General features: G+C 66.2%; 53 protein-coding genes and 1 tRNA gene (1 of these 54 only partly in view). 32 read left to right on the forward strand and 22 right to left on the reverse strand.

The window, feature by feature from the left end:
• Positions 1 to 340: hypothetical protein (locus AC1DXX_RS12585; RefSeq protein ID WP_478134540.1), on the forward strand; the 340-nt coding region annotated here is incomplete at its 5' end.
• 18 nt (positions 341 to 358) lie between these two features.
• On the opposite strand, the gene AC1DXX_RS12590 is transcribed toward AC1DXX_RS12585, so the two are convergent.
• From AC1DXX_RS12590 to serA, 3 genes are all read right to left on the reverse strand, one after another.
• Positions 359 to 793: an HIT family protein gene (locus tag AC1DXX_RS12590; RefSeq protein ID WP_478134541.1), complete on the reverse strand. Its 435-nt coding sequence runs from the start codon at positions 791 to 793 to the stop codon at positions 359 to 361.
• The gene (locus AC1DXX_RS12595; RefSeq protein WP_478134542.1) at positions 790 to 4668 is read right to left on the reverse strand and encodes a DUF3683 domain-containing protein; all 3879 of its coding nucleotides are present in this window, start codon (positions 4666 to 4668) and stop codon (positions 790 to 792) included. Before AC1DXX_RS12595 ends, AC1DXX_RS12590 begins: the two co-directional genes overlap by 4 nt.
• Before the next feature lie 140 nt (positions 4669 to 4808).
• Complete coding sequence (gene serA / locus AC1DXX_RS12600; protein ID WP_478134543.1) at positions 4809 to 6041, reverse strand: phosphoglycerate dehydrogenase; 1233 nt, start codon at positions 6039 to 6041, stop codon at positions 4809 to 4811.
• A gap of 228 nt (positions 6042 to 6269) precedes the next feature.
• Between serA and ugpB the strand changes: the two genes are divergently transcribed.
• The 6 genes from ugpB (at position 6270) to AC1DXX_RS12630 (ending at position 13819) form a co-directional block, all read left to right on the forward strand.
• The gene (gene ugpB, locus AC1DXX_RS12605) at positions 6270 to 7580 is read left to right on the forward strand and encodes a sn-glycerol-3-phosphate ABC transporter substrate-binding protein UgpB (protein ID WP_478134544.1); all 1311 of its coding nucleotides are present in this window, start codon (positions 6270 to 6272) and stop codon (positions 7578 to 7580) included.
• A gap of 98 nt (positions 7581 to 7678) precedes the next feature.
• Entirely contained in the window at positions 7679 to 8560 is an 882-nt protein-coding gene (ugpA, locus tag AC1DXX_RS12610; RefSeq protein ID WP_478134545.1) for a sn-glycerol-3-phosphate ABC transporter permease UgpA, read from the forward strand.
• 39 nt (positions 8561 to 8599) lie between these two features.
• The gene (gene ugpE / locus AC1DXX_RS12615) at positions 8600 to 9451 is read left to right on the forward strand and encodes a sn-glycerol-3-phosphate ABC transporter permease UgpE (RefSeq protein WP_478134546.1); all 852 of its coding nucleotides are present in this window, start codon (positions 8600 to 8602) and stop codon (positions 9449 to 9451) included.
• Between the two features lie 140 nt (positions 9452 to 9591).
• Complete coding sequence (gene ugpC, locus AC1DXX_RS12620; RefSeq protein ID WP_478134547.1) at positions 9592 to 10599, forward strand: sn-glycerol-3-phosphate ABC transporter ATP-binding protein UgpC; 1008 nt, start codon at positions 9592 to 9594, stop codon at positions 10597 to 10599.
• A gap of 3 nt (positions 10600 to 10602) precedes the next feature.
• Positions 10603 to 11349, forward strand: a complete 747-nt coding sequence (ugpQ, locus tag AC1DXX_RS12625) for a glycerophosphodiester phosphodiesterase (protein WP_478134548.1) — start codon at positions 10603 to 10605, stop codon at positions 11347 to 11349.
• A 52-nt stretch (positions 11350 to 11401) separates the two neighbouring features.
• The gene (locus AC1DXX_RS12630; RefSeq protein WP_478134549.1) at positions 11402 to 13819 is read left to right on the forward strand and encodes a DUF3772 domain-containing protein; all 2418 of its coding nucleotides are present in this window, start codon (positions 11402 to 11404) and stop codon (positions 13817 to 13819) included.
• A gap of 6 nt (positions 13820 to 13825) precedes the next feature.
• On the opposite strand, the gene AC1DXX_RS12635 is transcribed toward AC1DXX_RS12630, so the two are convergent.
• The gene (locus AC1DXX_RS12635; RefSeq protein ID WP_478134612.1) at positions 13826 to 14296 is read right to left on the reverse strand and encodes an Lrp/AsnC family transcriptional regulator; all 471 of its coding nucleotides are present in this window, start codon (positions 14294 to 14296) and stop codon (positions 13826 to 13828) included.
• A gap of 211 nt (positions 14297 to 14507) precedes the next feature.
• Between AC1DXX_RS12635 and AC1DXX_RS12640 the strand changes: the two genes are divergently transcribed.
• Genes AC1DXX_RS12640 through AC1DXX_RS12650 form a run of 3 tightly spaced genes read left to right on the forward strand, consistent with a single transcriptional unit; the run spans position 14508 to position 17192 of the window.
• Positions 14508 to 15488: an ABC transporter substrate-binding protein gene (locus tag AC1DXX_RS12640; protein ID WP_478134550.1), complete on the forward strand. Its 981-nt coding sequence runs from the start codon at positions 14508 to 14510 to the stop codon at positions 15486 to 15488.
• Between the two features lie 13 nt (positions 15489 to 15501).
• On the forward strand, positions 15502 to 16398 hold the full coding sequence (locus AC1DXX_RS12645) for an ABC transporter permease (protein ID WP_478134551.1): 897 nt from the start codon (positions 15502 to 15504) through the stop codon (positions 16396 to 16398).
• Positions 16398 to 17192: an ABC transporter ATP-binding protein gene (locus tag AC1DXX_RS12650; protein ID WP_478134552.1), complete on the forward strand. Its 795-nt coding sequence runs from the start codon at positions 16398 to 16400 to the stop codon at positions 17190 to 17192. The genes AC1DXX_RS12645 and AC1DXX_RS12650 overlap by 1 nt, the downstream gene beginning before the upstream one ends.
• 40 nt (positions 17193 to 17232) lie before the next feature.
• On the opposite strand, the gene AC1DXX_RS12655 is transcribed toward AC1DXX_RS12650, so the two are convergent.
• Positions 17233 to 17511, reverse strand: a complete 279-nt coding sequence (locus tag AC1DXX_RS12655; RefSeq protein WP_478134613.1) for a hypothetical protein — start codon at positions 17509 to 17511, stop codon at positions 17233 to 17235.
• A gap of 101 nt (positions 17512 to 17612) precedes the next feature.
• Between AC1DXX_RS12655 and hemA the strand changes: the two genes are divergently transcribed.
• From hemA to paeA, 6 genes are all read left to right on the forward strand, one after another.
• Positions 17613 to 18884: a glutamyl-tRNA reductase gene (hemA, locus tag AC1DXX_RS12660; protein WP_478134553.1), complete on the forward strand. Its 1272-nt coding sequence runs from the start codon at positions 17613 to 17615 to the stop codon at positions 18882 to 18884.
• A 101-nt stretch (positions 18885 to 18985) separates the two neighbouring features.
• Positions 18986 to 20074: a peptide chain release factor 1 gene (gene prfA / locus AC1DXX_RS12665; protein ID WP_478134554.1), complete on the forward strand. Its 1089-nt coding sequence runs from the start codon at positions 18986 to 18988 to the stop codon at positions 20072 to 20074.
• A gap of 2 nt (positions 20075 to 20076) precedes the next feature.
• Complete coding sequence (gene prmC / locus AC1DXX_RS12670) at positions 20077 to 20925, forward strand: peptide chain release factor N(5)-glutamine methyltransferase (RefSeq protein ID WP_478134614.1); 849 nt, start codon at positions 20077 to 20079, stop codon at positions 20923 to 20925.
• A gap of 29 nt (positions 20926 to 20954) precedes the next feature.
• Positions 20955 to 21281: a Grx4 family monothiol glutaredoxin gene (grxD, locus tag AC1DXX_RS12675; RefSeq protein ID WP_478134555.1), complete on the forward strand. Its 327-nt coding sequence runs from the start codon at positions 20955 to 20957 to the stop codon at positions 21279 to 21281.
• Positions 21282 to 21297: 16 nt separating this feature from the next.
• Positions 21298 to 21810 (forward strand): cupin domain-containing protein, encoded by a 513-nt coding sequence (locus tag AC1DXX_RS12680; protein ID WP_478134556.1) that lies wholly within the window; start codon positions 21298 to 21300, stop codon positions 21808 to 21810.
• Between the two features lie 144 nt (positions 21811 to 21954).
• On the forward strand, positions 21955 to 23256 hold the full coding sequence (gene paeA / locus AC1DXX_RS12685; RefSeq protein WP_478134557.1) for a polyamine export protein PaeA: 1302 nt from the start codon (positions 21955 to 21957) through the stop codon (positions 23254 to 23256).
• 8 nt (positions 23257 to 23264) lie between these two features.
• Here paeA and AC1DXX_RS12690 read toward each other — a convergent pair whose 3' ends face one another.
• Positions 23265 to 23990, reverse strand: a complete 726-nt coding sequence (locus tag AC1DXX_RS12690; RefSeq protein WP_478134558.1) for a lytic transglycosylase domain-containing protein — start codon at positions 23988 to 23990, stop codon at positions 23265 to 23267.
• On the reverse strand, positions 23987 to 25732 hold the full coding sequence (locus AC1DXX_RS12695; protein WP_478134559.1) for a proline--tRNA ligase: 1746 nt from the start codon (positions 25730 to 25732) through the stop codon (positions 23987 to 23989). The genes AC1DXX_RS12690 and AC1DXX_RS12695 overlap by 4 nt, the downstream gene beginning before the upstream one ends.
• Before the next feature lie 136 nt (positions 25733 to 25868).
• Between AC1DXX_RS12695 and AC1DXX_RS12700 the strand changes: the two genes are divergently transcribed.
• Both AC1DXX_RS12700 and AC1DXX_RS12705 read left to right on the forward strand, forming a co-directional pair.
• A complete protein-coding gene (locus AC1DXX_RS12700; RefSeq protein ID WP_478134615.1) occupies positions 25869 to 26537 on the forward strand; it encodes an RNA pyrophosphohydrolase in 669 nt (222 codons plus the stop codon).
• A 91-nt stretch (positions 26538 to 26628) separates the two neighbouring features.
• Positions 26629 to 27078 carry a CNP1-like family protein gene (locus AC1DXX_RS12705; protein ID WP_478134560.1) on the forward strand — a complete coding sequence of 150 codons (450 nt, stop codon included), beginning with the start codon at positions 26629 to 26631 and terminating at the stop codon, positions 27076 to 27078.
• Between the two features lie 32 nt (positions 27079 to 27110).
• Here AC1DXX_RS12705 and proB read toward each other — a convergent pair whose 3' ends face one another.
• From proB to rplU, 4 genes are all read right to left on the reverse strand, one after another.
• Positions 27111 to 28250 carry a glutamate 5-kinase gene (proB, locus tag AC1DXX_RS12710; RefSeq protein WP_478134561.1) on the reverse strand — a complete coding sequence of 380 codons (1140 nt, stop codon included), beginning with the start codon at positions 28248 to 28250 and terminating at the stop codon, positions 27111 to 27113.
• A 78-nt stretch (positions 28251 to 28328) separates the two neighbouring features.
• A complete protein-coding gene (gene cgtA / locus AC1DXX_RS12715; protein ID WP_478134562.1) occupies positions 28329 to 29405 on the reverse strand; it encodes an Obg family GTPase CgtA in 1077 nt (358 codons plus the stop codon).
• 71 nt (positions 29406 to 29476) lie between these two features.
• Entirely contained in the window at positions 29477 to 29737 is a 261-nt protein-coding gene (rpmA, locus tag AC1DXX_RS12720) for a 50S ribosomal protein L27 (protein ID WP_478134563.1), read from the reverse strand.
• A gap of 12 nt (positions 29738 to 29749) precedes the next feature.
• Positions 29750 to 30061, reverse strand: a complete 312-nt coding sequence (rplU, locus tag AC1DXX_RS12725) for a 50S ribosomal protein L21 (protein ID WP_042578903.1) — start codon at positions 30059 to 30061, stop codon at positions 29750 to 29752.
• Between the two features lie 183 nt (positions 30062 to 30244).
• Here rplU and AC1DXX_RS12730 point away from each other — a divergent pair, with 183 nt between their 5' ends.
• From AC1DXX_RS12730 to AC1DXX_RS12775, 10 genes are all read left to right on the forward strand, one after another.
• Positions 30245 to 31237, forward strand: a complete 993-nt coding sequence (locus tag AC1DXX_RS12730) for a polyprenyl synthetase family protein (RefSeq protein ID WP_478134564.1) — start codon at positions 30245 to 30247, stop codon at positions 31235 to 31237.
• A gap of 52 nt (positions 31238 to 31289) precedes the next feature.
• Positions 31290 to 31366 (forward strand) — tRNA-Pro (locus AC1DXX_RS12735).
• 112 nt (positions 31367 to 31478) lie between these two features.
• Positions 31479 to 33212, forward strand: coding sequence for a type IV-A pilus assembly ATPase PilB (gene pilB, locus AC1DXX_RS12740; RefSeq protein ID WP_478134565.1), 1734 nt, complete (start codon positions 31479 to 31481; stop codon positions 33210 to 33212).
• A 24-nt stretch (positions 33213 to 33236) separates the two neighbouring features.
• The gene (locus tag AC1DXX_RS12745) at positions 33237 to 34469 is read left to right on the forward strand and encodes a type II secretion system F family protein (protein WP_478134566.1); all 1233 of its coding nucleotides are present in this window, start codon (positions 33237 to 33239) and stop codon (positions 34467 to 34469) included.
• Positions 34469 to 35434, forward strand: coding sequence for a prepilin peptidase (locus tag AC1DXX_RS12750; protein ID WP_478134567.1), 966 nt, complete (start codon positions 34469 to 34471; stop codon positions 35432 to 35434). Before AC1DXX_RS12745 ends, AC1DXX_RS12750 begins: the two co-directional genes overlap by 1 nt.
• Before the next feature lie 7 nt (positions 35435 to 35441).
• On the forward strand, positions 35442 to 36050 hold the full coding sequence (gene coaE / locus AC1DXX_RS12755) for a dephospho-CoA kinase (RefSeq protein WP_478134568.1): 609 nt from the start codon (positions 35442 to 35444) through the stop codon (positions 36048 to 36050).
• A gap of 73 nt (positions 36051 to 36123) precedes the next feature.
• Positions 36124 to 37617, forward strand: a complete 1494-nt coding sequence (locus tag AC1DXX_RS12760) for an MBOAT family O-acyltransferase (protein WP_478134569.1) — start codon at positions 36124 to 36126, stop codon at positions 37615 to 37617.
• A gap of 12 nt (positions 37618 to 37629) precedes the next feature.
• Positions 37630 to 38643: a hypothetical protein gene (locus AC1DXX_RS12765; protein ID WP_478134570.1), complete on the forward strand. Its 1014-nt coding sequence runs from the start codon at positions 37630 to 37632 to the stop codon at positions 38641 to 38643.
• A gap of 36 nt (positions 38644 to 38679) precedes the next feature.
• The gene (gene zapD / locus AC1DXX_RS12770; protein ID WP_478134571.1) at positions 38680 to 39435 is read left to right on the forward strand and encodes a cell division protein ZapD; all 756 of its coding nucleotides are present in this window, start codon (positions 38680 to 38682) and stop codon (positions 39433 to 39435) included.
• A gap of 58 nt (positions 39436 to 39493) precedes the next feature.
• Positions 39494 to 39703, forward strand: a complete 210-nt coding sequence (locus AC1DXX_RS12775) for a DNA gyrase inhibitor YacG (protein WP_478134572.1) — start codon at positions 39494 to 39496, stop codon at positions 39701 to 39703.
• A 19-nt stretch (positions 39704 to 39722) separates the two neighbouring features.
• Here the strand turns inward: AC1DXX_RS12775 and AC1DXX_RS12780 are convergent, their stop codons facing one another.
• The 5 genes from AC1DXX_RS12780 to secA are packed head-to-tail and all read right to left on the reverse strand — an operon-like array spanning position 39723 to position 47088.
• Positions 39723 to 41672 (reverse strand): acyltransferase family protein, encoded by a 1950-nt coding sequence (locus AC1DXX_RS12780; RefSeq protein WP_478134573.1) that lies wholly within the window; start codon positions 41670 to 41672, stop codon positions 39723 to 39725.
• A gap of 51 nt (positions 41673 to 41723) precedes the next feature.
• Positions 41724 to 42176 (reverse strand): NUDIX domain-containing protein, encoded by a 453-nt coding sequence (locus AC1DXX_RS12785; RefSeq protein ID WP_478134574.1) that lies wholly within the window; start codon positions 42174 to 42176, stop codon positions 41724 to 41726.
• Positions 42173 to 43048 carry an ATP-binding protein gene (locus tag AC1DXX_RS12790; RefSeq protein ID WP_478134575.1) on the reverse strand — a complete coding sequence of 292 codons (876 nt, stop codon included), beginning with the start codon at positions 43046 to 43048 and terminating at the stop codon, positions 42173 to 42175. The genes AC1DXX_RS12785 and AC1DXX_RS12790 overlap by 4 nt, the downstream gene beginning before the upstream one ends.
• Positions 43045 to 44274, reverse strand: coding sequence for a bifunctional glutamate N-acetyltransferase/amino-acid acetyltransferase ArgJ (gene argJ, locus AC1DXX_RS12795; protein ID WP_478134576.1), 1230 nt, complete (start codon positions 44272 to 44274; stop codon positions 43045 to 43047). Before argJ ends, AC1DXX_RS12790 begins: the two co-directional genes overlap by 4 nt.
• 27 nt (positions 44275 to 44301) lie before the next feature.
• Positions 44302 to 47088, reverse strand: a complete 2787-nt coding sequence (gene secA, locus AC1DXX_RS12800) for a preprotein translocase subunit SecA (RefSeq protein WP_478134577.1) — start codon at positions 47086 to 47088, stop codon at positions 44302 to 44304.
• A gap of 181 nt (positions 47089 to 47269) precedes the next feature.
• On the opposite strand from secA, the gene AC1DXX_RS12805 reads away from it, so the two are divergent.
• Both AC1DXX_RS12805 and AC1DXX_RS12810 read left to right on the forward strand, forming a co-directional pair.
• Positions 47270 to 47578, forward strand: coding sequence for a hypothetical protein (locus AC1DXX_RS12805; protein ID WP_478134578.1), 309 nt, complete (start codon positions 47270 to 47272; stop codon positions 47576 to 47578).
• Between the two features lie 60 nt (positions 47579 to 47638).
• Positions 47639 to 48625: an ornithine cyclodeaminase family protein gene (locus tag AC1DXX_RS12810; RefSeq protein WP_478134579.1), complete on the forward strand. Its 987-nt coding sequence runs from the start codon at positions 47639 to 47641 to the stop codon at positions 48623 to 48625.
• A 7-nt stretch (positions 48626 to 48632) separates the two neighbouring features.
• Here AC1DXX_RS12810 and AC1DXX_RS12815 read toward each other — a convergent pair whose 3' ends face one another.
• Positions 48633 to 49781, reverse strand: a complete 1149-nt coding sequence (locus tag AC1DXX_RS12815; protein ID WP_478134580.1) for a threonine synthase — start codon at positions 49779 to 49781, stop codon at positions 48633 to 48635.
• Between the two features lie 100 nt (positions 49782 to 49881).
• Between AC1DXX_RS12815 and AC1DXX_RS12820 the strand changes: the two genes are divergently transcribed.
• Positions 49882 to 50508 (forward strand): helix-turn-helix transcriptional regulator, encoded by a 627-nt coding sequence (locus AC1DXX_RS12820; protein ID WP_478134581.1) that lies wholly within the window; start codon positions 49882 to 49884, stop codon positions 50506 to 50508.
• Between the two features lie 19 nt (positions 50509 to 50527).
• Here AC1DXX_RS12820 and AC1DXX_RS12825 read toward each other — a convergent pair whose 3' ends face one another.
• Positions 50528 to 51508 carry a Bug family tripartite tricarboxylate transporter substrate binding protein gene (locus AC1DXX_RS12825; RefSeq protein WP_478134582.1) on the reverse strand — a complete coding sequence of 327 codons (981 nt, stop codon included), beginning with the start codon at positions 51506 to 51508 and terminating at the stop codon, positions 50528 to 50530.
• 16 nt (positions 51509 to 51524) lie between these two features.
• Positions 51525 to 52754 carry a threonine synthase gene (locus tag AC1DXX_RS12830; protein ID WP_478134583.1) on the reverse strand — a complete coding sequence of 410 codons (1230 nt, stop codon included), beginning with the start codon at positions 52752 to 52754 and terminating at the stop codon, positions 51525 to 51527.
• A 104-nt stretch (positions 52755 to 52858) separates the two neighbouring features.
• Between AC1DXX_RS12830 and AC1DXX_RS12835 the strand changes: the two genes are divergently transcribed.
• Entirely contained in the window at positions 52859 to 53779 is a 921-nt protein-coding gene (locus AC1DXX_RS12835) for a LysR substrate-binding domain-containing protein (RefSeq protein ID WP_478134584.1), read from the forward strand.
• Positions 53780 to 53791: 12 nt separating this feature from the next.
• On the opposite strand, the gene AC1DXX_RS12840 is transcribed toward AC1DXX_RS12835, so the two are convergent.
• The 3 genes from AC1DXX_RS12840 to AC1DXX_RS12850 all read right to left on the reverse strand — a co-directional run.
• Complete coding sequence (locus tag AC1DXX_RS12840; RefSeq protein ID WP_478134585.1) at positions 53792 to 54439, reverse strand: hypothetical protein; 648 nt, start codon at positions 54437 to 54439, stop codon at positions 53792 to 53794.
• Between the two features lie 156 nt (positions 54440 to 54595).
• Positions 54596 to 55600 (reverse strand): response regulator, encoded by a 1005-nt coding sequence (locus AC1DXX_RS12845; RefSeq protein WP_478134586.1) that lies wholly within the window; start codon positions 55598 to 55600, stop codon positions 54596 to 54598.
• A gap of 17 nt (positions 55601 to 55617) precedes the next feature.
• Positions 55618 to 56331 carry the final stretch of a hybrid sensor histidine kinase/response regulator gene (locus AC1DXX_RS12850; RefSeq protein ID WP_478134587.1) on the reverse strand. The gene runs 2880 nt beyond the window's last position, so only the last 714 of its 3594 coding nucleotides appear in the window; the start codon falls outside the window, past its right edge — the gene reads right to left on this strand; its stop codon occupies positions 55618 to 55620.

A 56331-nucleotide genomic window follows, 5' to 3' on the forward strand; every position in this document is an offset into this window, starting at 1 on the left:
CTTCACCGCGGTCGAGCGCCTGCCCACATCGGCGGGCACGGGCCGCACGCTGCCGGCAACAGAGGCCGCCAAGCCGGCCGCACCTGCGCCCAAGGCAACGACAGAAGCGACAAGCCCATCGACAAGCGGGCCGGTTGCACTGCCCATCCACGCACTGCGCCTGCTGGCCCATGCCTCGCATGCCGGCAACCGCGAAGCCCAGGCCGAACTCGAGCGCGTGTGCCGCGATGGCAGCGCAGCATCGAAACGCTTCTCGAACGAAATGCGCGCAACGCCGGAATTCAGGCAGTCCTGCGAGGACCGCAAGGCAACGACGACCCGCACGGCCTCCGCGCGCTGAGCGCGACCGGTCCGAAGCTCAGCCGAGCCCCGCCAGCCGGCGGACCATCTCGGCCTCCAGCGCCGGCAGCAGCGCCTGCACGCCCGCCACGCGATCCGCCGGCGCCGCGCGCTGCGCAGCGGCCCAGAACGGCGAGGGAAAGTGGCTGTCCCACTCGAAACGCGCGATCACGTGCCAATGCAGGTGCGGCACCATGTTGCCGAGCGCGGCGAGGTTGACCTTGACCGGCTTCAGCCGCTCGCGCAGGCATTGCTCGACCACCGTCACCGCCTCCATGCACAGCACGCGGTCCGCGGCATCGAGGTCGGAAAACTCCGGCGCATGGTCGCGCCAGATCACGCGGTAGAAGGCCGGGAAGCCAGCCTCTTCCGCATGGATGACGCGCAGCTTCGCGCCCTCGAACACGATGCGGCCGCCCGGGCCTTCGCAGAAGGGACAACCTTGCACCGTCACACCAGCACCCGTTCGATGCCGCCTTGGTTGGCAGCCGCCACGTAGGTCGGCATCCAGTCTTCTCCGAGGATCTTGTTGGCCATTTCGACCACGATGTAGTCGGCTTCGAGCAGGCCGTTGTTCAGGTCGTTGCCGTAGCGCGAGAGGCCTTGCAGGCAGCTCGGGCAGCTGGTCAGGATCTTCACGTTGTCCTTGGCGCCGACCCGGCCGCTCTCGCGCAACTCGGCCTCACCCTTCTTCAGCTCTTCTTCCTTGCGGAAGCGGATCTGCGTCGAGATGTCGGGCCGCGACACGCCCAGCGTGCCCGACTCGCCGCAGCAGCGGTCGTTCTTGAGCACGTTGTCGCCGACCAGCGCCTTCACCGTCTTCATCGGATCCTGCAGCTTCATCGGCGAGTGGCAGGGGTCGTGGTACAGGTAGCCGCCACCGCCTGCACCGGCCAGCGTGATGCCCTTCTCGAGCAGGTACTCGTGGATGTCGATGATCCGGCAGCCCGGGAAGATCTTGTCGAACTGGTAGCCCTGCAGCTGGTCGTAGCAGGTGCCGCAACTCACCACCACGGTCTTGATGTCGAGGTAGTTGAGCGTGTTGGCGACGCGGTGGAAGAGCACGCGGTTGTCCGTGATCATCTTCTCGGCCTTGTCGAACTGGCCGCTGCCGCGCTGCGGATAGCCGCAGCACAGGTAGYCCGGCGGCAGCACCGTCTGCACGCCCGCATGCCAGAGCATTGCCTGCGTAGCAAGGCCGACCTGCGAGAACAGGCGCTCCGAACCGCAACCCGGGAAGTAGAAGACCGCCTCGGTTTCCGAGGTGGTGGTCTTCGGGTCGCGGATGATGGGTACGTAGTCCGCATCCTCGATGTCGAGCAGCGCGCGCGCCGTCTTCTTCGGCAGGTTGCCCGGCATCTTCTTGTTGATGAAGTGGATCACCTGCTCCTTGATCGGCGCCGGGCCCAGCGTGGCCGGCGGCGCAGCCGTCTGCTTCTTCGCCAGGCCGCGCAGCAGGTCGTTGACCAGGCGCTGGGCCTTGAAGCCCACGCCCACCATGCCCGCGCGCACCGCCTTGATGGTCTGCGGATTGGTCGCGTTGAGGAAGAACATCGCGGCCGCATTGCCGGGGCGGAAGCTCTTCTGGCCCATCTTGCGCAGCAGGTTGCGCATGTTCATCGACACGTCGCCGAAGTCGATCTTCACCGGGCACGGCGTGAGGCACTTGTGGCACACGGTGCAGTGGTCGGCCACGTCCTCGAACTCTTCCCAGTGCTTGATGCTGATGCCGCGCCGGGTCTGCTCCTCGTAGAGGAAGGCCTCGACCAGCAGCGAGGTCGCGAGGATCTTGTTGCGCGGGCTGTAGAGCAGGTTGGCGCGCGGCACGTGCGTGGCGCACACCGGCTTGCACTTGCCGCAGCGCAGGCAGTCCTTCACGCTGTCGGCGATGGCGCCGATGTCGCTCTGCTGCATGATCAGCGACTCGTGCCCCATGAGGCCGAAGCTCGGCGTGTAGGCGTTGGTCAGGTCGGCATGCAGCGTGACGGCTTCGCCGGCCGGCGCGCGCACCAGCTTGCCCTTGTTGAATCGGCCCTCGGGATCGACGCGCTGCTTGTAGTCCATGAAGGGCTTCAGCTCTTCGTCGCTCAGGAACTCGAGCTTGGTGATGCCGATGCCGTGCTCGCCCGAAATCACGCCGTCGAGGCTGCGCGCCAACGCCATGATGCGGACCACTGCGGCATGCGCGGTCTGCAGCATGTCGTAGTTGTCGCTGTTGACCGGGATGTTGGTGTGCACGTTGCCGTCGCCCGCGTGCATGTGCAGTGCGACCCACACGCGGCCCTTGAGCACCTGCTTGTGGATGGCTGTGCATTCGGCCAGGATCGGCGCGAACTCGGCGCCCGAGAAGATCTCCTGCAGCGGCTGGCGCAACTGCGTCTTCCAGCTGGCGCGCAGGGTGTGATCCTGCAGTTGCGGGAACAGGCCGTCGACGTTCTGCAGCCAGCCGGCCCACAGCGTGCGCACCTCCTGCACCAGCGCGACGGCCTGAGCCACGCGGTCTTCGAGCAGCTCGGCCGCCGGAATCTCGTGCGCGTCGTCGGTCTTGCCCAGCGGCAGGTTGCCGCGCGTGAGGAAGGCTTCGAGTTCGTCGGTGAGCGCGAGCTTGTTCTGCAGCGAGAGCTCGATGTTGATGCGCTCGATACCGTCGCTGTACTCGGCCATGCGCGGCAGCGGAATCACCACGTCTTCGTTGATCTTGAAGGCGTTGGTGTGCTTGCTGATGGCGGCCGTGCGCTTGCGGTCGAGCCAGAATTTCTTGCGCGCCTCGGGGCTGATGGCGACGAAGCCTTCACCGCTGCGCGAGTTGGCGATGCGCACCACCTCGGAGGTGACGCGGGCGACCGCGTCGGCGTCGTCGCCCGCGATGTCGCCGAACAGCACCATCTTCGGTAGGCCGCCGTGTTTTTTCGACTTGGTGGCGTAGCCCACGGCCTTCAGATACCGATCGTCCAGGTGCTCGAGGCCGGCCAGCAGCACGCCCGAGCGCTTCTGCTCGGCGAACATGAAGTCCTTGATCTCGACGATGCTGGGCACCGCATCCTTGGCGTTGCCGAAGAATTCGAGGCACACGGTGCGCGTGTGGGCCGGCATGCGGTGCACCACCCAGCGGCAGCTGGTGATGAGGCCGTCGCAGCCTTCTTTCTGGATGCCCGGCAGGCCCGAGAGGAACTTGTCGGTCACGTCCTTGCCGAGGCCTTCCTTGCGGAAGGTCTTGCCGGGGATCTCGAGGCGCTCGGTGCGCAGCTTCGTCTTGCCGTCCGCCGCGTAGTACTGCAGCTCGAACACGGCGCTTTCGGCGTCGTGGATCTTGCCGAGGTTGTGGCCGATGCGCGTGACTTCGAGCCATTCGGCCTGCGGCGTGACCATGCGCCACGAGGCGAGGTTGTCGAGCGCCGTGCCCCAGAGCACGGCCTTCTTGCCGCCCGCGTTCATCGCCACGTTGCCGCCGACGCACGAGGCCTCGGCGGAGGTGGGATCGACCGCGAACACGAAGCCCGAGCGCTCGGCCGCATCGGCCACGCGCTGCGTGACCACGCCGGCTTCGGTCCAGATGGTGGGCACGGGGTTGTCGAGGCCGGGCAGCGGGATCGTTTCGACCTCGGTCATCGCCTCGAGCTTCTCGGTGTTAATGACGACGCTGTTCCAGGTGAGCGGAATGGCGCCGCCGGTGTAGCCGGTGCCGCCCCCGCGCGGAATGATGGTCAGGCCCAGCTCGATGCAGCCCTTGACCAGCAGCGCCATCTCGGCCTCGGTGTCGGGGCACAGCACGACGAAGGGGTACTCCACGCGCCAGTCGGTGGCGTCGGTGACATGCGACACGCGCGAGAGGCCGTCGAACTTGATGTTGTCCTTGGCCGTGAGCCGGCGCAGCACGCGCGTGGCCTTGCGGCGCAGGGCGGCGACGTCGCGGAACTTGGTGTCGAACGCGGCCACGGCGTCGCTGACGAGCCCGGTGAGCTCGCCCACGAGCTGGTCGCGCGGCAGGTCGCTGTCGGGGGTGCGGCGCTTCTGCACCTCGGTCAGCCGGTGCCTGAGCGCGTCGACCAGCTGGCCGCGGCGGCGCGGGTTGTCCAGCAGGTCGTCGACCAGGTAGGGATTGCGCTGGACCACCCAGATGTCGCCCAGCACTTCGTAGAGCATGCGCGCCGATCGGCCGGTGCGGCGCTCGGCGCGCAGGGTCTGGAGCAGTTCCCAGCCGCGTTCGCCCAGCAGGCGAATCACGATCTCGCGATCGGAGAAGCTGGTGTAGTTGTACGGGATCTCGCGCAGTCGTACAGGCTCTGCGGCCTGTGACAACAGCGTATTCAACGCGGTCGGAGCATTCATCGGGTGGGGCGCCTCGGCCAGGCGCTGCGCGCCCATATAGCCGGGCAGGGGATTTTAGGGCAGTGCTTGGAGGCTTGCCTCGTCGCGTCGCCGTTCCCCCTATGGAGCGGCGCCCGGCAGGCGGTGCGGCGCGGTCGGCCTCAGAACAGCACGCGGCTCCGGATGGTCCCGCTCACCTTGGCCAGCTTCTCCAGCGCGAGGTCCGAAGAGGCGGCGTCGATGTCCGTCACCACATACCCGACCTTCTCGTTGGTCTGCAGGAACTGGGACGAAATGTTGATGTTGTTGTCCGAAAAGATCTTGTTGATCTCGGACAAGACGCCCGGCACGTTCCGGTGAATGTGCAGCAGCCGGTGCTTGCCGGGGTGCGCAGGCAGCGCCACCTCGGGGAAATTGACCGAAGAAGTCGAAGTCCCGTTGTCGCTGTACTTCACCAGCTTCTCCGCCACTTCGAGCCCGATGTTGGCCTGCGCCTCCATCGTCGAGCCGCCGATGTGTGGGGTCAGGATCACGTTGTCGAGCCCGCGCAGGGGCGACAGGAACTCGTCCTTGTTGCTGCGCGGCTCCACCGGGAACACGTCGATGGCAGCGCCCAGCAGCTTCCTTGCCTTCAGCGCCTCGGCCAGCGGCTCGATCTCGACCACCGTGCCACGCGAAGCGTTGATCAGGATCGACCCCGGCTTCATGGCTGCGATCTCGACCGCACCGATCATCCATTGCGTGGCCTGCGTCTCCGGCACGTGCAGCGTCACGATGTCGCTCTGTGCCAGCAGCTGGTGCAGCTCGCGCACCTGGCGCGCATTGCCCAGCGGCAGCTTGGTGACCACGTCGAAGAACGCCACCTGCATGCCCAGCGCCTCGGCCAGGACGGACAGTTGGGCGCCGATCGAGCCATAGCCCACGATGCCCAGCGTCTTGCCGCGAATTTCGAAGGCGTTGTCGGCCGACTTGAGCCAGCCGCCGCGGTGCGCCACCGCGCTCTTCTCGGGCACGCCGCGCAGCAGCAGGATGGCTTCGGCCAGCACCAGCTCGGCCACCGAGCGGGTATTGGAATAAGGCGCGTTGAACACCGCCACGCCATGCTCGCGGGCAGCCTCGAGGTCCACCTGGTTCGTGCCGATGCAGAAGCAACCGGCCGCCACCAGCTTGTGGGCCGCGGCAAACACCTCGGCCGTCAGCTGCGTGCGCGAGCGGATGCCCAGGAAGTGAACGTCGGCGATCTTCGCCTTCAGTTCTGCGTCGGGCAAGGCACCCGGCAGCGACTCGATGTTGGTGTAGCCGGCGGCGCGCAGCACCTCCACGGCCGATGGGTGGATGCCCTCGAGCAAAAGGAACTTGATCCTGCTTTTGTCGAGGGAGGTTTTGCTGCTCATGGCGTACTCGCGGAGACCCCGGCCGCGGCAACAGGCTAGGCCGAAAAGGGGGATGGCGATGCTAGCATGGTGCAGCGCAACATGCAGGCCCGCACCCCGCGCCGGGCTTGGCGCCAAAGGGGTTTCCCCGATTGGAAGATGGCGGCCGTCCGTGCGCCAATGTGACGCGGCTGTGTCATCCACATGCCCTAGCATCCGCGCTTTCCATTTTCCCCTTCAGGAGTCTTCATGCGATTCAAGACGCTCGCGCTGGCATCGGCGTTGGCCGCCACGCTGTTCAACGTGGCACAGGCCCAAACGGAGATCCAGTGGTGGCATTCCATGACCGCCGTCAACAACGAGTGGGTCAACGACCTGGCCAAGCAGTTCAACGAGAGCCAGAAGGAATACAAGATCGTCCCGACCTTCAAGGGCACGTACGACGAATCGATGACGGCCTCCATTGCGGCTTACCGCTCCGGCAACGCACCCCACATCCTGCAGGTGTTCGAAGTGGGCACCGCCACCATGATGGCCAGCAAGGGCGCGATCGTGCCGGTCGGCCAGGTCATGAAGGAGGCGGGCGAGAAATTCGACCCGGCCGCCTACATCCCCGCCGTGGCCGGCTACTACACCGCCCCCAACGGCCAGATGCTGAGCTTCCCGTTCAACAGCTCGACCACCATCTTCTATTTCAACAAGGACGCCTTCAAGGCGGCCGGTCTCCCCACCGACAAGGCGCCCTCGACCTGGCCCGAAGTGGTGGCTGCGGCCGCCAAGCTCAAGGCGAGCGGCCACAAGTGCCCGTTCACCACCGCCTGGCAGAACTGGACGCAGGTCGAGAGCTTCTCGGCCTGGCACAACGTGGAATTCGCGAGCAAGGCCAACGGCCTGCAGGGCCTGGACGCACGCCTGAAGGTGAACTCGCCGCTGCACCAGCGCCACATCGAGAACCTGGCCAGCATGTCCAAGCAGGGCCTCTTCATCTACAAGGGCCGCGGCAACGTGCCGGAAGCCTCGTTCGTCTCGGGCGAGTGCGCCATGATCAACACGTCGTCGGGTTTCTACGGCAACGTGGCGAAGAACGCCAAGTTCGCCTATGGCCTGGCCCCCCTGCCCTACTACCCGGACGTGCCGGGCGCACCGCAGAACACTGTGATCGGCGGCGCCAGCCTGTGGGTCATGTCGGGCAAGAAGCCGGCCGAATACAAGGGCGTGGCCAAGTTCTTCAGCTTCATCTCGACGCCTGAAGTGCAGTCCGCCAGCCACAAGCGCACCGGCTACCTGCCCGTGACCACCGCCTCGTACAAGCTCACCGAGGACTCGGGCTTCTACAAGCAGAACCCCGGCACCGACGTGGCCGTGACGCAGATGATCCGCAAGGTCACCGACAAGAGCCGCGGCATCCGCCTGGGCAACTACGTGCAGATCCGCGCCATCGAGGACGAAGAGCTCGAACAGGTCTGGAACGGCAAGAAGACCGCCAAGGAAGCCCTCGACGCCATCGTGACGCGCGGCAACGAGCAACTGGAACGCTTCCAGAAGGCGAACAAAAGCTAACGATTGACGCCCGGGCCGCTGTGTCCGGCTAATATCGCCCGCCCCCGTTCGCTCTTGCACCAGAGCGGGCCGGGCGGGATTTTTTATTCAGAGGGATCATGGAAAAACGCGTTTTCTTTCGCTCGGGCTGGCTGCCGTGGCTGCTGCTGACGCCGCAGATGGCGGTGATCCTCGTGTTTTTCTTCTGGCCGGCGGGGCAGGCCATCCTGCAGTCGCTGCAGCAGCAGGACGCGTTCGGCACGTCGGTCGAATTCGTCGGGCTGCAGAACTTCAGGGAACTGTTCGACGACCCGGCCTACGCCGAGTCGTTCAAGACCACGGCCTTCTTCTCGGTGCTGGTGGCCAGCATCGGCATCAGCCTGTCGCTGATGCTCGCCGTCTTTGCCGACCGCATCGTGCGCGGCGGCATGTTCTACAAGACCATGCTGATCCTGCCCTATGCCGTGGCGCCCGCCGTGGCGGCCGTGCTCTGGGTCTTCATGTTCTCGCCTTCGCTGGGTGTGGTGGCCTATGCGCTCGGCAAGGTCGGCATCAACTGGAACCACCTGCTCGACTCGGGCCACGCCATGACGCTGATCGTGATGGCCTCGGTGTGGAAGCAGATCTCCTACAACTTCCTGTTCTTCCTGGCCGGCCTGCAGTCGATCCCGAAGTCGCTGATCGAGGCTGCGGCCATCGATGGCGCGCGCCCGTGGCGCCGCTTCTGGACCGTGCAGTTCCCGCTGCTGTCGCCCACCACCTTCTTCCTGCTGGTGATCAACGTGGTCTACGCCTTCTTCGACACCTTCGCGATCGTCGATGCGGCCACGCAGGGCGGCCCGGGCAAGGACACGACCATCCTGGTCTACAAGGTCTACCACGACGGCTTCAAGGGCCTGGACCTCGGCGGTTCGGCTGCGCAGTCGGTCGTGCTGATGGTGATCGTGGTGGCGCTGACGGTGATCCAGTTCCGCTACGTCGAGAAGAAAGTGCAGTACTGATGATGAAACAGAAGAAGAACGAACTCGGCGGGGCGCAGCATGGTTGAGAAACGCGGCACCCACGGCATCCTGGCCCACGTCGTGATGATCCTCGGCGTCTTCATCGTCGCCTTCCCGCTCTACCTGGCGTTCGTGGCCTCCACGCACACGGCGCAGGAGATCGTGCAGGCGCCAATGCCGCTCCTGCCCGGCTCGAACATGATCGACAGCTACAAGGGCGCGCTCTTCGGTCGCGAGAGCAGCGCGGGCTCCAATGCCCCCGTGGCGCACATGATGTGGGTGAGCTTCGTGACGGCGATGGTGATCTCCATCGGCAAGATCGCGATCTCGCTGCTGTCGGCCTTTGCCATCGTCTACTTCCGCTTCCCGTTCAAGAAGATCTGCTTCTGGGCCATCTTCGTGACGCTGATGCTGCCGGTGGAGGTGCGCATCCTGCCCACCTACAAGGTGCTGTCGGACCTGAACATGCTGAACACGTATGCGGGCCTCACGGTGCCGCTGATCGCGTCGGCCACGGCCACCTTCCTGTTCCGCCAGTTCTTCCTGACGGTGCCGGACGAGCTCACCGAAGCCTCGCGCATGGATGGCGCAAGCCCGATGCGGTTCTTCTTCGACGTGCTGCTGCCGCTGTCGAAGACCTCGATCGCGGCGCTGTTCGTGATCCAGTTCATCTACGGATGGAACCAGTACCTCTGGCCGCTGCTCGCGACCACGAGCGAAGACATGTACCCCGTGGTGGTCGGCATCAAACGCATGATCGCCGGCGGCGACGGGCAGAACGAATGGAACGTCGTGATGGCCACCGCCATCCTCGCCATGCTGCCGCCCGCGCTGGTGGTGGTCTTGATGCAAAAGTGGTTCGTCAAGGGCCTTGTGGACACTGAGAAATAGGCTCGCCCCCAGGCTGCGCGCACTTCGTGTCGCTTCGCCAACCCCCTACCGGGGGCACCACCAGCGGCCCGGCAAAGCCGGTTCCGCGGTGGTTCTGGAAATAACAGTGCCTCGCGATAGAGGCCGCAATCGAGAAGAACATGGCTGCACTTTCCCTTCGCAACGTCATCAAGCGCTACGGCCACGGGCCGAAAGCCAACCAGGTCATCCACGGCGTGAGCGCCGAGATCGCCGACCATGAATTCATCGTGATCGTCGGGCCCTCGGGCTGCGGCAAATCGACGCTGCTGCGCATGGTGGCCGGCCTCGAGGAAATCTCGGCCGGCGAAATCTCCATCGGCGGCCGGGTGGTGAACGAGCTCGAACCTTCCGAGCGCGACATCGCCATGGTGTTCCAGAACTACGCGCTCTATCCGCACATGAGCGTGTTCGCCAACATGGCCTACGGGCTGAAGATCGCCAAGGTGCCGGTGCCCGAGATCAAGGTGCGCGTCGACAAGGCTGCGAAGATCCTCGAACTCGGCCACCTGCTCGAACGCAAGCCGCGCGAACTCTCGGGCGGCCAGCGCCAGCGCGTGGCCATGGGCCGCGCGATCGTGCGGCAGCCGCAGGTGTTCCTGTTCGACGAGCCGCTGTCGAACCTCGACGCCAAGCTGCGCGCGCAGACGCGCCTCGAAATCCAGAAGCTGCACCGCGAGCTCGGCATCACCTCGCTCTTCGTCACGCACGACCAGGTCGAGGCGATGACGCTGGCGCAGCGCATCATCGTGATGAACGGCGGCGTGATGGACCAGTTCGCGACGCCCGAAGAGGTGTATTCCAAGCCGGCCACCACCTTCGTGGCGAGCTTCATCGGCTCGCCGCCGATGAACCTGCTGAGGCATGCACCGGGCGTGCGGCCGGGCCAGATCCTCGGCATCCGCCCCGAGCACATGAAGCTCGACGAAAGCGGCTGGACGGTGCAGGTGGAGCAGGTCGAGCTGCTGGGCGCCGAACGGCTGGTCTACGGCCGCATCGGCGACGAGCAGATCATCATGCGCACCGACGAAGGCGATCACCCGCCGGTCACCGGCGACACGGTGAAGATCGCAGCGCGCGAAGACAAGCTGCACTGGTTCGACGCAGGATCAGGCAAGCGCGCGGACTGAACGATGGCGGAACGCAGCCCCTGGCCCTACCCCCGCTGGGTCGCGCATCGCGGCGCCGGCAAGCTCGCGCCCGAGAACACGCTCGCAGCGTTCCGGTTCGGCGCTTCGCACGGCTACCGCATGTTCGAGTGCGACGCCAAGCTCAGCGCGGACGGCGTGCCCTTCCTGATGCACGACGCCACGCTGGACCGCACCACCAACGGTCATGGCATCGGCGGCCAGCAGCCCTGGAGCGCGCTTTCGCAGCTCGACGCGGGCAGCTGGCATTCGCGCAGCTTCGCGGGCGAACCACTGCCGACGCTGGAGAACCTGGCCCGTTTCTGCCTGGCCAACGGCTACCTGCTCAACATCGAGATCAAGCCCACGCCCGGCGCCGAGCGCGAGACCGGTGAAGTGGTGGCGCGGGAAGCCGCGCGCCTCTGGCAAGGCGCGGCGATTCCCCCGCTGCTCACCTCCTTCCAGGTCGAGTCGCTCAAGGGCGCCGCCGCGACGCAACCCGAGCTGCCGCGCGGCCTGCTGCTCGACACGCTGTGGACCGGCTGGCTCGACGCCGCACGCGATCTCGGCTGCACGGCCATCGTCTGCAACCACGCGCTGTGGGACGCCGCCACCGTTGCGCAGGTGCACGGCGCCGGCCTGCGCTCGCTGAGCTACACCGTCAACGACGACTGGGCTGCGCAGCGGCTGATCGACCTGGGCACCGACGGCATCATCACCGACAGGGTCGACCTGTTCAGCCCCGGCGGCTGAGCCTCACAGCGCTTACCAGCTCTTACGAAATGGCGGCTTCTATGATGCGGCCATGAGTTGGATCCCCCGCCTAGCGACCTTTTGCCTCGCCGCCTTCCTGATGTGCGGGAGCGCAATGGCGCAACCCGACCTCGGCGGCAGCGCCACGTCGCTGCCCGCGCCCACGCCCACGGTGGCCGAGCTGCGCGAGCAGTTCGCCAGGATCACAGCGGCAGCTGGCACCGACGACGATGCGCGCAAGCTGCTCACGCAGATCAACGAGATCGGCACGCAGGCCGACAAGTTCGTCACCGCGCGCACCGGCGAGCTGGCCGACCTGAATGCGCGACTGGGCGAGCTCGGCAATCCGCCGRCCGCGGGCGCCACCGAAGACCCCGACATCACGCGCCAGCGTGCGCGCCTGACCAAAGAGCGCAACGCACTCGACGCTGACATCCGGCTGGCGCGCCTGCTGTCCGTCGACGTGCGCCAACGCGGCACCGAGCTGGTCACGCAGCGCCGGGCACTGTTCGAGGCGCAGCTGACCGAGCGTGCGGCTTCGCCGCTCGGCGGGGAGTTCTGGAGCGATCTGCGCGAGGCCTGGCCCGACGACCTGGAACGGTTGAAGACGATGTCGGCCGCCCTGAACGACGGCCTCCAGACCGCGCTTCAGCCGGCATCCCGCACCCAGGTGATTGCCGCCCTGATCGCCGCGCTGCTGTTCGCGGTGCTCGGCAACTGGGCCGCCGAGCACGTGCTCACTCGCCTCGCCGCGCGGCTGCTGCCGGCCGGGCGCCTGCGGCGCTCGCTGCTGGTGATCGGCATCGTGGGAAGCCACGTGCTGCTGGTCGCGTTGGCCGCGCACGGCTTCGTGGCGGTGCTCAAGGAATACGCCACCTGGGAGCCCCAGGCCCGCAAGGCGCTGCAGTCGGCGGCGCAGGCGCTGGTGTTCATGGCCTTCGTGATCGGGCTGGGCCGCGGGCTGCTCGCCACCCGCCGGCCCTCGTGGCGCCTGCCGCCGATTCCCGATGCCATGGCAACCCGCCTCGCCGCCCTGCCCTGGCTGGTCGCGCTGGTGGCGGCGCTGGCATGGACGCCGGCCGAGGTCAACGCGCTGATCGATGCGAGCTTCGCGGCCGTGGTGGCCACGCATGTGCTCACGGCGCTGGTGCTCACCACGCTGGTCGGCGCGGTGCTCTACCTGCTGAAGCCGCTGCGCGCCGACGCGCCCGAGGCCGGCCTGCCCGAGCGGCCGATGTGGGTCGGCCTGCTGGTCGCCTTGATCGGCGTGCTGATGATTGCGATCTGGGTGCTGGTGGCCGTCGGCTATGTGGCGCTCGCGAGCTTCCTCGCCTCGCAGCTCACCTGGAGCGGCATCGTGGCCGCGGCCTTCTATGTGCTGTTCAAGTTCGCCGACGACGTGTTCATGGCCATCGTGTCGTCGCGCAGCACCTTCGGCCAGCGCCTGCAGAAGAGCTTCGGCCTCGCGCCGCAGACGCTGGACCAGGCCGCCACGGTGCTCTCGGGCCTGAGCCGCATCGGGTTGTTCTTCTACATGCTGATCGCGCTGGCCGCGCCGCTGGGCACCGGGCCGGGCGAAGTGTTCCAGCGCAGCGGCAAGTTCGGCACCGGCGTGAAGGTGGGCGAGTTCCAGCTGGTGCCGGGTGCGATCCTGAGCGCCCTGGCCGTGGCGGTGGTCGGCTTCATCGTGCTGCGGGTGTTCAAGCGCTGGCTCGAACGCAGCTACCTGCCCAACACGCAGCTCGAGCCCGGCATGCAGAGCTCGATCACCACGCTGCTGGGCTACGTGGGCGGCATCCTGGTGATCGCGTTCACGCTCTCGGCCCTGGGCATCGGCATCGAGCGCATCGCGTGGGTGGCGAGTGCGCTGTCGGTGGGCATCGGCTTCGGGCTGCAGGCGATCGTGCAGAACTTCATCTCGGGCCTGATCCTGCTGGCCGAGCAACCGGTGAAGGTGGGCGACTGGGTGGTGCTGGGCACGGCCGAGGGCGACGTGCGGCGCATCAACGTGCGCGCCACCGAGATCCAGCTCGGCGACCGCTCGACGCTGATCGTGCCGAACTCGGAGTTCATCACCAAGACCGTGCGCAACATGACGCTGGCCAATGCCGAGGGCCGCGTGCTGATCCGCCTGCCGATGCCGCTGACCACCGACGCGCAGCGCGTGCGCGAGCTGATCCTCACGGCCTGCCGCGAGCACGAAGGCGTGCTGGAAACACCGGCACCGTCGCTCACGCTCGAAGGCATCGAGAACAGTCTCCTGATCTTCCAGGCAATCGCCTATGTGGCGAGCCCTCGGCTCGCGGGCGGCATTCGCAGCGACCTGCTGTTCGCCATCCTCGATGCGTTCAAAGAGGCCTCGCTGCCGATGGCCACGCCGACCACGCTGGTGATGGCATCGACGGAGCCGGCCGCGGCCCCCGTCGTGCCCGAGACGTCGAACTCGCCGATTCCCGGCATGCCGACCTGAGGCCGTTCACTCCAGCGGCAGGGCGCTGGTGCACTTGATCTCGTTGAGGCACACGCTCGAACGCACGGCCGACACGCCCGGCATGTGCATCAGCGTGTGCATCAGGAACTGCGAGAGCGACTCTAGGTCGCGCGCGACCACCTTGAGCACGTAGTCGAAGTCGCCCGTCACCGAATAGCACTCGAGGATCTGCTTCAGGTCGGCGATCAGGTCCTGGAACTTGGGCAGCTCGTCGACGTGGCCGCGCGCCATAGTCACGTGGATGAACGCGATCACCCCGAGCCCGACGTGGCGCGCATTCAGGTGCGCCGCATAGCCGTTGATCAGGCCCAGTTCTTCCAGCCGCCGGTGGCGCCGCATGCACTGCGCGGGCGACAGGTTGGCCACCTCCGACAGCTCGAGGTTGGTTGCGCGGCCATGCACCTGCAGGTGGTCAAGAATCCTGCGGTCGATCCGGTCGAGCTCGATCTCATGCAATTTCATCTCTCACATCCTCCGATAGATGCAATTATGTTTCCTAAAGCGGGGTAAGCCCGATAAGCGCATGCACCTTAATTGTGCAAAGTAGCATCTAGACTTCAAAGCTGCCGGAATTGCACGCTGCCATTCCGGACCGCTGAATTCCCCGCCCCGGCGCGCGCCGGCAGCCGCACTCAGACACATTCATCCCCCATCCGGAGACCCTCACGTGAAAAACGCCTTGCTTCGCACCTCCTTCAGCGCCGTGGCCCTGGCCCTCGGCATGCTGGCCGCCGCGCCGTCCCGCGCGGCCGACACCAAGTCGGTGGCGGTGACCGCCATCGTCGAGCACCCGGCCCTCGATGCCGTGCGCGACGGCGTGAAGGCCGAGCTCAAGGCCGCCGGCTACGAAGAAGGCAAGAACCTCAAGTTCAGCTACCAGAGCGCGCAGGGCAACGTGGGCACCGCGGCCCAGATCGCCCGCAAGTACGTGGGCGATGCCCCCGACGTGATCGTCGCCATCGCCACGCCCTCGGCGCAGGCCGTGGTGGCCGCCACCAAGAGCATTCCCGTCGTGTACTCGGCCATCACCGACCCGGTGGCCGCCAAGCTGGTGAAGAACTGGGACGCCACCGGCACCAACGTGACCGGCGTGTCCGACCTCTCGCCGCTCGAGAAGCACGTCGGCCTGATCAAGCAGGTGGTGCCGAACGCCAAGCGCATCGGCGTGATCTACAGCCCCGGTGAAGCCAACTCGGTGGCCATCGTCGCCTCGCTCAAGAAGGCCGCCGCCGATGCCGGCATGACCGTCGTCGAAGCCGCCGCCGCGCGCACCGTGGACGTGCCGACCGCCGCCCAGAGCCTCGTGGGCAAGGCCGACGTGATCTACACGCCGACCGACAACAACGTGGTCTCGGCCTTCGAAGGCATCGTGAAGGTGGCCCAGCAGGCCAAGCTGCCTGTGGTGGCTGCCGACACGGCAACCGTCGAGCGCGGTGCCGTGGCGGCCCTCGGCCTGAACTACGGCGACATCGGCCGCCAGACCGGCAAGATCGTGGTGCGCATCCTCAAGGGCGAGAAGCCCGGCACCATCGCCTCGCAGACCAGCACCAACTTCGAGCTGGTGGTGAACCCCGGCGCGGCCAAGCTGCAGGGCGTGACCCTGTCCGAGACGCTGCTGAAGACGGCCAAGGTCGTGAGCACGAAGTAAGCCCAGCTTTTCCATGTCGCTCATCGCTTCGCTGGGCGCCATCGAGATCGGTCTGATATTCGGACTGGTCGCGCTGGGCGTCTTCATGTCGTTTCGCATCATCAACTTTCCCGACCTCACGGTGGACGGCAGCTTTCCGCTGGGCGCCGCCGTGGCCGCGACGCTGATCGTCGCCGGCTGGAACCCGGCCGCCGCCACCGCGGTGGCCTGCGTGGCCGGCGCCGCGTCGGGGTGGATCACCGCCTGGCTCAACGTCAAGCTCAAGATCATGCAGCTGCTCGCGAGCATCCTGGTGATGATCGCGCTCTACTCCGTCAACCTGCGCGTGATGGGCAAGCCCAACGTGGCGCTCATCACCGAACCCACGGTGTTCAGCATGGTCGACTTCGGCGGCATGCCCGAGCAGTGGGCCAAGCCGCTGTTGCTGCTCCTGATCGTGCTCGCTGCGAAGATCGTGGTCGACATGTTCTTCGCTTCCGAAGCCGGCCTGGCGATGCGCGCCACCGGCGGCAATGCGCGCATGGCGCGGGCCCAGGGCATTTCGACCGACTTCCACACGATGGCGGGCCTGGCGCTCTCCAACGCGCTGGTGGCGCTGGCCGGCGCCCTGTTCGCGCAGAGCCAGGGCACGGCCGACATCTCGATGGGCGTGGGCACGATCGTGATCGGCCTGGCGGCGGTGATCATCGGCGAGACGCTGCTGCCCGCGCGCAGCATGGTGATCACCACGCTGGCCTGCGTGCTGGGTGCGCTCTTGTACCGCTTCTTCATCGCGATGGCGCTCAACACCGACTTCATGGGCCTGCAGGCGCAGGACCTGAATCTGGTGACCGCCGTGCTGGTGGCGTTCGCGCTGCTGGTGCCTGCCTACAAGCGCAAGCTGGGCGGACTCTTCAAGGGGAAGAACTGATGCTGCGCGCCCAACAACTCGAGATGACCTTCAACCCGGGCACGCCGATCGAGAACCGCGTGCTGCGCGGGCTCAGCCTGGAGATTCCCACGGGCCAGTTCGTCACCGTGATCGGCTCGAACGGCGCGGGCAAGTCGACCTTTCTCAATGCGGCGAGCGGCGACCTGATCGTCGACAAGGGCAGCATCGAGATCGACGGCAAGGACGTGACCCGCATGAACGCCTGGCAGCGCTCGGGCATGGTGGCCCGCGTGTTCCAGGACCCGATGGCCGGCACTTGCGAGGCACTCACCATCGAGGAGAACATGGCACTGGCATGGAAGCGCGGCGAGCGGCGAGGCTTCGGTTTCTCGCTCAATCGCAAGCTGCGCGAGCTGTTCCGCGAGAAGCTGTCGATCCTGAAGCTCGGGCTGGAAAACCGGCTGGCCGACCGCATCGGCCTGCTGTCGGGCGGGCAGCGGCAGGCGGTGAGCCTGCTGATGGCCTCGCTCAAGCCCTCGCGCATCCTGCTGCTCGACGAGCACACGGCGGCGCTCGACCCGAAGACCGCGGCCTTCGTGCTGGAGCTGACCGCCAAGATCGTCGAAGGCAGCCAGCTGACCGCGATGATGGTGACGCACAGCATGCGGCAGGCGCTGGACTACGGCTCGCGCACGGTGATGCTGCACGAAGGCCAGGTGATCCTCGACGTGGCCGGGCCGGAACGCTCGGGGCTCGACGTGCCCGACCTGCTGCGGATGTTCGAGCAGACCCGCGGCGAGAAGCTGGACGACGACAAGTTGCTGCTAGCGTAGCCGGTTCCGCGGTATCCCTGGAAAGGGCTGGTCGGGACTTTCAGCGGCGCCAGCCGCGCATCGCTAGCCATTGCGCGGTGCCGCAGACCGCCACGAGCGCGGCGTAGGTCGTCATCGTCCCGTCGCGACCGAACACCACCAGGCCGGCCAGCAGGACCAGCACACCGGCCCCGAAGGTGATCGCCCATTGCACCCACCAGCGCGGAACGCCCGCGCGGTGCCCGCCCAGATACCGGCCCGCCACGACCAGCACCAGGGCGATGAACGCCGCAGGTGCCACAAAATTAAGCAGGTGATTGAGGAGGGCCAGCAGGTCCATCAGGGAGGCCGCGAACATGCGGCGAAGGTTATGGCTGTCATAGGGAAAGCCATTTGTCCCTGCGCAAGCCTGGTGCGGCTGCTGATTTTATAATCACGGCCATGTCAGTCTGGGCTCTTGGCTTGAACCATACGACCGCGCCGCTCGATCTGCGTGGTCGTTTCGCGTTCGCGCTCGATCAGCTGGCCCCGACGCTGCAGAGTCTGCGCAGCTCCTTTGCCAGCGGCCGCCACCCCCAGGTCGAGGCCGCAATCATCTCGACCTGCAACCGCACCGAGATCTATTGCGCGTCCGAGCACATCGCCCTCGACCACACGTTCGGCTGGCTGGCCGAGAGCGGTGGCGTGGCTCCCGCCCTGCTGCGCTCGCATGCCTACACCCTGCACGACGACGAAGCCGCGCGCCATGCCTTCCGCGTGGCCAGCGGGCTCGATTCGATGGTGCTCGGCGAAGCCCAGATCCTCGGACAGATGAAGGATGCGGTGCGCGCGGCCGAAACCGCCGGCGCGCTCGGCAGCACGCTCAACCAACTGTTCCAGCGCTCTTTTGCGGTCGCCAAGGAAGTGCGCACAGCCACCGAGATCGGGGCGCATTCCATCAGCATGGCCGCGGCGGCCGTTCGGCTGGCCGGTCAGCTCTTTGAAGACCTGCATCAGACACGCGTGCTGTTCGTCGGCGCAGGCGAAATGATCGACCTCGCGGCCACGCACTTCGCGGCCAGGGAGCCGAAGTCCATCGCCATTGCCAACCGCACGCTCGAACGCGGCGAAAAGCTGGCCTCGCGCTTCGGCGGCGAGGCGATGCGGCTGGCCGACCTGCCGACGCGGCTGGCCGAATTCGACATCGTGGTGAGCTGCACCGCGAGCACGCTGCCGATCATCGGCCTCGGCGCCGTCGAGCGCGCGCTCAAGGCGCGCAAGCACCGCCCGATGTTCATGGTCGACCTGGCCGTGCCGCGCGATATCGAGCCCGAGGTGAAGGCGCTCGAAGACATCTACCTCTACACCGTCGATGACCTCGCGCAGGTGGTGCAACAGGGCCAGGCCAACCGCCAGGCCGCCGTGGCGCAGGCCGAAGTGATCATCGATGCCGGCGTGCAAAGCTTCATGCACTGGCTGGGCCAGCGCGGCACGGTGCCGCTGATCCAGCAGCTCAATGCCCAGGCCGACGAATGGCGCACCGCCGAGATGGCGCGGGCGCGCAAGCTGCTGGCCAAGGGCGAGTCGGTCGATGCGGTGCTCGAGGCGATGTCGCGCGGGCTCACGCAGAAGATGATGCACGGCGCGATGGCCGAGCTGCATGCGGGCGACGCCGCGTCGCGCGAGCAGACCGCGCAAACCATCTCGCGACTGTTCCTGCGCAAAGAGCGTTAGCGACGCTCGTCAGCGGCCCGGCTCTGTTTGCCGCGGTCTCCATGCGCCCTGCCGCTGCATTGCGGCACCCTTCCCCCTTTTTTCCGAGCCTCTTTTCCGCCGTGAAAACCTTTCTGCGCCATCAACTCGAACGCTATGTCCAGCGCCTCGGCGAACTCGACTTCCTGCTCTCGCGCGAAGACATCATGAGCGACATGGCGCAGTACCGCACCATCTCGCGCGAGCACGCCGAGGTCACGCAGATCGCCGGCCGCTACGAGCGCTATACGCAGCGCGAGGCCGACATCGCCGGTGCGAAGGAGATGCTCGATGACCCCGACATGGCCGAGATGGCGCACGAAGAAATCGCGGGCGCCGAAGCCGAACTGGTGCAGCTCGAAGAAGAGCTGCAGCGCCTGCTGCTGCCCAAGGACCCCGACGACGCACGCAACGCCTTCCTCGAAATCCGCGCGGGCACGGGCGGCGACGAGTCGGCCTTGTTCGCGGGCGACCTGTTGCGCATGTACACGCGCTACTGCGAGCGCGCCGGCTGGCGCTGCGAGGTCGTGAGCGAAAGCGAGAGCGAGCTCGGCGGCTACAAGGAAGTGGTGATCCGCATCGTCGGCGACGAAGTGTTCGGCCACCTGCGCTTCGAATCGGGCGGCCACCGCGTGCAGCGCGTGCCGGCCACCGAGACGCAGGGCCGCATCCACACGAGCGCCTGCACGGTGGCCGTACTGGCCGAGCCCGACGAGACTGTTGCAGTGCAGATCAATCCCGCCGACCTGCGCATCGACACCTACCGCGCGAGCGGCGCCGGCGGCCAGCACATCAACAAGACCGACTCGGCCGTGCGCATCACGCACATCCCGACCGGCATCGTGGCCGAGTGCCAGGACGACCGCAGCCAGCACCGCAACAAGGCGAAGGCACTGCAGGTGCTGTCCGCACGCATCCAGGAGAAGGACCGCAGCGAACGCGCCGCCAAGGACGCCGCGATGCGCAAGGGGCTGATCGGCAGCGGTGACCGCTCGGACCGCATCCGCACCTACAACTTCCCGCAGGGGCGGCTCACCGACCACCGGATCAACCTCACGCTCTACAAGCTGCTGGCGATCATGGAAGGCGACCTCGGCGACGTGCTGGACGCCTTGCGCGCCGCGCGCGAGGCCGAGCAACTGGCCGAGCTGGAATCGAGCCTGCCGGCATGACGATGACGACCATCACCGCGCCGTCCACCGTGGCGCAGGCGCTCGCAGCGGCCGTGGCCCTGGGCATCGACCGCCTGGACGCCCAGTTGCTGCTGCTGCGCGCCCTGGGGCGCGCCCCGCACGACCGGGCCTGGCTGCTGGCGCACGACACCGATGCCCTTTCCGATGCGGCGTGGGCCATGCTCGCGCCGCAGCTGTCGCGCCGGCTGGCAGGCGAACCGGTGGCGTACCTGCTGGGCGAAAAGGAATTCCACGGCCTCAGCCTGCAGGTGGACGCGCGGGTGCTCGTGCCGCGCCCGGACACCGAAACGCTGGTCGACTGGGCCTTGCAGTGCCTCGGCGGCCATGAAGCCCCGCGTGTTCTCGACCTCGGCACCGGCAGCGGTGCGATCGCATTGGCGCTGCAGCATGCGCGCCCCGATGCGCAGGTGGACGCCGTCGATGCCAGCGCAGACGCACTGGCCGTCGCCGAGGCCAACGCCCGGCGCCTCGGCCTGCCGGTGCGTTTCAGCCAGGCCAGTTGGCTCGACGGCGCCGCCGGCGGCTACACGGTCATCGCCAGCAATCCGCCGTACATCGCCGCCGGCGATCCGCACCTGCCCGCGTTGCGCCACGAGCCCTCCGCCGCACTGGTCGCGGGCGCCGACGGGCTCGACGACATCCGGCAGATCGTCCGGAACGCCCCTTCCCACCTCGCAGACGGCGGCTGGCTGCTGCTCGAACACGGCCACGACCAGGCCCTGGCCGTGCGCCAACTGCTCGAAACCCGCGGTTTCGCCGAAGTCCAAAGCCGGGATGACCTGGCAGGCATCCAGCGCTGCTCCGGCGGAATCTGGCGCACGGTGAAATAATCTCTTCAGCCCACTTTTCAGGAGTCCCCATGTCCGACGCTCAGCAACGCATCGACGATCTCGTCAAAACCAACGACCTCGTGCTCTTCATGAAGGGCAATGCCAGCTTCCCGATGTGCGGTTTCTCGGGCCGCGCCATCCAGATCCTCAAGGCCGTCGGCGTCGACACGAAGACGCTCAAGACCGTCAACGTGCTCGAGGACGACGGCATCCGCCAGGGCATCAAGGAATACAGCAACTGGCCCACGATCCCCCAACTCTATGTGAAGGGTGAATTCGTCGGCGGCTCGGACATCATGATGGAGATGTACGAGTCGGGCGAACTCCAGCAGGTGCTGAACAGCAACCCTGCCTGATTCCGCCGGGCCTGCCATGAGCCACGATCACGCAGATCACGGCCATTCGCACGAGAGCGACGAGGCCGGGCCGGCATGGAAGCATGACGGCGTGCGTGTGATCGGGGCCAACCAGCTCGACGTCAACACCGCGCAGACGCCCGGCATGAACCGGGCCGCCGCCATCAACTTCGCCCGCGTGGGCGCCCAGAAGCTCTGGGCCGGCACGGTGACCATCCATGCCGACGCCAAGACCGGTGCCCATCACCACGGGCACCTCGAATCGGTAATCTACGTCGTGCGCGGCCGGGCCCGCATGCGATGGGGCGAGAAGCTCGAGTTCACGGCCGAAGCCGGCCCGGGCGATTTCATCTATGTGCCGCCCTATGTGCCGCACCAGGAAATCAACGCCAGCGCGACCGAGTCGCTGGAATGCGTGCTGTGCCGCAGCGATGGCGAGGCCGTGGCGGTGAACCTCGACATCGAGCCGGTCGAGAAACCCGAATCGGTACTCTGGGTCGACCCGACCCATCCGCACGGCGGGGTCTAGGCTCTCCCCCAGGCTTCGCGCACTTCGTGTCGCTTCGCCAACCCCCTTCCGGGGGCAACACCAGCGGCCCGGCGAAGCCGGTTCCGCGGTGTTCGCTGGAATGCGCCCCAGTCATGGCACCATGGCACTCTTCGCCGTGCCACCATGACCCTGACCCAAAGCCTGCTCATCATCGTTCTGCTGATCGCGATGAGCGCCTTCTTTTCCCTCGCCGAGATCACCCTGGCTGCCTCGCGCCGCCTGCGCCTGCGCCAGATGGCCGACGAGGGCGACCTGCGCGCCGATCGCGTGCTGCGCGTCCAGGAGCAGCCCGGCCACTACTTCACCGTGGTGCAGATCGGCCTCAACGCGGTGGCGATCCTCGGTGGTGTCGTGGGTGAGGGCTCGCTCAGCCCCTATTTCGCGCGCTTCTTCGAGAACTGGCTGAGCGTCGAAGTCTCGGCGAACGTGGCCTTCCTGTGCTCGTTCGTGATCGTCATCGCGGTGTTCCTGGTGTTCGCCGACCTGTTTCCCAAGCGGCTCGGCATGAGCAACCCGGAGCGCATCGCGGTGCGCATGGTCGGGCCGATGCTGGTGCTGATCACCACCTTCAAGCCACTCGTGTGGTTCTTCACCCGCGCGACCGACATGCTCTTCAAGCTGCTCGGCATGCCGCTGGTGCGCGACGACAAGATCACCTCGGCCGACATCCTGGCCATGACCGAAGCCGGTGCACGGGCCGGCGTGCTCGCGGTGCGCGAGCAGCAGGTGATTGCCAATGTGTTCGAGCTCGAGACGCGCCTGGTGAGCAGCGTGATGACGGCGCGCGACAGCATCGCCTGGTTCCTGCACGACGACCCCGAGTCGGTGCTGCGCGCCCGCATCGTGGCCGAGCCTTTTTCGGCCTACCCGGTGTGCGATGGCGACATCGACCACGTGCTCGGCTACGTCGACGCCAAGGACATGTTCCAGCGCGTGCTGAGCGGCCAGCCGCTGGCCTTCGACCAGGGGCTGACACTGCACAAGGCATTGGTGATTCCCGACCGGCTCTCGCTGACCGAGGTGCTCGAGCAGTTCCAGCAGGCGCACGAGGACTTCGCGATCATCGTCAACGAGTACAGCCTGGTGGTGGGCGTGATCACGCTCAACGACGTGATGAGCACGGTGATGGGCGACCTGGTGTCGATGCCCGACGAAGAACAGATCGTCCGGCGCGACGAGAACTCCTGGCTGATCGACGGCATCACGCCGATCCAGGACGTGCAACGCGCGCTGCACATCGACGAACTGCCACACGCCGACGAATACGAGACGCTGGCTGGCTTCCTGATGGTGATGCTGCGCCGCGTGCCGAAGCGGACCGACAGCGTGACCTGGGCCGGTTATACCTTCGAGGTGATGGACGTCGACAGCTACCGCATCGACCAGGTCATGGTGACGAAGGGCTCGGCCATCGCCAAGGCCTGAGGGGTCACTCAGGCCGGAGAAGAGCGATCGCGTTCGCTCTCGCGGGCCTTGTCGTCGTAGGCCCAGAGCCGCTGGTTCGCAAACACCGCATTCGGATACGGCGACTTGCCGCGACTGCCGTTGTAGCGGCCCAGCGTCATGTACAGGTCGCCGTTCTCGCGGTCGAGGTAGTGGCGCAGGATCACGCAGCCGAAACGCAGATTGGTCTGCATGTGGAAGAGCTTGGCCGAGTCGCTGTCGCCGATCACGCGCGTCCAGAACGGCATGACCTGCATGTAGCCGCGCGCGCCGGCGCTCGACACCGCGTACTTGCGGAAGTTGCTTTCGACCTGGACCAGCCCGAGCACCAGGCTCACGTCGAGCCCCGAGCGCTTGGCTTCATACCAGACCGTCTGCAGGAATTCCTTGCGCGACGGCCAGTCGGCGATCTTCTTCTTGAGCCGCTCGCTCATTTCGCCGAGCCAGCGCAGGTAGGCCAGCCGGGCCTCGGTGTTCGAAAACTCGGGAACCGGCGGCGCCTTGTTGTGAATGGCCGAGCTCAACGCGGTGCGCACCGAGTCGATCAGGGGTTCTTCGATCTGGGCGCCGGCGAAAGCCGCCTGCGGTATCGCTGCCAACGACAGGGCAGCCGAAGTTGCGGCAAACCCGATGCACTGGCGCCGGGAGATGGAGATGGAGGTGCCACCCGCCTGGGCGGCTGCCTGGAGGTCGTCGAAACGGCCAGTGAAGCTCATGCAGCGAGCTTGCCGGCGATGAAGTCGGCGATGCCGGCCGACGGCACCTTGGTGGCGGCGGTGTCGCGGCGGTGTTGGTACTCGAGCTGGCCTTCCTTGAGGCCACGGTCGGAAATGACCACGCGGTGCGGCACGCCGATCAGTTCCCAGTCGGCGAACATCGCGCCGGGGCGCTCGCCGCGGTCGTCGAGCAGCACGTCGACGCCGGCCGCGAGCAACTGCTCGTAGAGCGCCTCGGCAGCCGCCTTGACCTCGGGGCTGCGGTCCATGCCGATCGGGCAGACCACCACGGTGAAGGGTGCCAGGGCATCGGGCCAGATGATGCCGCGCTCATCGTGGTTCTGTTCGATGGCGGCGGCCGGCAGGCGCGTGATGCCGATGCCGTAGCAGCCCATCTCGAGGAACTGCGGCTTGCCCCCTTCGTCGAGGTAGGTGGCGTTCATGTCCTTGCTGTATTTGGTGCCGAGCACGAACACGTGGCCGACCTCGATGCCGCGCTCGATGGCCAGCACGCCCTTGCCGTCGGGCGAGGCGTCGCCTGCGACCACATTGCGGATGTCGGCCACCAGGTCGGGCTCGGGCATGTCGCGGCCCCAGTTGACGCCGGTCATGTGGAAGTCGACCTCGTTGGCGCCGGTGATCCAGTCAGCCAGCACGGCGGCCTCGCGGTCGGCCACGAGCTTGACGGGCTTCTTGAGGTTCAGCGGGCCGAGGTAGCCGGGCTTGCAGCCGAAGTGGTCCTCGATTTCGGCGAGGGTCGCGAAGCGGAAGCCCTTGTCCAGGCCGGGCACCTTGCCGACCTTGATCTCGTTCATGTCGTGGTCGCCGCGCAGCAGCAGCAGCCAGACCTGCGAACCCTTGAGGTTGCCGGCCTCGTCGAGGATGTCGGTGGCCAGCACCAGCGACTTGACGGTGGTCGAGAGCGGCACGCCGAGGAGCTCGGCCACATCGGCGCAGGTGCTCTTGCCGGGGGTCGGCGTCTTTTCGAGCGCCTTGGCGGCTGCAGGGCGCGGGCCGGCCGGGGCCAGCGCCTCGGCCTTTTCCATGTTGGCGGCGTAGTTGCTGTCGGGACAATAGACGATGGCGTCCTCGCCGGTCGCGGCGATCACCTGGAACTCTTCGCTCAGGTCGCCGCCGATGGCGCCGCTGTCGGCCGCGACGGCGCGGTAGCGCAACCCGAAGCGGTCGAAGATGTTGCGGTACGCCTGCGCCATGACCTGGTAGCTGGCCTTGGCCGCGTCGAGGTCGCGGTCGAAGCTGTAGGCGTCCTTCATGATGAACTCACGGCCGCGCATCAGGCCGAAGCGCGGACGGCGCTCGTCGCGAAACTTGGTCTGGATCTGGTAGAAATTCTTCGGCAGCTGCTTGTAGCTGCGGATTTCCTGGCGCGCAATGTCGGTCACCACCTCTTCGCTGGTGGGCTGGATCACGAAGTCGCGGTCATGCCGGTCCTTGATGCGCAGCAGCTCGGGCCCCATCTTGTCGAAGCGGCCGGTTTCCTGCCAGAACTCGGCCGGCTGCACGACAGGCATGGCGAGCTCGACAGCGCCGGCGCGGTTCATTTCCTCGCGCACGATCGCCTCGACCTTGCGGATCACGCGCAGCCCCATCGGCATGTAGGTGTAGATGCCCGTGCCGAGCTTCTTGATCATGCCGGCGCGCATCATGAGCCGATGGCTCGCGACCTCGGCATCGGCAGGCGCTTCCTTGAGGGTGGAGACAAAAAATCGGGAAGCTTTCATCGGGATCGCGTGATGGATTCGGAATGGGATGTGGGGGACAACTCCCCCGGGGAGACCCTGAGAGCCTGGCATCGCTCGCTTGCCGAGTGCAACCCGGCATGCATAATCGACTCAGTTCAAAAATTGGGGTTTGATTATGCTCGACCGGGACGGCTTCAGGCCCAACGTCGGCATCATCCTGCTCAACCAGAGAAACCAGGTTTTCTGGGGCAAACGCATACGCACGCATTCCTGGCAGTTTCCGCAAGGCGGCATAGATCGCGGCGAAAGTCCCGAGCAAGCCATGTTCCGGGAACTGCACGAGGAAGTGGGGCTCCATCCGGAGCATGTGCGCATCGTGGCCCGTACCCGCGACTGGTTGCGCTACGAGGTGCCGGATCGGTTCATCCGCCGTGACGCACGGGGCCACTACAAGGGCCAGAAACAAATCTGGTATTTGCTGCAACTCATCGGTCACGACTGGGATCTCAACCTGCGTGCCACCGACCATCCCGAATTCGACGCCTGGCGCTGGCACGACTACTGGGTGCCGCTCGACGTGGTCGTCGAGTTCAAGCGCGGCGTCTACGAGATGGCGCTCACCGAGCTTGCTCGCTACCTGCCTCGGCAGGATTTCCGCAACCGCTTCCTGCGCAGCAACGTGCGCGCCCGAGAATTCGAGCGCCACTCGATGGACGCTGGAGCGCCCGCGGGTCTGGACCTGCCGCCCGGCGGCAGTTTCGATCCGCATCCCGACATTCCTTCTGCGAGCGATGAACCTCTTCCTCCCAACAGCAACACGCCTTTCTTTCCGACGCAACGCTGAGCGTGCGCTCCTTCTTGCCTGCTTCGGCATCCTCGCCGGCTGCGCGTCCGGCCCGCACGACACCGACAACCCCGACTGGGCACAAGCAGGCATGCCGCCACCGCCCAAGCGGTCCGAGGCAGACACCGAGTGGGAGGAAACCGTGGCGCCGCCGCCGCCGGCTTTCAGCGAAAGCCGTCTGCTGCCGATCGAGATGCCGCCCTACATGAGCCTGAAGTTCGGCATCGACCCGGGCACGATCGCGATCACGAAGGATGGCATCGTGCGCTACGTGGTCGTGGCGCACAACCGCAACGGCGGCGGCGTCAACGCGTTCTATGAAGGCGTGCGCTGCTCGACCGCCGAGATGAAGAGCTATGCGCGCTACAACAACGGCGCCTGGCAGGAAATCACGAAGCAGGAGTGGAAGCGCATCGACGACCTGAACTCGCGCTACACGAGGGCGCTTTCGACCCAGGGCATCTGCCGCGGCAATGCGCCGCGCAACTCGGTCGGGGAAATGGTCCAGAACATCCGCAACCCGATCCGCGAAGTGCAGTGAATCGGCGGGGCTGGCGCCCCGCCCCGCCTTCGTCAGCCAGGCATCAACACCATGTTGTCGCGATGCACCATCTCCGGCTCGGCGACATAACCCAGCAGCTTCTCGAACTCGGCTGAGGGCTTGCGGCACAACAGCCGGGCCTCCACGCTCGAATAGTTGGCCAGGCCGCGAGCCAACTCGACGCCTTCGGCGTCGCGCACCGCGATCACATCGCCACGCGAGAACTCGCCCGACACGCTCGTCATGCCGATCGGCAGAAGGCTCTTGCCTTCGGCCCGCACCTTGGCCGCAGCGCCGGCATCGACGATGACGGCGCCGCGCAATTGCAGGTGGTCGGCCATCCAGCGCTTGCGTGCCTGGTGCTTGGCCGTTTGCGCCACCAGCAAGGTGCCGATGGATTCGCCCCGCGTGAGCCGCAGCAACGCATCGGGTTCGCGCCCCCAGGCGATGACGGTGGAGGCTCCCGACCCGGCCGCGCGCTTGGCCGCAAGGATCTTGGTGATCATGCCGCCGCGGCCGATGCTGGAGCCCGCCCCGCCCGCCATCGCCTCGAGCGCCGGGTCGCCGGCGGCGGCCTCGTGCACGAAGGTGGCATCGGGATCCTTGCGCGGGTCGGCGGAGTAAAGGCCCTTCTGATCCGTCAGGATGACCAGCGCGTCGGCCTCGACCAGGTTGGCCACGAGCGCGCCGAGCGTGTCGTTGTCGCCGAACTTGATCTCGTCGTTGACGACAGTGTCGTTCTCGTTGATGACCGGCACCACACCCAGCCTGAGCAGCGTGACGAGGGTCGAGCGCGCGTTGAGGTAGCGCTCGCGATCGGCCAGGTCGGCATGGGTCAGTAGCACCTGGGCGCTGCCGATCTCGTTCTCGCGCAGCTTGGTCTCGTACATCTGGGCCAGGCCCATCTGCCCGACGGCTGCAGCGGCCTGCAGTTCGTGAATCTCGTGCGGCCGGGTGCGCCAGCCGAGGCGCTTCATGCCTTCGGCAATGGCGCCGCTCGACACCATCACGACCTCGCGCCCATCGCGCACCAGCTCCGCAAGCTGCCGGCACCACTCCCCGATGGCGGCCTCGTCGAGACCGCGCCCCTCGTTGGTCACGAGGCTGGAGCCCACCTTGACGACGATACGGCGGGCATCCCGCAAGGCAGTGGATCCGGAATTCGAAGTCATTTTTAGCTGTAAGGGGCGTGAATGCTACGTATTTTGCTATTTATTCAATAGCAGTGGTGGGCGATGCCGCGCCGAGGCTCAGGAACGCTCGGGCGGCAGTTCCACGAAGCGCGGGTCGACTTCGACAGGCACCTGCTCGGCCACCTGCTGCGCCTTGACCTGCTGGTAGACTGCCTGCACCAGATGCTCGCAGCCTTCGCGCGTCAACGCCGAGATTTCGAACACCGGGCCCTTGAAGCGCAGGCGCTTCACGAAGTCCTTGACCAGCGCCGCGCGCTCGTCGGCAGGCACCATGTCGAGCTTGTTCAGCACCAGCCAGCGCGGCTTTTCGTAGAGCGCGGCATCGTATTTCTTCAGCTCGCCCACGATGGCCTTGGCCTGGGCGACCGGGTCGACCGCGTCGTCGAACGGCGCCATGTCGACCACGTGCAGCAGCAGGCGCGTGCGCTGCAGGTGACGCAGGAAGAGGTGACCGAGGCCGGCGCCTTCGGAAGCACCTTCGATCAGGCCGGGCAGGTCGGCGACCACGAAGCTCTGCTCCGGACCGACGCGCACGACGCCGAGGTTCGGGTGCAGCGTGGTGAAAGGGTAGTCCGCGATACGCGGGCGCGCGTTCGAGATGGCGCTGATCAGGGTCGACTTGCCCGCGTTGGGCATGCCGAGCAGACCGACATCGGCGAGCACCTTGAGTTCGAGCTTGAGACTCTTCTTGTCGCCCGGCCAGCCGGGGGTTTTCTGGCGTGGCGCTCGGTTGATGGCGCTCTTGAAGCGCATGTTGCCGAAGCCGCCGTCACCGCCCTTGGCGATGGTGATGACTTCGCCTTCCGTCAGCAGCTCGTACAGCACCTCGCCGGTCTCGGCATCGCTGATGATCGTGCCGACCGGCATCCTGAGCGTGATGTCGGCGCCTGCGGCGCCGAACATGTCGGAGCCCATGCCGTGCTCGCCGCGCTTGGCTTCGTGCCGGCGCGCGTAGCGGAAATCGACCAGGGTGTTGAGATTCGAATCGGCCACCGCGAACACGTGGCCGCCGCGGCCGCCGTCGCCGCCGTTGGGGCCGCCGAATTCCTTGTACTTCTCATGGCGGAACGACACGCAGCCGTTGCCGCCATCGCCGGCGGCGATGTCGATGAAGGCTTCGTCGACGAACTTCATGGGATGTCCAGTTTACAAATGAAGAAGCCCCGGCAAAGCGGGGCCTCAGGCTGATCGAAGTGACGCGAGGCTTACGCCGCGGGGGTCACGTTGACCATGTGCTTGTTGAGCGCACCCTTTTGACCGAACGACACGTGGCCGTCGACCAGGGCGAACAGCGTGTGGTCCTTGCCCACGCCGACATTCACGCCGGGGTGGAACTGGGTGCCGCGCTGGCGCACGATGATCGAGCCTGCGCTGATCAGTTCGCCGCCGAAGGCTTTCACGCCGAGCATCTTGGGCTTGGAATCGCGCCCGTTTCGCGTTGAGCCGCCGCCTTTTTTCTGTGCCATGGAATGTGCTCCTTAGCCGGCGATCGCGCCGATTTGCAGTTCGGTGAACTGCTGGCGATGGCCTTGACGTTTCTGATAGTGCTTGCGACGGCGCATCTTGAAGATGCCGACCTTGTCGTGCTTGCCGTGCGACAGTACCGTGACTGTCACCGTTGCGCCGGACACCAGGGGCGTGCCAACCTTGATTTCAGCGCCGTTTCCGACAGCCAGAACCTGGTCGATCACGATTTCCTGGCCTACGTCCGCAGCAATCTGTTCTACTTTAATTTTTTCGCCGGAAGCAACGCGATACTGCTTGCCGCCGGTTTTTATGACCGCGTACATGTAAACCTCTTAGAAATGAGTCTCCGCAGCGAATTCCGCAGAGCCCAAGATTATAGCGCGGTTTGTGCCTGCTAACACTCATCGCGATGGAGACCTCCCTGTAGGCAGGCAGCGCTCCCTATAATTTGCGCCTCCCGGCCCCCACGCCGCCTTCATTCCTCAGCAGCGCCCCGCGCCTCCGCTTTGCCAGTCCCCGCCGCCGACACCTCCCCCACCGCCACCGTGCTGGACCTGATTGCCGGCGACATGGTCGAAGTCGACCGCGTGATCGCCCGTCGCCTCAATACAGGCGTACCGCTGGTCAGCCAAGTCTCCCAATACATCATTTCCGCCGGCGGCAAGCGCCTGCGGCCCGCTCTCCTGCTGCTGATGTCGGGTGCGCTGGGCTACACGGGCGAGCAGCGCTTCAATCTGGCCGCCGTTGTGGAGTTCATCCACACGGCCACCTTGCTGCATGACGACGTGGTCGACGAATCGACCTTGCGGCGCGGCCGTGCAACCGCCAACGAATCGTTCGGCAACCCGGCCAGCGTGCTGGTCGGCGACTTCCTGTATTCGCGCGCTTTCCAGATGATGTTGGATGCAAACAACATGCGCATCATGCAAATCCTTGCCGAAGCGACCAATGTGATCGCCGAGGGCGAGGTGCTCCAGCTGATGAACATGCACGATGCATCGCTGGACGAGGCCGCGTACCTGCGCGTGATCCGCTCGAAGACCGCCAAGCTTTTCGAGGCCAGCACCCGGCTTGCCGCCGTGCTGGCAGGCGCCTCGCCGGAAGTCGAGGAAGCCTGCGCCACCTACGGCCAGGCGCTCGGCACCGCCTTTCAGGTGATCGACGACGTCCTGGATTACGCGGGCGACGCCCATGAAACAGGAAAGAACGTCGGCGACGACCTGCGCGAAGGCAAGACCACCCTGCCCCTGATTTTTGCGATGCAGCGCGGCACCCCATCCCAGAGCGGGCTGGTGCGCGCGGCCATCGAAGCAGGCGACACCGCCCAACTGGGCAAGGTCGTCGAGATCGTGCGCGAAACCGGCGCGCTGGATGCGTCTCGCGCAGCCGCTGCGGCCGAAGCGAAACGCGCAATCGATGCATTGCACGACTTTCCGTCCAATTCGCATGCCGCCGGTTTGCTACAATTGGCGGCTCAGTTGCTTGAGCGACGTGCCTGAAACACCTCACAAGAGTTGGCATCTAGGACGACTTCTTTTTCTTGCAACCAATCGGGGTGTAGCTTAGCCTGGTAGAGCGCTACGTTCGGGACGTAGAGGCCGGAGGTTCGAATCCTCTCACCCCGACCAGCCTTTGGCTGGCAAAATAATGGCCATGCCTGTTGCTGTGTAGCGGTTTACAGCGCAGGAGTGATCAGCGATGATCGTGAAGCACTTTTTCACATCTTTTGCATTTCGCTGAATGGCCGCTGCCGAACTTCCAGTTAAAGAACCCACGCAGATTGCCCTACCGGGCTTGGCGCGCGCCTTGGTCTCGGCCGGCAAGCTCCCTGCGAAGATTGCAGAGGACATCTACCAGAAGTCCCTGAACGGCCGTACCAGCTTCATTGCGGAGCTGACCGGCACCGGCGCCGTATCTGCCGCGGACCTTGCCCACACCCTCTCCTCCGCCTTTGGCGCTCCGCTGCTCGATCTCGATGCCATCGATCACCAGCGCCTGCCCAAGGACCTGCTCGACCCGAAGCTGTGTCTTGCATACCGCATCGTCGTCCTGAGCAAGCGCAACAACCGTCTCATTGTTGCCACAGCCGACCCCTCGGACCAGCAGGCGGCGGAGAAGATCAAGTTCGCGTCCCAGATGGGCGTCGACTGGGTCATCGCGGAATACGACAAGCTCTCGCGAATGATCGAAGCTGCCGCCGCAAGCGCGGCGGAGACCATCAACAGCATCGTCGGCTCGGAGTTCGAGTTCGACGACGTGACAGCCGACACCTCGGGCGACGCCAGCGAACAGGCCGTCGCCGAAGTCGAAGATGCGCCGGTCGTGCGCTTTCTTCACAAGATGCTGCTCGACGCGGTCAGCATGCGGGCTTCGGACATTCATTTCGAACCCTACGAGCACCACTACCGCGTGCGTTTCCGGGTCGACGGCGAGTTGCGCGAGATTGCCAGCCCGCCAACGGTGATCAAGGACAAGCTCGCATCCCGCATCAAGGTCATTTCGCGGCTCGACATCTCCGAGAAGCGCGTGCCGCAGGACGGCCGCATGAAGCTCAAGATCGGACCCGACCGCGTGATCGACTTTCGCGTGAGCACCCTGCCCACGCTGTTCGGCGAGAAGATCGTCGTGCGTATTCTGGATCCGAGCAGCGCGAGGCTCGGCATCGACGCGCTCGGCTATGACGCCATCGAAAAGGAACGCCTCCTTCATGCCATCGGCCGACCCTACGGCATGGTGCTCGTCACCGGACCCACGGGCTCGGGCAAGACGGTGTCGCTCTACACCTGCCTGAACCTGCTGAACCAGCCCGGCGTCAACATCGCGACGGCGGAAGACCCGTCCGAAATCAACCTGCCGGGCGTCAACCAGGTCAACGTCAACGAGCGGGCCGGGCTGACCTTCGCCACTGCGTTGCGTGCCTTCCTGCGCCAGGATCCCGACATCATCATGGTCGGCGAAATCCGCGACCTCGAAACCGCCGACATCTCGATCAAGGCCGCGCAAACCGGTCACCTGGTGCTCTCGACGCTGCACACCAACGACGCGCCCACCACGCTCACGCGCATGCGCAACATGGGCATCGCGCCGTTCAATATCGCGTCGAGCGTGATCCTGATCACGGCCCAGCGTCTCGCACGCCGGCTGTGCACGGTATGCCGCGTGCCGGCCGACATTCCACGCGAAGCATTGCTCGAAGCAGGCTTCAAGGAGTCGGACCTGAACGGCTCCTGGAAGCCTTACCGGCCTGTCGGCTGTTCGGCATGCAGCGGCGGCTACAAGGGCCGAGTCGGTATCTACCAAGTGATGCCGATCACCGAAGCCATCCAGGAAATCATCCTGCGCGATGGCAGCGCACTCGACATCGCGCAGCAATCCGAAGCCGAAGGCGTGCGCTCGCTGCGCCAGTCGGGCCTCGGAAAAGTCATGCAAGGTCTCACTTCGCTCGAAGAAGTGGTGGCGTGCACCAACGAATAACGAACACGGAATACCGGAGATCGAATGGCAACAGTGGCATCCCCCCGCTCCTCCCAGGTCACGCACAAGGAATTTGTCTTCGAATGGGAAGGCAAGGACCGCAACGGCAAGCTGGTGCGCGGCGAACTTCGGGCCGCCGGCGAAAACCAGGTGCAGGCTGCGCTGCGGCGCCAGGGCGTGCTCGCTTCCAAGATCAAGAAGCGGCGCATGCGCTCGGGCAAGGCCATCAAGCCCAAGGACATCGCGATCTTCACGCGTCAGCTGGCGACCATGATGAAGGCCGGCGTGCCCTTGATGCAGTCCTTCGACATCGTCGGCCGCGGCAATGCGAATGCGAGCGTTGCGAAGCTGCTCAACGACATCCGCGGCGATGTGGAAACGGGTACCTCGCTGTCGGCAGCCTTTCGCAAGTTTCCGAAGTACTTCGACAACCTGTATTGCAATCTGGTGGAGGCCGGTGAAGCGGCCGGTATTCTCGAAGAACTGCTCGACCGGCTTGCCACTTACATGGAAAAGACCGAGGCGATCAAATCCAAGATCAAGTCGGCATTGATGTATCCGATCTCGGTGGTCGTGGTTGCCTTCGTGGTGATCGCCATCATCATGATCTTCGTCATTCCTGCCTTCAAGCAGGTGTTCAGTTCGTTCGGTGCCGACCTGCCCGCGCCCACGCTGATCGTGATCGGCATCAGCGAGTTCTTCGTGTCCTACTGGTGGCTGATCTTCGGGGGCATCGGTGGCGGGCTCTACTTTTTCATGCAAGCCTGGAAGCGCAATGAACGTGTGCAAAAGGTCATGGACCGTCTGCTGCTTCGCATTCCGATTTTTGGCACGCTGATCGAGAAGTCATGCGTGGCGCGCTGGACCCGGACGCTGGCGACCATGTTTGCCGCGGGCGTGCCCCTGGTCGAAGCGCTCGACTCGGTGGGCGGTGCTTCGGGCAACACCGTGTATGGCGACGCCACCGCCAAGATTCAGCAGGAGGTGTCCACCGGCACCAGCCTCACCACGGCCATGACCAACGTCAACCTGTTCCCCTCGATGGTGATCCAGATGACCGCCATCGGCGAAGAGTCCGGCTCCATCGACCACATGCTGGGCAAGGCAGCCGACTTCTACGAGTCCGAGGTGGACGACATGGTTGCCGGTCTCTCCAGCCTGATGGAACCCATCATCATCGTGTTCCTCGGCACGATCATCGGCGGCATCGTGGTGTCGATGTACCTCCCCATCTTCAAGCTCGGCCAAGTCGTTTGATGCCGGTTTCGCAGGAGTTCGACGCCGCGCTGGCCGGCGTGCTGGGGCTATTGATCGGCAGTTTCCTGAACGTCGTCATCTACCGCACGCCGGTGATGATGTACCGGGACTGGCTGGCCGACGCCGTCGCCAACCTCATGTCCTCGAAGGATGCCCCTTCGCTCTGGTCGCTGGTCTTCGGCCCGAAGACCGTGCCGCCCGAGGGACTCGAGGCCGCCGCGGACAAGGCGGCCACGGCCATCGAGAATCTGCCGCCCTTCGACCTCACCCGTCCGGCATCGCGATGCGGCGCTTGCGGCCACAAGATCCGCTGGTACCAGAACATTCCTGTCCTGAGCTACCTGTTCCTGCGCGGACGCTGTGCTTCCTGCAAGACTTCGATCAGCCCGCGCTATCCGCTGGTCGAGCTGATCACGGGCGTCCTGTTCGCCCTCTGCGGCTACCGCTTCGGCCTCACCCCCACCGGCGCCTTGTGGGCCGCCTTCGCGGCGTTGCTGACTTGCCAGTTCCTGATCGATTTCGACACCCAGTTCCTGCCCGACTCGCTCAACTACACCCTCCTCTGGCTCGGCCTCATCGGTGCGGCCATGGGCTGGACCGGCGTGGCCTTGAACTCGGCCGTCTGGGGCGCGGTGTTCGGCTACCTGAGCCTCTGGCTTGTGTACCATGGCTATCGCCTGGTCACGGGCAAGGAGGGCATGGGCTATGGAGACTTCAAWCTGCTCGCGGCGCTGGGTGCATGGCTCGGGGCCGACTACCTCATCGCCATCATCCTCGTCTCTTCGCTGGTGGGCGCCGTGATCGGCCTGACCTTGCGTTTCGCCGGCAAGCTGGCCCACAAGGACATTCCGATCGCATTCGGCCCCTTCCTGGCCGGCGCCGGCCTCGTCTGCCTTGTCATCGGCCCCGGACTCGTGAGGCAATGGATCCCCTTCGCGTTCCCGCTCGGCGCGCTGATCCATTGAACCAGGCATGGTGCGGCGCATCGGCCTGACGGGCGGTATCGGCAGCGGCAAGAGCACTGTTGCCGCGCAGCTGGTCGCTCAAGGCGCCGTGCTGGTCGACACCGATGCCATCGCACGCAGCATCGCGCAGGCGGGAGGCATCGCGATGCCGGCGCTGGAAGCCGCATTCGGGCATGCCGTCATTGCCCCGGACGGCAGCCTCGACAGAGCCGCCGTGCGCCAGCTCGTGTTCGCCGATGCGGGCGCCAAGCTTCGTCTCGAATCCATCCTGCACCCCTTGATCGGCGCCGAGACCCAACGCCAGGCCGCTGCCGCGGGCGAGGACGCCATCGTCGTCTTCGACGTACCGCTGCTGGTCGAATCCGGGCGCTGGCGCGCCATCGTGGACCGCGTGCTGGTCGTCGACGCCACCGAAGCCACCCAATTGAAACGTGTCGTCGCGCGCTCGGGCTGGACGCCCGAGGCCGTCCGCGCAGTGATTGCACAACAAGCCCCGCGTCAGGCACGCCGGGCAGCCGCCGACGCGGTCATTTTCAACGAGTCGCTGACGCTCGAGGAACTCGAAACCGAAGTGCAGGGTCTCTGGAAGCAGTGGGCTGCGGCCACCACGCGATAATCCGAGACCTGCCGCTCCCGCGGCCGCATAACGATTACGACAAAAAGGCGCTCGCCGCAGTGCCCTCCCCGAGATGCTTTTCAACTCGTATCCCTTCATTTTTGTCTTTTTCCCGCTGGTCCTGATCGGGTTCTTTCTGATCGGCAAGCGCAACGCACGATCCGCCGCCGGCTTCCTCGCGCTGGCTTCGCTCTTCTTCTACGGCTGGTGGAGTGTCCAGGCCCTGCCGCTGCTGCTGGGCTCCATCTGCGTCAACTACTGGTTCGGGCTGCGCCTGTCGCCTGCGCCGGGCCGCGACGACCGCCAGCGCAAGTCGCTGCTGGTGGCCTCGCTGGTGGTCAACCTCGGCGTGCTGGCGGTCTTCAAGTACGCCAATTTCTTCGTTGCGAACGTGAACGACGGGCTGGCCGCAGGGGGCTTCTCGCAGATCCCGCTGCTGCACATCGTGCTGCCGATCGGCATCTCGTTCTATACCTTCACGCAGATCGCCTTCCTGGTCGACTGCTGGCAGGGCAAGGTGCATGAGCGCAGCTTCATCCACTACGTCCTGTTCGTGACCTACTTCCCGCACCTGATCGCGGGTCCCGTGCTGCATCACGCGCAGATGATGCCGCAATTCGCGAACGCCTCCACCTACCGCGTCGACCCGAACAAGGTGGCGATCGGCATCGCGATCTTCACCTTCGGCCTCGCCAAGAAGCTGCTGATCGCCGACCCCCTGGGGCAATACGCGGACATGATGTTCAACGGCGTGCACAAGGGCATCGAGCCCACGCTCTACACCGCGTGGTTCGGTGCGCTGGCCTACACGCTGCAGATCTACTTCGACTTTTCGGGCTATTCGGACATGGCTGTCGGCCTGTCGCTCTGCCTTGGCGTGCAGCTGCCGCTCAACTTCCGCTCGCCCTACAAATCGACCAACATCATCGAGTTCTGGCGCCGCTGGCACATCTCGCTGTCGACCTTCCTGCGCGACTATCTCTACGTGCCGCTGGGCGGCAACCGCAAGGGCCCGGCCCGGCGCTACCTGAACCTGTTCCTCACGATGCTGCTCGGCGGCCTCTGGCATGGCGCCGCCTGGACCTTCGTGATCTGGGGCGCACTGCACGGCATCTTCCTGATGATCAATCACCTGTGGAATGCCAAGGTGCGCCGCAATGCCACGCCGGGCCGCATCGCCCATGTGCTGGGCTGGCTGCTGACCTTCCTCTGCGTGGTGGCGGCCTGGATCGTCTTCCGCGCCGATGGCATGCACACGGCCATGGCCATCTACAAGGGCATGCTCGGCCTGCACGGCGCGCCGCCGTCGGCCTTCAGCGAACTGGGCCCGGTTCCGTTCCGCAAGCCCGAGTTCTTCCAGACCCTGCTGGTCGGCATCATCATCTGCCTGGCGCTGCCGCCCACCATCACGCTCGAACGCTGGATTCCGCATCCGAAGGCTGTCGCGGGCCAACCGGTCATGGCCTGGCTCTCCACCGCGGTGCTGGCCGTCGGCACCTTTGCGCTGTTCGCATGGTGCGTTTCGAAGCTGGGCAACTACAGCCCGTTCCTCTATTTCCAATTCTGATTCGACATGACGATGCCCGCGAAAGTCTGGCTGCGGTTCTTCTTCATCGGCTACATCCTGCTGATGGCGCTGTGGATCGTTTCGCTCACCAGCCCCATCCCCTACGGCGACCTCACGCGGATCGGGCGCCTGTCCGAGCGTGAATTCGGCTGGACCGAGCCCCCGCCCAAGGTCGACCCGGCCTACCTGAAGGGCACGCCGGTCGGTCAAGCCGACATCATGGTCATCGGCGACAGTTTCTCCATGACCTTCCGCTGGCAGTCCGCGCTCGTGAAGGCCGGCTACCGCGTCTCGACGTCGTACTGGGGCCAGTACGAGAACGCGCTGTGCGGCGACTTTGACCAATGGGTCGAGCGCTCCGGCTTCAAGGGCAAGCTGATCATCATCGAGAGCGTGGAGCGCCTGCTGGGCGACCGCACCAAGGACAGCGCGAAGTGCAACAAGATGCGCATGGCCTACGACGCCATGACGCACCCGCTCATCACGCCCGACGAGACGGTGCCCAGCCCCGCGCCCAACTGGAACGTCCAGTTCATGACCGGCGTCACCACCTACTACAACACGTGGAAAGCGAAAAAGTCTGCAACCGCCACCTACTTCGACTGGAACACCTGGGTGCGCCAGGTGCCGGACGGCTGCAAGCTTCTTTCCCATCGCTCGTGCGACAAGATGCCCTTCTTCGCCGAAGACGAAGACAATGGCCCGCTGACCCCTGCGCACCTCCAGTGGATGAAGGATTTCACCAAGGCCCACACCGCCATCCCGATCATGTGGATGGTGATCCCCAACAAGACGACGGTGTACCTGAAGCCCGACTACTCGAAGGATTTCGAAACCGGGTTCCGCGAATCGAAGCTGACGGGCCCCGACCTCTACGCTTTTACACGCGAGAAACACACCCAGGTTCGCGACTTCTATTTCTCGAACGACACTCACATGTCGATGCACGGACAGCTTCTCCTCGGCGACCGCATGCTGGCCGCCGTGCGCGAAGTGCTTCCGACGCCCCCTACCAAATCACCCTGAAGTTATGATCCCGCGACAGGAAACCGATAAAAACGCGTGATCCTTTACGAGTACCCCTTCAACGAGCGCATCCGCACTTACCTGAGGCTGGAACACCTGTTCCGTCGCCTCGGAGAACTGGTGCCCTCGGAATCGCCGCTGTCCCACCACTACGCCCTGGTCACGATCTTCGAGATCATGGACGTGGCGGCGCGTGCCGACCTCAAGGCCGACGTGCTGCGCGACCTCGACAAGCACAAGAACGTCTTCAACAGCTACCGGGGCAATCCGGCCATTGCGGAAACCGTGCTGGACCAGGTGGTCGGCCAGCTGGAGGGCAACTTCGCGGCGCTCAACGGCGTGGCCGGCAAGGCCGGCCAGTCGCTGACGGACAACGAGTGGCTCATGAGCATCCGCAGCCGCGCGGGCATTCCGGGCGGCACCTGCGAATTCGACCTGCCGGCCTACTATGCCTGGCAGCACCGCACGGCGGCGAGCCGCCGCGCGGACCTCGAGCGCTGGTCGAACACGCTCTCGCCCCTGGCGTCTTCCATCTACCTGCTGCTCAAGCTGCTGCGCGACGCCGATGTGCCCTACAAGGTCATCGCCACCGGCGGCCAGTTCCAGCAGAACCTGCCGCAGGGACGCAGCTTCCAGTTGCTGCGCCTGCGCATCGATCCCCGGCTCGGGCTGATCCCCGAAATCAGCGGCAATCGCCTGATGGTTTCGGTCCGGCTCATGCGGCACGAGGCCGACGACCGCCTGCACCAGAGCACGGACGACGCGCCTTTCGAACTGACGCTCTGCGCATGAGCCGCCGGGCCGCTCCCAAGGCGAATGCCGCAGCGCAAAGCGCGGAGACCGCCCAACAATGAGCCGAGTGAACGACAAAGGCGAGCGGATCGTCCGTTGCCCTTCGTGCGGCGGCGACAGCATCTACGCGCCGTCCAATCCCTATCGCCCCTTCTGCAGCGCGCGCTGCAAGGGCATCGACCTGGGTGCCTGGGCCAGCGAGGAATTCCGGATGCCGGCCGAGGCACCGCCCGACGAAGAGCCTTTCGGCGATCCCAAGATCCAGTAAGTGGCGTCGCAGGCGCCGGCTAGCGGTTGCCGTCCCCGAGAAACACCTTGTCGAGATAATCCACGTGCTCCCGCACGTAGAAGGGCCGCAGGTGCTCCCGGTCCTTGTAGACCGGCGTGCCGTCGGGCAATGACCGCACGCACTGGCCCGACTGGCAAAGCTGCGCCACCACGTCGATGACTTGCGCGCCGCTCGATGCGGCGATGCGCCTCAACCGCTCGTTGAGCTGCGCCTGTTCGGGCGGCAACGGGCCGGTGGTGGTGCTCGTCAGGGCCGTCATCTTGCCCATGCGGCTGCCTTCGATCAGGCGCCTGGGCTCGAACTCCACGCTCCGCGCGTTGTCCAGCAGCAGGTAGACCTTCTTCTTGCGCCCGACCAGCTCCTTCAGCAGTGTTTCAAGCGCATCCAGCGAGCGCCCGATGCCGGGCCCGCCGTTGTTGATCGGGTAGGCCGAAGCACGATCCTGGAAGTAGTAGGCCAGCGGGAAATTCCCGGTGAAGTAGCAGTTCCAGCAAGCGCCGACCACGACCGTGTCGATCTGCGGATCGAGGGCCAATTCAAGCATGCCGGCGCGCGCCTTCTCGCAGCCCGGATTGCCGTCAGCCAGAACACCGGGCACGGGAGGGCAAGCGCCATAGGTCGAGAAATACGCCGTCGCCATTTGGCCGGGCGCGCTGCGCGCCAGCTCCCTCGCGCGCGGCGCGTACTGCTGGACATGGCTGTCGCCGATCAGCAGGACCTTGCGGGCTCCGCTGCCAACGCGCTCGACCGGACGGGTGCCCAGCTTCTCCCGCGTGAAGCCGTCGTAGTAGTTGTCGTCCACGGTGGCATCGGTCACCTTGCGCAGCAGGTCGCTGCCGTTGCGCGGCGGCATGCCGCCCAGTGCCAGCACGCCGGCCAGCGCAACGACCGCGCCGGAACTCGCCAGCGCGTGCAGCATGCCGACGCTCGTGCGGGCCCGCGTGAAACGCTCCACGAAACGGTAGGTGGCCCATGCCAGCACGACGCTCGCGATCACTGCACCGGCGCGCACCCCGGCCGAGGGCGTGCCCTCTTCCACGATCCGCGCATACACCAGCAACGGCCAGTGCCACAGGTAAAGCGGATAGCTGATGAGGCCGGTCCACACCATCATCCGGTTCGAAAGCACGTACCTGTTGAGCACCCCTTCCGGGCCGGCTGCAATGCAGCTCACCGCACCCAGCGTCGGCAGCAGCGCCCACCAGCCCGGAAAGGCCTTGTCGCTGCGGGTCATCACCAGCCCCAGCACGATCAGCCCCACGCCCAGCACCGACTGGAGGTGGCTGCGCCATGCGCTCGGCGTGAAGGGCTTCAGGCGCATGCACGCCAGGATGCCGCCCACCATCAACTCCCAGAAACGCGACACCGGCGAATAGAAAGCCGCCTCGCGGTACGGATGCACCGTGAGCACGTTGACGAGAAACGAAACCACCGCGACCGCCCACAGCAGCCGGACGATCGGCCAGCGCCGCCGCCATGCCACGCCCAGCAGCAGCGGCCAGAAAATATAGAACTGCTCCTCGATCCCGAGCGACCACAGATGCAGCAGCGGCTTGGTCTCGGCCGCGGTGTCGAAATACCCCGACTCGCCCCAGAAGATGAAGTTGGCCACGAAGGCAGCACCGCCTGCCGCCTGCTTGCCGAGTTCGGCAAACTCCCTCGGCAGCAGCGCATACCAGCCGAAGGCCAGCGTGGCCGCCAGCACCAGCATCAGCGCCGGAAAAATTCGACGGATGCGGCGCGCGTAGAAGTCGCGGTAGCTGAAGTCGCTCGCCGCGTGGCTCTGCATGATGATCGTCGTGATCAGGAAGCCCGAGATCACGAAGAAGATGTCGACCCCGATGAAGCCTCCGGGCAGCGCATCGGGAAACGCGTGGAAGGCCAGCACCGACGCCACGGCCACGGCGCGCAGGCCATCGATGTCGGCGCGGTACTTGGGGGGGTGCATCGTCGGGTTCAGGCCTGCAACGTCAGCCGGCGTACCGGCCAGTGCCGCCCATCAGGCCAGGGTGGAAACCGCAAGGGCGGCCGAAGCAGGCAGGCCGCGCTCCTGCACCAGCCACTCCAGCACCGGCAGCGCGCCCGGCAGCACCGGCGCCACGTCGAGCGGCAACTGCTGCCACGCCATGGCCTGTCCTTCGCGCATCTCGAACTCGCCGGTCCAGGCCGTCACCTTGCACCAGTGCAGACGCACCAGCGCATGCGGATAGTCGTGCTCCGTGACCTTCCAGACCGATGCGCCATCGATGGTGATACCGAGCTCTTCCTGCAGCTCGCGCCGGAGAGCTTCCTCGACCGTCTCGCCGGCTTCGATCTTGCCGCCCGGAAACTCCCAGTAGCCCGCGTAGGCCTTGCCCTCGGGCCGGGTCGAGAGCAGCAGAGCGTCGTCGGTCAGGCGGATCAGCACGCCAACCGCGACCTCGGTGTGCTTGCGGCCGTTTTCGGCGCTCACGCGGCGCCCCGGCCCGCGTAGTCGCGGGCGAACTGGTAAGCCACGCGGCCGCTGCGCGAGCCGCGCTCGAGCGCCCAGACCAGCGCCTCGGGCCGCGCCGCCGCGATGGCGGCCTTGTCGACGCCGAACGACGAGAGCCATTGCCCGACGATCGTCAGGTACTCGTTCTGGCTGAAGGGATAGAAGCTCACCCAGAGGCCGAAGCGCTCCGACAGCGAGATCTTTTCCTCGATCACCTCGCCCGGATGCACTTCACCGTCTTCGGTGTGCGTGTACGTGAGGTTTTCCTTCATGTACTCGGGCAGCAGGTGGCGCCGGTTGCTGGTCGCGTAGATCAGCACGTTGGGCGTGGACGCGGCAATCGACCCGTCGAGGATCGACTTGAGCGCCTTGTAGCCCGGCTCGCCCTCGTCGAAGCTCAGGTCGTCGCTGAAGACGATGAACTTCTCGGGCCGCTGCGAGACCACCTCGACGATGTCGGGCAGGTCGACCAGCTCGGCCTTGTCGACCTCGATCAGCCGCAGCCCCTGCGGCGCATAGGCCTGCAGGCAGGCACGGATCAGCGACGACTTGCCCGTGCCGCGCGCGCCGGTCAGCAGCACGTTGTTGGCCGGCTTGCCTTCGACGAACTGGCGCGTGTTGCGCTCGATCTTTTCCTTCTGGACGTCGATTTCCTTCAGCGAGTCGAGCGCCATCGTGGCCACATGCTTGACCGGCTCCAGTACGCCATGGCCGGAGTTGCGGCGGCGGTAGCGCCAGGCAATCGACGCATTCCAGTCGGCCGGCGCCGAGAGCGGCTGCGGCAGGATCGATTCGATGCGGGCGATCAGCTGTTCGGCGCGCTCGATCAGCTTCTGGAACTGCTCGTTCATGACCGGTAATCGGCGTTGATCGTCACGTAATCGTGGCTCAGGTCGCAGGTCCAGACGGTTTCGCTGGCCTCGCCGCGGCCGAGGCCGATGCGCACCGTGATCTCGCTCTGCTTCATCACGCGCTGGCCGTCTTCTTCGCGGTACGACGGATTGCGCCCGCCCTTGACGGCCACATGCACGTCGTCGAGGAACAGGTCGATGCCGGTCTGGTCGAGGTCGGCAATGCCCGCGTAGCCCACGGCCGCCAGGATACGGCCCAGGTTCGGGTCGCTGGCGTAGAAAGCGGTCTTGACCAGCGGCGAGTGCGCCACGGCATAGGCCACCTGCTTGCACTCGGCGGCGTCGCGGCCGCCTTCGACCTGGATGGTGATGAACTTGGTCGCGCCTTCGCCGTCGCGCACGATGGCCTGCGCCAGCTGGCGCGCCACGTTCTGCATCGCGGCCACGAGCGCCTGGCCCTCGGCCGAATCCAGCGAGGTGATGGTGGCGTGCGCCGCCTTCTGCGTGGCGATGACCACGAAGGAATCGTTGGTCGAGGTGTCGCCGTCGATGGTCACGCGATTGAACGAGGCATCGGCCAGCAGCCTGGCCAGCGGCTGGATCAGCAATGGGTCGATCTTCGCGTCGGTGGCCATGAAGCCCAGCATGGTCGCCATGTTCGGGCGGATCATGCCGGCGCCCTTGCTGATGCCGGTGACGGTGACGGTGACGCCGCCGACCTGAACCTGCTGGCTGAACGCCTTGGGGATCGTGTCGGTGGTCATGATGCCTTCGGCCGCACGCGCCCAGTGGTTTTCCGAGGCATCGGCCAGCGCGGCAGGCAGGCCGGCTTCGATGCGGTCCACGGGCAGCGGCTCCATGATCACGCCGGTCGAGAACGGCAGGATCTGCTCGGGCGCGATCTCCAGCTTGCGTGCGAGCGCAATGCAGGTGGAGCGCGTGCGCATCAGGCCGTCTTCGCCCGTGCCGGCATTGGCGTTGCCGGTGTTGATCACCATCGCGCGAATGCCGTAGTTCGCAGCCAGGTGGTCGCGGCACACCTGCACCGGCGCCGCGCAGAAACGGTTCTGCGTGAACACGCCACCGACCGCCGAGCCTTCGTCGATCAGCACGACGGTCAGGTCCTTGCGGTTGGCTTTGCGCACGCCCGCTTCGGCCACGCCGATGCGAACGCCGGGCACCGCGAACAAGGCGGCAGGATCAGGGGCAGACAGGTTCACGGGCATGGCGATTTCTCTTCGGGAGTTTCTGGGTCAGCTGAGTTTGCCGTGGCAATGCTTGTACTTCTTGCCGCTGCCGCAGGGGCAGGGGTCGTTGCGGCCGACACGTGCGAATGCGGCTGCCTCGGCGCTGAGCGCACCCAGTCCGGCAGCCGCGATGCGGCGCTGGTTTTCCTCGTCGACCCGCACCTCGACCTCGCCGGTTTCGGTCGGCGCGGTGTAGGTGATGTTGGAGACGTTCTCGCCGCGGCTCTCCATGGCTTCCGCGGCTTCCTCGAGCTGCTCGCCCGACTGCACGCGCACCGTCATGAGCTGGCGCGTGACTTCGTTCTTCACCGAGTCCAGCAACTGGCCGAAGAGCTCGAAGGCTTCGCGCTTGTATTCCTGCTTGGGCTGCTTCTGCGCATAGCCGCGCAGGTGGATGCCCTGGCGCAGGTAGTCGAGCGAGGCCAGGTGTTCGCGCCAGTGCGTGTCGATGCTCTGCAGCAGCACCATGCGCTCGAACTGGGTGAAGTTCTCCTGGCCGATCAGCGCCACCTTGGCGTCGAAGGCCTCGTTGGCGGCCTTGACCACCTTCTCGAGAACGTCCTCGTCGGCAATCGCGTCGGCGGCCTCGACCTCCTTCTTGATCGGCGTGTCCAGGCCCCACTCGGTGAAGAGGCTCTTCTCGAGGCCGTCCAGGTCCCACTGCTCTTCGACCGATTCGGCCGGCACGTACTGCCGCACCAGGTCCATGAAGCAGCCTTCGCGCAGCGCCGCGATCTGTGCCGTGAGGTCGGCCGCGTCGAGAATGTCGTTGCGCTGCTGGTAGATCACCTTGCGCTGGTCGTTCGACACGTCGTCGTACTCGAGCAGCTGCTTGCGGATGTCGAAGTTGCGTGCCTCGACCTTGCGCTGCGCGCTCTCGATGCTGCGCGTGACGATGCCGGCTTCGATGGCTTCGCCGTCGGGCATCTTGAGGCGGTCCATGATCGCCTTCACGCGGTCGCCCGCGAAGATGCGCATCAGTGGATCGTCCAGGCTCAGGTAGAAGCGCGACGAACCCGGGTCGCCCTGGCGGCCCGAACGGCCGCGCAGCTGGTTGTCGATGCGGCGCGACTCATGGCGCTCGGTCGCGATGATGCGCAGGCCGCCGAGCGACTTCACGAACTCGTGGTCCTTGGTCCATTCGGCGCGGATGTGCGCGATGTCGGCCTCTTTGGCGGCTTCGTCGCGGCCTTCGTCGTTCTCGACCGCCTCGATCATCTTCTCGATGTTGCCGCCCAGCACGATGTCGGTACCGCGGCCGGCCATGTTGGTCGCAATGGTGATCATCTTCGTGCGGCCGGCCTGCGCCACGATGTCGGCTTCGCGCGCATGCTGCTTGGCGTTGAGCACCTGGTGCGGCAGGTCTGCCTTCGTGAGCAGGCCGTCGATGATTTCGGAGTTCTCGATCGACGAAGTGCCCACCAGCACCGGCTGGCCGCGCTCGTAGCACTCGCGGATGTCCTGGATCGCCGCCTCGTACTTCTCGCGCGTGGTCTTGTAGACGCGGTCGAGCTGGTCTTCGCGCTTGCTGATGCGGTTGGGCGGGATGATGACCGTCTCGAGCCCGTAGATTTCCTGGAACTCGTAGGCCTCGGTGTCGGCCGTCCCGGTCATGCCGGCCAGCTTGCCGTAGAGGCGGAAGTAGTTCTGGAAGGTGATCGAGGCCATCGTCTGGTTCTCGGCCTGGATCTCGACGCCTTCCTTGGCTTCCACCGCCTGGTGCAGGCCGTCGCTCCAGCGGCGGCCCGTCATCAGGCGGCCGGTGAATTCGTCGACGATCACCACTTCGCCCTGCTGCACCACATAGTGCTGGTCGCGGTGGTACAGGTGACGTGCCCGCAGCGCCGCATTCAGGTGATGCAGCAGCGTGATGTTGGCCGGGTCGTAGAGCGAGGCGCCTTCGGGAATCAGCTTGAGCTCGCCCAGGATGCGCTCGGCGTTCTCGTGGCCGTCTTCGGTCAGGAACACCTGGTGCGTCTTCTCGTCGACCGTGAAGTCGCCGGGCACCGTGACGCCCTCGCCCGTGCGCGGATCGGCTTCGCCTTCCTGCTTGGTCAGCAGCGGCACCACCTTGTTGATGGCCAGGTAGAGGTCGGTGTGGTCTTCGGCCTGGCCGCTGATGATCAGCGGGGTGCGGGCTTCGTCGATCAGGATCGAGTCCACTTCGTCGACGATCGCGTAGTTCAGGCGGCGCTGAACCCGGTCGCCGGGCTCGTAGACCATGTTGTCGCGCAGGTAGTCGAAGCCGTACTCGTTGTTCGTGCCGTAGGTGATGTCGCTGCCGTAGGCTTCCTGCTTTTCCTCGCGCGGCATCTGCGGCAGGTTGATACCCACCGACAGGCCCAGGAAGTTGTAGAGCCGGCCCATCCATCGGGCGTCGCGGTTGGCGAGGTAGTCGTTCACCGTGACCACGTGCACGCCCTCGCCGGACAGCGCATTCAGGTAGACCGGCAGCGTGGCGGTCAGCGTCTTGCCTTCGCCGGTGCGCATTTCGGAGATCTTGCCGTTGTGCAGCGCCATGCCGCCGAGCAGCTGGACGTCGAAATGGCGCATCTTCATGACGCGCTTGGAACCTTCGCGCACCGTGGCAAAGGCCTCCGGCAACAGCGCATCGAGGGTCTCGCCCTTGGCGATGCGGTCCTTGAACTCCTGCGTCTTGGCGCGCAGCGCGTCGTCGCTGAGCTTCTCGAATTCGGGTTCGAGCGCATTGATGCGTTCCACCGTCTTGCGATACTGCTTGAGGAGCCGGTCGTTGCGACTGCCGAAGATCTGGGTCAGGAAGTTGGTTGCCATTGGGTGGAGATGGGCGGGCACCTGACGAGACAGGCACTTGCGACCGGATTCCCTAAGATATGGTGAAAGCAGTTGGGCGCGCCCGCTTCGAAATCAAGTTCGAAAGCAAGCGGCTTTTTCCGGCGCGAACGCCGGCAAACCGGGCATTTTAGCTGTCTTGTTTCTACCTACCGGATTACCCATGTATCGCCGTCTCGCCCCCGCCGTCAGCCTGCACCAGGCCGCAGAAGGCTCGCCCACGCTGGGGGGCCTGATGGCGCGCGCGCGCGACAGCGCCGAGCGGCTGAAGGCCGTGGAGGGCCTCATTCCGCCGGCCATGCGCGCCGCCGTGCAGGCCGGGCCGGCCGAGGGCGACGTCTGGTGCCTGCTGGTGAAGGGCAGCGCCGCGGCCGCCAAGCTGCGCCAGCTGTCGCCAATGCTGGTGACACGGCTCAAGAACAGGGGCTGGGACGTGGCGACGATCCGGATCAAGGTGCACACGGGACGCTGACCCGGGCGGCCGCTGCCGCTATTTATTGATTTTTTGTCTGAAAATAGATAATATTTCCAGATGACATCATCGACGCGGCCGGCCGACGCCCTTCTCCTGCTGCTCGACAAGCACCAGGTCGACACCCTCCTCTCCCCCGACGACGTGCTCCAGGCCGTGCGCGAGGCCTTCGTTCTCCACAGCGACCGCGAGGGCCGCGTCTTCCCGGTCGTGCGCGAGCCCCTGGCCACCGGCGGCGTGTTCGGCATCAAGTCGGGCGACGTGCAGGCACAGGGCCTGCTCGGCTTCAAGGCGGCCGGCTTCTGGCCGGACAACCGGCAGCGCGGCGGCGAGCCGCACCAGGCGACGATCATGCTGATCGACCCCGCCACCGGCCGGCCCCTGTGCCTGATCGACGGCAATGCGGTCACGACCATGCGCACCGGCGCGGCGGGCGGACTGGGCCTCGGCCGGCTCGCGCGGACCGGCAGCACGCGCCTCTGCATCTTCGGCACCGGCGTGCAGGCGCGCATCCAGCTCGACTTCGCACTGCGCTTGCTTCCTTCCTTGCGCGAGGTTCTCTACATCGGTGCCGATGGCCGGCGCAACGCAGCCTTCGAGGAAAACTTTGCGGCACGCTGCAGCATCGCGCCCGCCACCGACCGCAACGCCGCCGTTGCGCAAAGCGACATCGTGATCACCGCGACACCCGGTTCAGGCGCATTGTTCGAGCTCGAGGCCGTGCAACCCGGCACGCACCTGAACTGCGTCGGCGCCGACACGCGAGGCAAGCGCGAACTCCCGGAGGGCCTGCTGCCGCGCGCTCGCCTCTTCGTCGACGACCGCGCACAAGCCCGACAGATCGGCGAGACCCAATGGTCGCCCGACACGCCGGGCACCGAACTCGGCGACCTGCTGAGCGGCAAGGCCCCGTTCAGCCGCGCTCCCGGCGACGTCACCGTCTTCGACATGACCGGCCTCGCGCTCCAGGACCTGACGGTCGCGCGCCTGCTCCACGAGCGCGCAATCGCAACGGGCACAGGCACACGCATCGCCTGGCCCTGGTAGTTCAGGCTCAGGCAGCGCTGCCGCCGAACAGTTCGGTCATGAACTGCGTCGACTTCAGGCCGGTGCCGGTCAGCAGCACGACCGTCGTTTCGTTGGCTTTTATGTCGCCCCGCTGCGCCAGCACGTCGATGGCTGCGGCCGCCGTCGCGGATGTCGGCTCGGCGTACAAACCCGTCGCAGCCAGCTGGCGCACAGCCGCCATGATCTGCGCTTCGGTCAGCGCCACCGTCTTGCCATTCGTCTCCCGCAGCGCCTGCAGAATTTCCTGCAGCCGCACCGGGCGCTTGATGGCCGTGCCTTCGGCGATCGTCGGCTTGACGATGCGGTCCACCAGGGTGTCCACGCCGGCGACGAAGCTCGCATCGACCGGCGAGCAGTTCAGCGGCTGCGCCACGAAGATCCGCGGCAGCCTGCGGATCTGCCCCGCGGCCAGCAGCTCCTTGAAGCCGATGTAGCACCCCAGCACATTGCTGCCCGCGCCCGCCGGAATCACGACGTTGTCGGGCGCGGCGAAACCCAGGTCTTCCCAGAGTTCATAGGCCAGCGTCTTGGTGCCCTGCAGGAAGAACGGATGCCAGTTGTGGCTCGCGTAGAAGATCGATGCCGACTGGCGCACCGCCTCGTGCTCGGACTCCTCGCGCGGCCCCGGCACAAGCTGCACCTCGGCGCCGAAGGCCCGGATCTGCGCCACCTTGGGCGCCGGCGTGTAGCTGGGCGCGAGCACCTTGACCCGGATCCCCGCTGCCGCACCCGCCGCGGCGATGGCCGCCCCGCCGTTGCCCGAGCTGTCTTCCAGCACGGCATCGATGCCCAGCTGCCGCAGGAAAGAAATCATCACGGACGCACCGCGGTCCTTGAAGCTGCAGGTCGGGTTGAACCACTCGAGCTTGAAGCAGGGGTCGAGCTCGCCCCAGCGCTTCTGCACCAGCGGCGTACAGCCTTCGCCCATGCTCGCGGGCTTGTCGATCGCCACCGGCAACGCCGCGCGATAGCGCCACACCGAGCGCTCGCGCGAATCGATGTCGTCGCGCGTGATGCCGGGCAGCGGCGTCACCATCATCGGATTGCCGTCGTCGGAGCGCCMGCGGCGCTCCGACAGGTCGTGATACCTGCCGGTGCGGGGGTCGATGTAGCGTGCGCGTTCCTGGCGTGTCATTCGCATTTCTCCTGGACGTCATTTGACCTGGATAATATATCCAAACATGTACTTTTTGTACAATCTGGATTCTTCGTCCAGACCTGGATACATTCCCGGCATGAAGAAGAAGTCCAACAAGCAGCTCCTGGAGATGCTGCGCAACATGGCCGAAGGCCTCGGCGAAACCTTTGCGCCCTTCTGCGAAGTCGTGGTGCACGACCTGAGCAATCCGAAGAACGCGATCTACGCCATCGAGAACAACCTGAGCGGCCGGCAGGTGGGGCAGTCGGTCACGGAGCTCGGGCTGGCGCGCATCCGCGATCCGGAATACCCGGCGGTGATCGCGAACTACGCCAACACCTTTTCCGACGGGCGCAAGGTCAAGAGCACCTCGATCGGCATCAAGGACGAGAGCGGTGACTACGTGGCGGCGCTGTGCCTCAACGTCGACCTGACTCTGTTCCAGAGCTTCCAGGGCGCGATCTCGCAGTTCACGCGTATCGAGGACAGGGAAGTGCATGAACACCTCGACACCGGGGCCCACCATTCGGATCGCATCCACGCGCGCATCGACGAGTTCGCCGCATCGCGCGCAACCACTTCGCGATCGCTGAAACCCGCCGACCRCAAGCTGCTCGTGCAGGAGCTGAAGAAGGCGGGCTTCCTGGAGATACGGCGCGGCGCCGAAATCGCGGCAGCGCACATGGGCGTGTCGCGCGCCACCGTCTACAGCGACGCGAAGTAGCGCGTCGGCCCGGACCCGGTTATTGCGGCTGCAAGCCGATCTCGTGCGCCACCTTCTGCCAGCGTTCGGCCTCGGAGCGCAGGAAGGCGCGCAGTTCGCCCGGCGTCGAGCCCTTCATCTGCACGCCCAGCACCGACAGCCGCTCCTTCACCGAAGGATGTTCGAGCGCCGCAATGGCCTCGCGGCGCAGCTTCTCGATCACGTCGAGCGGCGTGGTGGCGGGGGCCACCATGGCCCACCACTGGTCGATCTCCATGCCCTTGAGGTTGTTCTCCGCCAGCGCGGGCACAGTCTGCAGGCCGGAAATGTTCACGCGCTGCGTGCTCGTGACGAGCAGCGGCCGGATCCTGTTGGCGCCCAGCAGGCTGGAGCCGCTGGCCAGCGTCGCGAAATGGCCGGCCACCGTGCCCGCCGCCACGTCGGTGAGCGCCGGTGCGGAGCCGCGGTACGGCACCATGTTGAAACGAATCTTCGTGCGGCTCGCGAGCAGCTCGGCCGCCAGGTGGCTGACGGTGCCCGCGCCGCTGTGGGCAATGGCCGGCGGGGCCGGCTTTCCGGCCGCCGTTTTCAGGAAGGTCCTGAAGTCCTTGCTGTCGTCGTCCATGCCCGCGAAGAACACCAGCGGCGAGGTGCCGATCATGGTCACGGGCGTGAAATCGCGCAGCAGGTCGTACGGGAGTTTGGCCGTCACCGCCGGCGCAATCGCATGCGGCAATTCGACGATGGCGATGGTGTAGCCATCGGGCGCCGCCTTGGCGGCCGCGTCGGTGCCGATCATGCCGGCCGCACCGGGCCGGTTGTCGACGATCACCGGGCTGCCGATGGTCTGGCTCATGCGCTGCGCCATCGCGCGTGCAATGGCATCGGTGCTGCCGCCCGCGGCCCAGGGCACGACGAGCTTGATGGGCCGCTCGGGAAAGGCCGCCCACGCGGGTTGCGCTGCAGCGAGCAGGACTGTAGAGCCGGTGGCCAGAAAGGCCCGGCGATGCATCGTCGGCATGGTGATTCCTTGGGGTTTAAACGGCAGGGTCGGGCCAGCTCGGATCGCCCGACGCGTTGGCGGTAAGCATCAGCACGACATGGGCATCGGCCGCGATGGCATTGCTCTCGCGCAACTGCCGCAGGGCGCCCAGGCCTGCGGCCGCGCAGAGTTCGGCGCTCACGCCGGCGGCGGTGAGGAGCCGCCGGGCCGCACGCGCTTCGTCGTCGCTCACCACCACCGCACCGCCACCGGTGGCCATGGCGGCTTGCCATTGCAGATAGGTCACGGTGGCACCGGCCGTCGAGAACTGCGCGGTGTGGCCGGGGTAGCTGCCGTTGATCGCGCCGCCTGCGAACACGCGCGAAAGGCGCGGGAAGGGCTCCACCAGCCAGAGCCGCGGCAGGCGCGGAATGCGCCCCGCAGCCAGCAGGTCGCGGAAGCCCGCATAGATGCCCCAGGCGAGATCGCCGCGCGCCGTAGGGATCACGATGTGGTCCGGCAGGCCGCCGTCGGTCACGCATTCGAGCGCGATGGGCTTGTAGCCCTCGATGGCCAGCGGCGCGCTGCCCAGCGCGGGCAGGCGGTAGTTGGTCAGCGCAAAGTAGCCGGGGTATTGCGAACGCTCGCGCACGAAGGCCCAGCGGCCGGCGTTGTCGGCAAACACGTAGCGCCGCGCGCCCAGCGCGTCGAGCTGCCGCGCATAGGTGGCCGGCATGCCTTCGTAGGTGGCAACCTCGCACCCCAGGCCGGCGGCCCACGCATAGTGCGCCGCCGACACCGCCGCATTGCCCGACGACGCGAGCACCAGCGTGTGGGCGCCGAAGTCGAGGGCCTGGGCCACGCCGACCGCCGTCATCCGGTCCTTGTGGGAGCCGGTGGGGTTGCTCGATTCGTCCTTGAGGCTCAGTCGTGCGACACCGAACTGTTGCGCCAGTCCGGGCACCTCCTGCATCGGCGTCTGGCCCTCGCCGAGGGTGAAGCCCGGTGCGTAAGGCATGGGGACCGCATCCGGGCCATCCGGCAAGTAGCTGGCGCGCAGCGCGACATGAAAGCCCGCGCGCTTGCACGCAGGGCAACCATCGTGCGTGAGAGTGACCGGGTAGAGCGCATCGCAGCGCAGGCACTGCAGACCCCGCAGGCGGGGATTCCTCACCGGCTCGAGCGCCCGGGCCCGGGCGCTGGCCGAGGGGTTGCCCGAATGATGGGCCGGAGGGTCCGCTGGCAAGGCGGCGAACTCGAAGTCCAGAACTGGCGATGGCGTCACGGCGTCTCTTGCGTTGGAAGTTGTGCCCAAATCTTATGCATTGGGAAATAAAATTACCCAGCTCCAGATACTCAACCGATAAATAAACTTATCGGTCTTCATCGATGCGATTCGCCGAAATCGAGACGTTCCGGGCCCTGATGCGCAGCAGCTCCACCCGCAAGGCCGCCGCCTTGCTGCACGTGACGCAGCCCGCCATCAGCCAGTCGCTCAAGCGGCTCGAGGCACAGGCGGGAATGCTGCTGTTCCAGCGTACCGGGGGCCGCCTGGTGCCCACGCCCGAGGCGCGCGCGCTGTGGGTCGAGGTGGAGCGCGTGTTCATCGGCATGGATGCCATCGAGCATCGCGTGCGCAGCCTGCGCGACTTCGGCGTCACACAGCTCGAGCTCAGCTGCTTTCCGGCCTACGGCCTCGGCTTCATGCCGCGCGCGCTGGCCCGGCTGAAGGCGCACCGCGGCGCGAGCCCCTGGCCGCAGGTGTCGCTGCAGGTGCTGAGCTCCAAGGACGTGCGCGACCGGGTGGCCATGGGCATTTCCGACTTCGGCCTGATGGCCGACGAACTCTCGCTCGAAGGCATCGACCACTCGACCTTCTCGCGCTTTCCCGGGGTGGTGGTGATGCCCGAGGGCCATGCGCTGGCACGCTTCAAGACCATCAAGCCGGAGCAGTTGGCAGAAGCGCCCTTCCTCTCGCTCAATCCCGAAGACCCTTCGCACCAGCGGCTCGAAGCCGCGCTGGCGCCGTACGGCGTGGCGCTTCGCGTGCTGGTGCAGACGCCCTATGCGGCCAGCGTGTGCGAGATGGCGCTGCGCGGCCTGGGCGTGGGCCTGGTCAACCCGATCACCGCGCTCGACTACGCGGAGCGCGGGCTGGTGGTGCGCCGGTTCTCCATCGATGTGTCCTTCACCTGCCTGCTGGCCTTGCCGGCCGGCAAGGTGCTCTCGGCCACGGCGCGGGATTTTCTTTCGCTCATGCGCCTGCAACTGGCCGAGGACGAGAAGCGGATGCAGCGCTACCTGCGCTAAGCGCGGCGCGCCTCACTTCCAGGTGAATTCGTGATTCAGGCCGATCACGAAGCCACGCACGCTCCGCTCGCCCGGAGGCTTGGTGCGCGAAGCGCTGACATCCACGCTGATCAGCGGCGTGAGGCTGAAGCGCCCGCCAACGCGCGACGTCCAGACACCCGACGCGCGATTGCGCTCCGCGATGAGCGACACGGTGTCGTTGATGGCCCATTCGACGGCCGCCCCGCCACGCGGTGTACGCAGGCCGGTACCGAGCGCCCAGTCGGCGCCGAGGTTGGCGTGGACCTGCAGGCTGCCGGTCGGGCGCCAGGTCACCGGCACGACGAACTGCCCGCCCATGCGGCCGCCGCGCTTCAGATCGGACACGGTGCCCATCGACAGGGCAGCGCTGAAGGGCGCGTCCCCCGCCTGCCCCAGGAAGGTCCACTTGAGCTGCGGCCCGCCGGTCACCGAGTGAACGCCCTGCACCGAGAGCCGGTCGAAGTTCAGCCCCAGCTCGACGGGGCCGACCCGGCAGGCCGGCCCGACGTGAAAGCCCGTGACCGGTTCGGTGCCGGTGCGGCCCCACCAGGTTTCGTACTGGCATTGGCCGGGGTCGAGCGTGCCGGCATCGTCGACGTCGAAATGGCCGGCAGCCTGCGCGCCCATGCTCGAAAGCACGCAGAGAGGCGCGAGCAGCCAGCCGTGTGCCGGTGGTCGACTTGTCGTTGTCCGCCTGTTTTTCTTCATCGCGCGCATCCCCAAGGGCCCTCGAGCCATTCTAGGGACACGGGAAGTCGGCGCGGTGACGCGGTGACGCGGCGGCGCCGCGAGGACTCAGATCTCGAACTGGGGCTGCAGCTCTCGAATGCGCTTGATCGCCACGCCCGCAGCGGCCGTGCGCGTTTCGACGCCGAGCTTCACGTACACCCGCTCCAGGTGCTTCTTGGCCGTGGCCGGGCTGCTGCCCAGGATCTCGCCGATGTCCTTGTTGGTCTTGCCCTTGACCACCCAGTACAGCACCTCGGCCTCGCGCGCCGTGAGCTTGAGGCTCAGGCTCATCGCCTCGATCACCGCGGTGTCCGACACCTCGCGCATGACGATCATCCACTCGTCGCCGTCGTCGTCGTGGCCGGTCTGCTGGTGCAGGCGCAGCGTGAGGCTGCTCGCGCCCTGGACGATCGACAGCGCGGGCGGCTCGATGCCGCGCTGCCGGGCATCGGGCGCGTGGCGCAGCAGCCATTCGAGCACGGCGGGTGGTGTCTCGGGTGCACGCGTTTCGCAATAGCGCAGCAGCAAGTCGCGCGCCAGCGCCGTCTGCCAGATCAGCCGGCCCTCCGGCAGCCGCACGGTGATGCTCGCGTAGCCGAAGGCATCGAGCGCGTTGCGTGCCTGGCCGGCCTGCCGCGCATCCTGCCGGGCACGGCGCGCGCCCTGCAGGTGCACGTTCATGCGCGCCAACACCTCCTTCGGCTTGATGGGCTTGGTGACGTAGTCCACGCCGCCGGCTTCGAGCGCGGCCACGAGGTGCTCGGTTTCGGTCAGGCCGGTCATGAACACGATGGGAATGTGCGCCGTCGCGGCATCGGCCTTGAGCCGGCGCGCCACCTCGAAGCCGTCGATGCCCGGCATCATCGCGTCGAGCAGCACGATGTCGGGCCGCGCCTGCGCGGCGCGCTGCAGCGCCTGCTCGCCGTTGGTGGCGATCAGCACGGTGTAGCCCGACTCGTCGAGCGCGTCGTGCAGCACCGCGAGGTTGTCGGGCACGTCGTCGACGATCAGCACGAGATCGCTGTTGACGCCCTGGTCGCGCAGCGTTCTGGCGAGGGGCGATGTTTCCATCGGGGGAGGTGTCGAGGTCATGGCGCACTCACCGCTTCGGCCAGCGCCCGGCTCATGGCTTCGAACTGGAACTGGCGCGCCAGCACGCGCTGCGCTTCGGTCCATGCCATGCACTCGGGCTGTTCGGTGTCGATGTCGTCGAGCTGGTTCATGATGCCGCGAAAGTAGCCCAGGCTCACCGCTTCGTCGAGGGCACGCAGGCGGTCTCGCGACGGCGCCTGCATCGTCTTCGGCGCGGCAACCGGCGGCAGCGCAGCGGCCGTGTCGGTCCACTTGAGGCCGAGCCGGCGCTCGAGCCAGTCGAGCAACTCGGTGTGGCGCACGGGCTTCACGAAGAAATCCTCCGGCACGATGCCCACGTCATTGTCCAGCCCCTTGTCGAAGGCATTGGCCGAGACGATGGCCACGGCCGCATCGGCCAGGCCGAGCTTGCGCGCGCGGCGGATCGTCTCCCAGCCGTCGATGCCCGGCATCGCGAGGTCGACGAACATCGCATCGGGCCGGTAACCCGCGGCGACGAGATCGAGCGCATCGTGGCCGCTCGCGGCGGTGCGCAGCTCGAAGCCGAGCGGCGCGAGCACATGGTCGAGCAGGTCGCGGTCGGCCTCCTCGTTGTCGACCACCAGCAGGCGGCGGCGCGGTCCCTCGTAGCCGCGCCGCGCGCGTGCCACCGGCACCGGCCGGCTGGCGCCCGCCGCCGTGTCGTGCACCCGCGGCAGGAAGAGCCGCAC

Source organism: Variovorax sp. P4_B10 (genome assembly GCF_056402375.1).

What these genes read in the sequence shown, in the direction of transcription:
- serA (WP_478134543.1), bottom strand. Translation starts at nt 6,041, where the DNA reads ATGAGCAGCAAAACCTCCCTCGACAAAAGCAGGATCAAGTTCCTTTTG.
- ugpB (WP_478134544.1), top strand. Translation starts at nt 6,270, where the DNA reads ATGCGATTCAAGACGCTCGCGCTGGCATCGGCGTTGGCCGCCACGCTG.
- ugpA (WP_478134545.1), top strand. Translation starts at nt 7,679, where the DNA reads ATGGAAAAACGCGTTTTCTTTCGCTCGGGCTGGCTGCCGTGGCTGCTG.
- ugpE (WP_478134546.1), top strand. Translation starts at nt 8,600, where the DNA reads ATGGTTGAGAAACGCGGCACCCACGGCATCCTGGCCCACGTCGTGATG.
- ugpC (WP_478134547.1), top strand. Translation starts at nt 9,592, where the DNA reads ATGGCTGCACTTTCCCTTCGCAACGTCATCAAGCGCTACGGCCACGGG.
- ugpQ (WP_478134548.1), top strand. Translation starts at nt 10,603, where the DNA reads ATGGCGGAACGCAGCCCCTGGCCCTACCCCCGCTGGGTCGCGCATCGC.
- AC1DXX_RS12645 (WP_478134551.1), top strand. Translation starts at nt 15,502, where the DNA reads ATGTCGCTCATCGCTTCGCTGGGCGCCATCGAGATCGGTCTGATATTC.
- AC1DXX_RS12650 (WP_478134552.1), top strand. Translation starts at nt 16,398, where the DNA reads ATGCTGCGCGCCCAACAACTCGAGATGACCTTCAACCCGGGCACGCCG.
- AC1DXX_RS12655 (WP_478134613.1), bottom strand. Translation starts at nt 17,511, where the DNA reads ATGGACCTGCTGGCCCTCCTCAATCACCTGCTTAATTTTGTGGCACCT.
- hemA (WP_478134553.1), top strand. Translation starts at nt 17,613, where the DNA reads ATGTCAGTCTGGGCTCTTGGCTTGAACCATACGACCGCGCCGCTCGAT.
- prmC (WP_478134614.1), top strand. Translation starts at nt 20,077, where the DNA reads ATGACGACCATCACCGCGCCGTCCACCGTGGCGCAGGCGCTCGCAGCG.
- grxD (WP_478134555.1), top strand. Translation starts at nt 20,955, where the DNA reads ATGTCCGACGCTCAGCAACGCATCGACGATCTCGTCAAAACCAACGAC.
- AC1DXX_RS12680 (WP_478134556.1), top strand. Translation starts at nt 21,298, where the DNA reads ATGAGCCACGATCACGCAGATCACGGCCATTCGCACGAGAGCGACGAG.
- paeA (WP_478134557.1), top strand. Translation starts at nt 21,955, where the DNA reads ATGACCCTGACCCAAAGCCTGCTCATCATCGTTCTGCTGATCGCGATG.
- AC1DXX_RS12690 (WP_478134558.1), bottom strand. Translation starts at nt 23,990, where the DNA reads ATGAGCTTCACTGGCCGTTTCGACGACCTCCAGGCAGCCGCCCAGGCG.
- AC1DXX_RS12695 (WP_478134559.1), bottom strand. Translation starts at nt 25,732, where the DNA reads ATGAAAGCTTCCCGATTTTTTGTCTCCACCCTCAAGGAAGCGCCTGCC.
- AC1DXX_RS12700 (WP_478134615.1), top strand. Translation starts at nt 25,869, where the DNA reads ATGCTCGACCGGGACGGCTTCAGGCCCAACGTCGGCATCATCCTGCTC.
- AC1DXX_RS12705 (WP_478134560.1), top strand. Translation starts at nt 26,629, where the DNA reads ATGCCGCCACCGCCCAAGCGGTCCGAGGCAGACACCGAGTGGGAGGAA.
- proB (WP_478134561.1), bottom strand. Translation starts at nt 28,250, where the DNA reads ATGACTTCGAATTCCGGATCCACTGCCTTGCGGGATGCCCGCCGTATC.
- cgtA (WP_478134562.1), bottom strand. Translation starts at nt 29,405, where the DNA reads ATGAAGTTCGTCGACGAAGCCTTCATCGACATCGCCGCCGGCGATGGC.
- rpmA (WP_478134563.1), bottom strand. Translation starts at nt 29,737, where the DNA reads ATGGCACAGAAAAAAGGCGGCGGCTCAACGCGAAACGGGCGCGATTCC.
- rplU (WP_042578903.1), bottom strand. Translation starts at nt 30,061, where the DNA reads ATGTACGCGGTCATAAAAACCGGCGGCAAGCAGTATCGCGTTGCTTCC.
- pilB (WP_478134565.1), top strand. Translation starts at nt 31,479, where the DNA reads ATGGCCGCTGCCGAACTTCCAGTTAAAGAACCCACGCAGATTGCCCTA.
- AC1DXX_RS12745 (WP_478134566.1), top strand. Translation starts at nt 33,237, where the DNA reads ATGGCAACAGTGGCATCCCCCCGCTCCTCCCAGGTCACGCACAAGGAA.
- coaE (WP_478134568.1), top strand. Translation starts at nt 35,442, where the DNA reads ATGGTGCGGCGCATCGGCCTGACGGGCGGTATCGGCAGCGGCAAGAGC.
- AC1DXX_RS12760 (WP_478134569.1), top strand. Translation starts at nt 36,124, where the DNA reads ATGCTTTTCAACTCGTATCCCTTCATTTTTGTCTTTTTCCCGCTGGTC.
- AC1DXX_RS12765 (WP_478134570.1), top strand. Translation starts at nt 37,630, where the DNA reads ATGCCCGCGAAAGTCTGGCTGCGGTTCTTCTTCATCGGCTACATCCTG.
- AC1DXX_RS12775 (WP_478134572.1), top strand. Translation starts at nt 39,494, where the DNA reads ATGAGCCGAGTGAACGACAAAGGCGAGCGGATCGTCCGTTGCCCTTCG.
- AC1DXX_RS12780 (WP_478134573.1), bottom strand. Translation starts at nt 41,672, where the DNA reads ATGCACCCCCCCAAGTACCGCGCCGACATCGATGGCCTGCGCGCCGTG.
- AC1DXX_RS12790 (WP_478134575.1), bottom strand. Translation starts at nt 43,048, where the DNA reads ATGAACGAGCAGTTCCAGAAGCTGATCGAGCGCGCCGAACAGCTGATC.
- argJ (WP_478134576.1), bottom strand. Translation starts at nt 44,274, where the DNA reads ATGCCCGTGAACCTGTCTGCCCCTGATCCTGCCGCCTTGTTCGCGGTG.
- secA (WP_478134577.1), bottom strand. Translation starts at nt 47,088, where the DNA reads ATGGCAACCAACTTCCTGACCCAGATCTTCGGCAGTCGCAACGACCGG.
- AC1DXX_RS12805 (WP_478134578.1), top strand. Translation starts at nt 47,270, where the DNA reads ATGTATCGCCGTCTCGCCCCCGCCGTCAGCCTGCACCAGGCCGCAGAA.
- AC1DXX_RS12810 (WP_478134579.1), top strand. Translation starts at nt 47,639, where the DNA reads ATGACATCATCGACGCGGCCGGCCGACGCCCTTCTCCTGCTGCTCGAC.
- AC1DXX_RS12825 (WP_478134582.1), bottom strand. Translation starts at nt 51,508, where the DNA reads ATGCCGACGATGCATCGCCGGGCCTTTCTGGCCACCGGCTCTACAGTC.
- AC1DXX_RS12835 (WP_478134584.1), top strand. Translation starts at nt 52,859, where the DNA reads ATGCGATTCGCCGAAATCGAGACGTTCCGGGCCCTGATGCGCAGCAGC.
- AC1DXX_RS12845 (WP_478134586.1), bottom strand. Translation starts at nt 55,600, where the DNA reads ATGGAAACATCGCCCCTCGCCAGAACGCTGCGCGACCAGGGCGTCAAC.